54 protein-coding genes (2 of these 54 running past the window's edge) are annotated in these 56,245 nt (G+C 60.2%); 38 read left to right on the plus strand and 16 right to left on the minus strand.

Translation table 11 applies throughout. The annotated features are described in order from the left end of the window. The 3 genes in view from B9Z33_RS03310 to B9Z33_RS03320 are tightly spaced (at most 40 nt apart) and all read left to right on the plus strand, a layout consistent with a single transcriptional unit that may run on beyond the window. On the plus strand, positions 1-288 hold the 3' end of the coding sequence (locus tag B9Z33_RS03310) for a class II aldolase/adducin family protein (RefSeq protein ID WP_108285563.1). 498 nt of this gene lie to the left of the window's left edge; only the last 288 of its 786 coding nucleotides appear in the window; the start codon falls outside the window, past its left edge; the stop codon is at positions 286-288. Positions 289-328: 40 nt separating this feature from the next. Next, positions 329-1,462, plus strand: coding sequence for an alkene reductase (locus B9Z33_RS03315; protein ID WP_108285564.1), 1,134 nt, complete (start codon positions 329-331; stop codon positions 1,460-1,462). Next, positions 1,459-2,112, plus strand: coding sequence for a hypothetical protein (locus B9Z33_RS03320; protein WP_108285565.1), 654 nt, complete (start codon positions 1,459-1,461; stop codon positions 2,110-2,112). The genes B9Z33_RS03315 and B9Z33_RS03320 overlap by 4 nt, the downstream gene beginning before the upstream one ends. Positions 2,113-2,126: 14 nt before the next feature. Here the strand turns inward: B9Z33_RS03320 and B9Z33_RS03325 are convergent, their stop codons facing one another. Continuing rightward, positions 2,127-2,708 carry a hemerythrin domain-containing protein gene (locus B9Z33_RS03325; protein ID WP_108286129.1) on the minus strand — a complete coding sequence of 194 codons (582 nt, stop codon included), beginning with the start codon at positions 2,706-2,708 and terminating at the stop codon, positions 2,127-2,129. Positions 2,709-2,838: 130 nt separating this feature from the next. After that, positions 2,839-5,046 carry a cation-translocating P-type ATPase gene (locus tag B9Z33_RS03330; RefSeq protein ID WP_108285566.1) on the minus strand — a complete coding sequence of 736 codons (2,208 nt, stop codon included), beginning with the start codon at positions 5,044-5,046 and terminating at the stop codon, positions 2,839-2,841. A gap of 66 nt (positions 5,047-5,112) precedes the next feature. Between B9Z33_RS03330 and B9Z33_RS03335 the strand changes: the two genes are divergently transcribed. From B9Z33_RS03335 to minE, 7 genes are all read left to right on the plus strand, one after another. Continuing rightward, positions 5,113-5,310: a heavy-metal-associated domain-containing protein gene (locus B9Z33_RS03335; RefSeq protein WP_108286130.1), complete on the plus strand. Its 198-nt coding sequence runs from the start codon at positions 5,113-5,115 to the stop codon at positions 5,308-5,310. Positions 5,311-5,406: 96 nt separating this feature from the next. Continuing rightward, positions 5,407-5,892, plus strand: a complete 486-nt coding sequence (locus B9Z33_RS03340) for a Spy/CpxP family protein refolding chaperone (protein WP_108286131.1) — start codon at positions 5,407-5,409, stop codon at positions 5,890-5,892. A 121-nt stretch (positions 5,893-6,013) separates the two neighbouring features. Next, a complete protein-coding gene (locus tag B9Z33_RS03345) occupies positions 6,014-6,868 on the plus strand; it encodes a DUF2189 domain-containing protein (protein ID WP_108285567.1) in 855 nt (284 codons plus the stop codon). Further along, on the plus strand, positions 6,868-7,077 hold the full coding sequence (locus B9Z33_RS03350; RefSeq protein WP_199220272.1) for a DUF2788 domain-containing protein: 210 nt from the start codon (positions 6,868-6,870) through the stop codon (positions 7,075-7,077). The genes B9Z33_RS03345 and B9Z33_RS03350 overlap by 1 nt, the downstream gene beginning before the upstream one ends. Positions 7,078-7,364: 287 nt before the next feature. Next, positions 7,365-8,138 (plus strand): septum site-determining protein MinC, encoded by a 774-nt coding sequence (gene minC, locus B9Z33_RS03355; protein ID WP_108285569.1) that lies wholly within the window; start codon positions 7,365-7,367, stop codon positions 8,136-8,138. A gap of 44 nt (positions 8,139-8,182) precedes the next feature. Further along, the gene (gene minD / locus B9Z33_RS03360) at positions 8,183-8,998 is read left to right on the plus strand and encodes a septum site-determining protein MinD (protein WP_108286132.1); all 816 of its coding nucleotides are present in this window, start codon (positions 8,183-8,185) and stop codon (positions 8,996-8,998) included. A gap of 3 nt (positions 8,999-9,001) precedes the next feature. After that, positions 9,002-9,262 (plus strand): cell division topological specificity factor MinE, encoded by a 261-nt coding sequence (gene minE, locus B9Z33_RS03365; protein ID WP_108285570.1) that lies wholly within the window; start codon positions 9,002-9,004, stop codon positions 9,260-9,262. A gap of 96 nt (positions 9,263-9,358) precedes the next feature. Here the strand turns inward: minE and B9Z33_RS03370 are convergent, their stop codons facing one another. Next, positions 9,359-12,895 (minus strand): indolepyruvate ferredoxin oxidoreductase family protein, encoded by a 3,537-nt coding sequence (locus B9Z33_RS03370; RefSeq protein WP_108285571.1) that lies wholly within the window; start codon positions 12,893-12,895, stop codon positions 9,359-9,361. Between the two features lie 121 nt (positions 12,896-13,016). Between B9Z33_RS03370 and B9Z33_RS03375 the strand changes: the two genes are divergently transcribed. Next, positions 13,017-13,484, plus strand: a complete 468-nt coding sequence (locus B9Z33_RS03375) for an Lrp/AsnC family transcriptional regulator (protein WP_108285572.1) — start codon at positions 13,017-13,019, stop codon at positions 13,482-13,484. A 65-nt stretch (positions 13,485-13,549) separates the two neighbouring features. Here B9Z33_RS03375 and B9Z33_RS03380 read toward each other — a convergent pair whose 3' ends face one another. Further along, the gene (locus B9Z33_RS03380; RefSeq protein ID WP_108285573.1) at positions 13,550-14,860 is read right to left on the minus strand and encodes a Glu/Leu/Phe/Val dehydrogenase; all 1,311 of its coding nucleotides are present in this window, start codon (positions 14,858-14,860) and stop codon (positions 13,550-13,552) included. A gap of 288 nt (positions 14,861-15,148) precedes the next feature. On the opposite strand from B9Z33_RS03380, the gene mnmG reads away from it, so the two are divergent. The 10 genes from mnmG to B9Z33_RS03435 all read left to right on the plus strand — a co-directional run bounded on the left by mnmG (position 15,149) and on the right by B9Z33_RS03435 (position 27,928). Continuing rightward, the gene (gene mnmG / locus B9Z33_RS03385) at positions 15,149-17,119 is read left to right on the plus strand and encodes a tRNA uridine-5-carboxymethylaminomethyl(34) synthesis enzyme MnmG (protein WP_108285574.1); all 1,971 of its coding nucleotides are present in this window, start codon (positions 15,149-15,151) and stop codon (positions 17,117-17,119) included. Then, complete coding sequence (gene rsmG / locus B9Z33_RS03390; RefSeq protein ID WP_108285575.1) at positions 17,116-17,772, plus strand: 16S rRNA (guanine(527)-N(7))-methyltransferase RsmG; 657 nt, start codon at positions 17,116-17,118, stop codon at positions 17,770-17,772. The genes mnmG and rsmG overlap by 4 nt, the downstream gene beginning before the upstream one ends. 232 nt (positions 17,773-18,004) lie before the next feature. Beyond that, positions 18,005-18,619 carry a LysE family transporter gene (locus B9Z33_RS03400; protein ID WP_108285577.1) on the plus strand — a complete coding sequence of 205 codons (615 nt, stop codon included), beginning with the start codon at positions 18,005-18,007 and terminating at the stop codon, positions 18,617-18,619. Positions 18,620-18,634: 15 nt separating this feature from the next. Further along, positions 18,635-19,405: a ParA family protein gene (locus tag B9Z33_RS03405; protein WP_108285578.1), complete on the plus strand. Its 771-nt coding sequence runs from the start codon at positions 18,635-18,637 to the stop codon at positions 19,403-19,405. A 1-nt stretch (position 19,406) separates the two neighbouring features. Then, positions 19,407-19,949 carry an alpha/beta hydrolase gene (locus B9Z33_RS03410; protein WP_108285579.1) on the plus strand — a complete coding sequence of 181 codons (543 nt, stop codon included), beginning with the start codon at positions 19,407-19,409 and terminating at the stop codon, positions 19,947-19,949. A 2-nt stretch (positions 19,950-19,951) separates the two neighbouring features. Beyond that, positions 19,952-20,869: a ParB/RepB/Spo0J family partition protein gene (locus tag B9Z33_RS03415; protein WP_108285580.1), complete on the plus strand. Its 918-nt coding sequence runs from the start codon at positions 19,952-19,954 to the stop codon at positions 20,867-20,869. 83 nt (positions 20,870-20,952) lie between these two features. Next, on the plus strand, positions 20,953-22,626 hold the full coding sequence (locus B9Z33_RS03420; protein WP_158270168.1) for an ATP-binding protein: 1,674 nt from the start codon (positions 20,953-20,955) through the stop codon (positions 22,624-22,626). Then, complete coding sequence (locus B9Z33_RS03425; RefSeq protein ID WP_146183815.1) at positions 22,623-24,371, plus strand: ATP-binding protein; 1,749 nt, start codon at positions 22,623-22,625, stop codon at positions 24,369-24,371. Before B9Z33_RS03420 ends, B9Z33_RS03425 begins: the two co-directional genes overlap by 4 nt. Positions 24,372-24,380: 9 nt before the next feature. Then, a complete protein-coding gene (locus tag B9Z33_RS03430; RefSeq protein ID WP_108285583.1) occupies positions 24,381-26,141 on the plus strand; it encodes an ATP-binding protein in 1,761 nt (586 codons plus the stop codon). Then, positions 26,138-27,928: an ATP-binding protein gene (locus B9Z33_RS03435; protein WP_108285584.1), complete on the plus strand. Its 1,791-nt coding sequence runs from the start codon at positions 26,138-26,140 to the stop codon at positions 27,926-27,928. Before B9Z33_RS03430 ends, B9Z33_RS03435 begins: the two co-directional genes overlap by 4 nt. A 45-nt stretch (positions 27,929-27,973) precedes the next feature. Here the strand turns inward: B9Z33_RS03435 and B9Z33_RS03440 are convergent, their stop codons facing one another. Further along, positions 27,974-29,401, minus strand: coding sequence for an FAD-binding oxidoreductase (locus B9Z33_RS03440; protein WP_108285585.1), 1,428 nt, complete (start codon positions 29,399-29,401; stop codon positions 27,974-27,976). Positions 29,402-29,599: 198 nt separating this feature from the next. On the opposite strand from B9Z33_RS03440, the gene B9Z33_RS03445 reads away from it, so the two are divergent. The 4 genes from B9Z33_RS03445 to yjjJ all read left to right on the plus strand — a co-directional run bounded on the left by B9Z33_RS03445 (position 29,600) and on the right by yjjJ (position 34,170). Further along, on the plus strand, positions 29,600-30,169 hold the full coding sequence (locus B9Z33_RS03445) for a cob(I)yrinic acid a,c-diamide adenosyltransferase (protein WP_108285586.1): 570 nt from the start codon (positions 29,600-29,602) through the stop codon (positions 30,167-30,169). After that, positions 30,166-30,504, plus strand: a complete 339-nt coding sequence (locus B9Z33_RS03450) for a hypothetical protein (RefSeq protein WP_146183816.1) — start codon at positions 30,166-30,168, stop codon at positions 30,502-30,504. The genes B9Z33_RS03445 and B9Z33_RS03450 overlap by 4 nt, the downstream gene beginning before the upstream one ends. A 75-nt stretch (positions 30,505-30,579) precedes the next feature. Beyond that, on the plus strand, positions 30,580-32,688 hold the full coding sequence (locus B9Z33_RS03455; protein WP_108285588.1) for an acetoacetate--CoA ligase: 2,109 nt from the start codon (positions 30,580-30,582) through the stop codon (positions 32,686-32,688). Between the two features lie 150 nt (positions 32,689-32,838). Then, entirely contained in the window at positions 32,839-34,170 is a 1,332-nt protein-coding gene (yjjJ, locus tag B9Z33_RS03460; protein WP_108285589.1) for a type II toxin-antitoxin system HipA family toxin YjjJ, read from the plus strand. 72 nt (positions 34,171-34,242) lie between these two features. Here yjjJ and dapD read toward each other — a convergent pair whose 3' ends face one another. Continuing rightward, positions 34,243-35,220, minus strand: coding sequence for a 2,3,4,5-tetrahydropyridine-2,6-dicarboxylate N-succinyltransferase (dapD, locus tag B9Z33_RS03465; protein ID WP_108285590.1), 978 nt, complete (start codon positions 35,218-35,220; stop codon positions 34,243-34,245). A 151-nt stretch (positions 35,221-35,371) separates the two neighbouring features. On the opposite strand from dapD, the gene B9Z33_RS03470 reads away from it, so the two are divergent. Together B9Z33_RS03470 and B9Z33_RS03475 are read left to right on the plus strand one after the other, a co-directional pair. After that, on the plus strand, positions 35,372-35,590 hold the full coding sequence (locus B9Z33_RS03470) for a DUF433 domain-containing protein (protein ID WP_108286133.1): 219 nt from the start codon (positions 35,372-35,374) through the stop codon (positions 35,588-35,590). Continuing rightward, on the plus strand, positions 35,587-35,919 hold the full coding sequence (locus B9Z33_RS03475) for a DUF5615 family PIN-like protein (RefSeq protein ID WP_108285591.1): 333 nt from the start codon (positions 35,587-35,589) through the stop codon (positions 35,917-35,919). The genes B9Z33_RS03470 and B9Z33_RS03475 overlap by 4 nt, the downstream gene beginning before the upstream one ends. 146 nt (positions 35,920-36,065) lie before the next feature. Here the strand turns inward: B9Z33_RS03475 and rhuM are convergent, their stop codons facing one another. The 4 genes from rhuM to B9Z33_RS03495 form a co-directional block, all read right to left on the minus strand. Next, positions 36,066-36,488 (minus strand): RhuM family protein, encoded by a 423-nt coding sequence (rhuM, locus tag B9Z33_RS15585; protein WP_199220273.1) that lies wholly within the window; start codon positions 36,486-36,488, stop codon positions 36,066-36,068. Positions 36,489-36,735: 247 nt separating this feature from the next. Then, on the minus strand, positions 36,736-38,067 hold the full coding sequence (locus tag B9Z33_RS03485) for a type II toxin-antitoxin system HipA family toxin (protein ID WP_108285592.1): 1,332 nt from the start codon (positions 38,065-38,067) through the stop codon (positions 36,736-36,738). Continuing rightward, positions 38,067-38,357: a helix-turn-helix domain-containing protein gene (locus B9Z33_RS03490; protein ID WP_108285593.1), complete on the minus strand. Its 291-nt coding sequence runs from the start codon at positions 38,355-38,357 to the stop codon at positions 38,067-38,069. Before B9Z33_RS03490 ends, B9Z33_RS03485 begins: the two co-directional genes overlap by 1 nt. Before the next feature lie 147 nt (positions 38,358-38,504). Further along, positions 38,505-39,401 (minus strand): DMT family transporter, encoded by an 897-nt coding sequence (locus tag B9Z33_RS03495; RefSeq protein WP_108285594.1) that lies wholly within the window; start codon positions 39,399-39,401, stop codon positions 38,505-38,507. 105 nt (positions 39,402-39,506) lie between these two features. Between B9Z33_RS03495 and B9Z33_RS03500 the strand changes: the two genes are divergently transcribed. Next, entirely contained in the window at positions 39,507-41,132 is a 1,626-nt protein-coding gene (locus B9Z33_RS03500; RefSeq protein ID WP_108286134.1) for an alkaline phosphatase, read from the plus strand. Between the two features lie 69 nt (positions 41,133-41,201). Next, positions 41,202-41,825: a TetR/AcrR family transcriptional regulator gene (locus tag B9Z33_RS03505; protein ID WP_108285595.1), complete on the plus strand. Its 624-nt coding sequence runs from the start codon at positions 41,202-41,204 to the stop codon at positions 41,823-41,825. Between the two features lie 102 nt (positions 41,826-41,927). On the opposite strand, the gene B9Z33_RS03510 is transcribed toward B9Z33_RS03505, so the two are convergent. Then, a complete protein-coding gene (locus B9Z33_RS03510) occupies positions 41,928-42,350 on the minus strand; it encodes a universal stress protein (protein WP_108286135.1) in 423 nt (140 codons plus the stop codon). Positions 42,351-42,735: 385 nt separating this feature from the next. Here B9Z33_RS03510 and B9Z33_RS03515 point away from each other — a divergent pair, with 385 nt between their 5' ends. The 8 genes from B9Z33_RS03515 to xylB all read left to right on the plus strand — a co-directional run bounded on the left by B9Z33_RS03515 (position 42,736) and on the right by xylB (position 51,817). Then, positions 42,736-43,992, plus strand: coding sequence for a sugar ABC transporter substrate-binding protein (locus B9Z33_RS03515; RefSeq protein ID WP_108286136.1), 1,257 nt, complete (start codon positions 42,736-42,738; stop codon positions 43,990-43,992). A 170-nt stretch (positions 43,993-44,162) separates the two neighbouring features. Continuing rightward, a complete protein-coding gene (locus B9Z33_RS03520) occupies positions 44,163-45,071 on the plus strand; it encodes a carbohydrate ABC transporter permease (RefSeq protein WP_233252717.1) in 909 nt (302 codons plus the stop codon). A gap of 10 nt (positions 45,072-45,081) precedes the next feature. After that, positions 45,082-45,924 (plus strand): carbohydrate ABC transporter permease, encoded by an 843-nt coding sequence (locus B9Z33_RS03525; RefSeq protein ID WP_199220274.1) that lies wholly within the window; start codon positions 45,082-45,084, stop codon positions 45,922-45,924. A 23-nt stretch (positions 45,925-45,947) separates the two neighbouring features. After that, positions 45,948-47,024, plus strand: a complete 1,077-nt coding sequence (locus tag B9Z33_RS03530) for an ABC transporter ATP-binding protein (RefSeq protein WP_108285598.1) — start codon at positions 45,948-45,950, stop codon at positions 47,022-47,024. A 27-nt stretch (positions 47,025-47,051) separates the two neighbouring features. Then, positions 47,052-47,786 (plus strand): SDR family oxidoreductase, encoded by a 735-nt coding sequence (locus B9Z33_RS03535; RefSeq protein ID WP_108285599.1) that lies wholly within the window; start codon positions 47,052-47,054, stop codon positions 47,784-47,786. A gap of 164 nt (positions 47,787-47,950) precedes the next feature. Beyond that, on the plus strand, positions 47,951-49,369 hold the full coding sequence (gene dalD / locus B9Z33_RS03540; protein WP_108285600.1) for a D-arabinitol 4-dehydrogenase: 1,419 nt from the start codon (positions 47,951-47,953) through the stop codon (positions 49,367-49,369). Between the two features lie 30 nt (positions 49,370-49,399). Further along, positions 49,400-50,335: an AraC family transcriptional regulator gene (locus tag B9Z33_RS03545; protein WP_108285601.1), complete on the plus strand. Its 936-nt coding sequence runs from the start codon at positions 49,400-49,402 to the stop codon at positions 50,333-50,335. Positions 50,336-50,356: 21 nt separating this feature from the next. After that, on the plus strand, positions 50,357-51,817 hold the full coding sequence (gene xylB, locus B9Z33_RS03550; RefSeq protein WP_108285602.1) for a xylulokinase: 1,461 nt from the start codon (positions 50,357-50,359) through the stop codon (positions 51,815-51,817). Between the two features lie 140 nt (positions 51,818-51,957). On the opposite strand, the gene B9Z33_RS03555 is transcribed toward xylB, so the two are convergent. Both B9Z33_RS03555 and B9Z33_RS03560 read right to left on the minus strand, forming a co-directional pair. Next, positions 51,958-52,851, minus strand: a complete 894-nt coding sequence (locus B9Z33_RS03555; protein WP_108285603.1) for a metallophosphoesterase — start codon at positions 52,849-52,851, stop codon at positions 51,958-51,960. Continuing rightward, a complete protein-coding gene (locus tag B9Z33_RS03560) occupies positions 52,848-53,825 on the minus strand; it encodes a LysR family transcriptional regulator (RefSeq protein ID WP_199220275.1) in 978 nt (325 codons plus the stop codon). Before B9Z33_RS03560 ends, B9Z33_RS03555 begins: the two co-directional genes overlap by 4 nt. Positions 53,826-53,971: 146 nt before the next feature. On the opposite strand from B9Z33_RS03560, the gene B9Z33_RS03565 reads away from it, so the two are divergent. Further along, on the plus strand, positions 53,972-54,442 hold the full coding sequence (locus tag B9Z33_RS03565) for a hypothetical protein (RefSeq protein WP_146183817.1): 471 nt from the start codon (positions 53,972-53,974) through the stop codon (positions 54,440-54,442). Between the two features lie 79 nt (positions 54,443-54,521). Here B9Z33_RS03565 and B9Z33_RS03570 read toward each other — a convergent pair whose 3' ends face one another. The 3 genes in view from B9Z33_RS03570 to B9Z33_RS03580 are tightly spaced (at most 47 nt apart) and all read right to left on the minus strand, a layout consistent with a single transcriptional unit that may run on beyond the window. Continuing rightward, the gene (locus B9Z33_RS03570) at positions 54,522-55,436 is read right to left on the minus strand and encodes a DMT family transporter (protein WP_233252718.1); all 915 of its coding nucleotides are present in this window, start codon (positions 55,434-55,436) and stop codon (positions 54,522-54,524) included. A 47-nt stretch (positions 55,437-55,483) separates the two neighbouring features. Then, complete coding sequence (locus B9Z33_RS03575) at positions 55,484-55,945, minus strand: hypothetical protein (RefSeq protein ID WP_108285606.1); 462 nt, start codon at positions 55,943-55,945, stop codon at positions 55,484-55,486. Beyond that, on the minus strand, positions 55,942-56,245 hold the 3' portion of the coding sequence (locus B9Z33_RS03580; protein WP_199220276.1) for an OmpA family protein. The gene runs 188 nt beyond the window's last position; 304 of the gene's 492 nt are visible here — the last part of the coding sequence; the start codon falls outside the window, past its right edge — the gene reads right to left on this strand; the stop codon is at positions 55,942-55,944. The genes B9Z33_RS03575 and B9Z33_RS03580 overlap by 4 nt, the downstream gene beginning before the upstream one ends.

The following is a 56,245-nucleotide window of genomic DNA, read 5'->3' on the forward strand; positions in this document are numbered from 1 at the left end:
CTGGGCTACGCCAATTACCTGATGTTGCGCAACCACGGTCTGCTCACGGTGGGTAAAACAATTGCCGATGCGTTCTTGTCGATGTACACGTTCGAGAACACTTGCCGCATCCAGGTGGATGCGTTGGCAGGACAATCCGGGGCGACAGACCTCACGGCCGTGAACCCCCAAATTCTGACGGGTGTGGCCAACGCCATGCGTGTGCAAACCGGTGGTTTGGGCGGTGCATTTGTCTGGCCGTCCTTGCTGCGCAAGCTGCAACGCGAAAATCCCGATTACGCCAGTTGAGGCGCGACCTCTTCACTTTTCTTTCTTTTGAATTGCACACATGACCTCTTTGTTTGAACCTTGCCAAGTTGGCGCCATAAACCTGGCCTCACGCATCGTGATGGCCCCTTTGACCCGCAACCGCGCACCCGGCGCACTGGCCAACGCGCGCATGGCCACCTATTACCGCCAACGCGCCAACCCGGCCACGGGTGCGGGCCTCATCATCACCGAGGCCACCGCCATCAGCCACCAAGGCCAGGGCTATGCCGATGTGCCCGGTATCTGGAGCGATGCTCAAGTGGCCTCGTGGAAACAAGTCACCGATGCCGTGCACGCCGAAGGCGGCAAGATCGTGATGCAGCTGTGGCATGTGGGCCGGGTGTCTCACACCAGCTTGCAGCCAGGGGAGGTCGCGCCCGTGGCACCGTCGGCCATCACCGCCAAAACCAAAACCGTGTTGCTGGTGAATGGCCAAGCCCAATTCATGGACACATCTGCCCCGCGTGCGCTGGATGCCAAAGAGCTGCCCGGCATCGTTGAAGACTACCGCCGCGCCGCCGCCAACGCCATCGCGGCCGGCTTTGATGGCGTTGAAGTGCATGCCGCCAACGGTTACCTGGTCGATCAGTTTTTGCGCAGCGGCAGCAACCACCGCACCGATGCTTACGGTGGCAGCATCGAAAACCGCGCCCGTTTTCTGAACGACGTCATGAGCGCCGTGGTGGCAGAAATTGGTGGCCAGCGCACAGGCATTCGCCTGTCTCCTGTCACCCCCGCCAACGACGCCAGCGACGACGAGCCTCAACCCTTGTTTGAACACGTTGCACAGTTGTTGGGCCCCATGAATCTGGCGTATGTGCATGTGATCGAAGGCTCGACCGGTGGCCCCCGCGACCACCAGCAAGGCGAACAAGCTTTTGATTACGCCGCGCTGCGACAGGCCTACACCGCCGCCGGCGGACACGGCGCGTGGATGCTCAACAATGGCTACGATCTGCCGATGGCCGAGCAGGCGCTGGCGCAAGGCGCTGATCTGGTAGCATTTGGCCGCCCCTTCATTGCCAACCCAGACCTGAGTGCACGGTTGCGGCAAGGCGGCCCGTTCAACACCCCCGATCGCAAAACCTTTTACGGTGGCGACGACACGGGCTACACCGATTACCCATTTCTTTCCACCACCGCAGCTTCATGAACCACGTTTCACACCGGCACAAGGCCTTTTTCCTGTTGATGGGTCTGTTGTGCTTCTTCAATGCGGAAGCCGGTCGGCCGTTGACCGTGGACGACGCCAACGTCAACGAAGTGGGAGAAGGCCACGTCGAGGGCTGGTGGGCACGTGCTCCAAACGGATCACGCAGCTGGACCCTGGCACCAGCCTATGCACCCGTTCAGGGTGTAGAACTTGGTGCGGGCATCGCTCGCGAGCAGAAAACGGGGCTCGAAACACTGAATGTCCAAGCCAAGTTCCGCATCACCGAATCGCAAGAAAACGGATGCAATGGGGGTGCGGTCTTGGGGGCAGTCCGAACCACCGGCGAGACATCCAAGGGGTACGTGAATGCCTTGTTCACCTGCAATCACGCCAGGCTGGGCAGCTTGCACACCAATTTGGGAGCGCTTGATTTTTCCAGCCGCCAACGTGTCAGCACATGGGGGGTGGCTTGGGAGCGCGCTTACGGTGAAATCACCGCACATGTGGAAGTCTATGGACAACAACACGACAAGCCCACCTGGGCCACCGGCTTGCGCACCAACATCCTGCCCAAGTTACAGCTGGACGCCAGCGTAGGTCGCCAGGCCGGTCAAAACCTGGTGACCATCGGGTCCAAATGGATGTTCTGAAAACCGTGAAAACCTCAACCCAAACCAATGGGTGAAGGTGCCCGAGTCACTATCAAGCTGAACAGTTTTTCAAATTCTTGTGCAGGGAGGTAATGGCCCGTGAGCGGGTCGGCGTTTTGGGCAAACGCCGCATCCAGCACACGCCAGTCGTCTTCTGAAAAACAGCGTTCAGCTTCCAGCAAGATGACGGATTCTTCCAGGCTCATGTGCTCCAGATAGAAGTTGACGTATTTTTCAAACGCTTCTTCAAACACCGCGCGCCGTGCATCGCCAAGCAACTCCCAAGCCAGCAACAGGTGCTGCATGTCTCGGGCGGCTTTTTCGCTGTACATGTGATCGCGCTCCAACTTGTCGATGGCACCCATCACCTTGGGTGCCAGTTTGACAACTTTGGGAAACAACAAATTCGATTCTTTTGGGTGGTGCAAGCGCTCTGGAAATTCATCGATGTAGAACAGCATGGCTCGAACCACGTCAAAAAAGTTGCGCCGCTCTTCTGCAGGACCGCGTTTGACCATCATGCGCATGGACTGAAGCATGGCCGCCAAGGAGGCGTGTTCGTCTCGAATGACTTGCAAACTGCTGTGACTTTTCATGGGTCTCTCCGACAAGGTGTTGCCACCAGTTTGAAGAATTTCGGACTTTGATGTCGTGACCCAAGTCAAGAAAACGCCAATGAGCAACACCGCCGTTTGCAAAGGCCCGTAGTCAACCCCTTGTCACCGCTCAGGGTTTCCAGCGCTTGAGCAAAAGCGCATTGCTCATCACGCTCACCGAGCTGAGCGCCATCGCACCACCAGCAATCACGGGGTTCAGGTAGCCCAGCGCCGCCAGCGGTATGCCCGCCACGTTGTAGGCAAAGGCCCAGAACAGGTTTTGCCGGATCTTGGCGACGGTGCGCGCCGAGATATCAAGCGCCGCGCCCACCAGCGCCACATCGCCGCGCATGAGGGTGATGCCTGCCGCGTGCATGGCCACATCGGTGCCGTTGCCCATGGCCATGCCCACATCGGCGGCAGCCAGCGCGGGGGCATCGTTCACGCCGTCGCCCACCATGGCCACAATGCGTCCACCCTCGCGCAGTTGTTGCACCTGCGCCGCTTTGTCGCCAGGCAACACATCGGCCAGCACTTCGCCATCTTCAGGCCGCAGGCCCAGGCGGCGTGCCATGGCCTCAGCGGCGGCCTGGTTGTCGCCCGAGATCATCACCAGCTTCAGACCGCGTTCGCGCAAAGCTTTCAGCGCTTGGGCAGCCCCGGCTTTGGGTTCGTCGCCAAAGGCCATGAGCAGCAAACCCTGCACGCCGGTGGCGGTGCGCTCTGCCAATGCCGACACGGTCGCACCTTGCGCCTGCAGTGCGGTCACATCTGCCGCCCACAGCGCCGGGTCCATGCCTTCTTGTTGCAACCAGCGCAGGCTGCCCAGCAGCAACTGACGACCATCAACGGTGGCCTGTACGCCACGGCCCGACACAGCCGCCAAATCAGCGGGCGTGGTCAGGTTCAGGCCCTGTGCTTTGGCGACGCTCACCACGGCACGGGCCAGCGGGTGTTCGCTGCCAGTTTGCACGCTGGCCGCCCAGGTCAAAACAGTGGATGCATCTTGCCCGGGCGCTGCCACATGCTGCGTGAGGCGTGGCTGGCCCACGGTGAGCGTGCCGGTCTTGTCAAAAGCCACGGTCTGCACCCGGTGCGCCATCTCCAGCGCTTGCGCGTCCTTGATCAGGATGCCGTGTTTGGCAGCCACCCCGGTGCCCGCCATGATGGCCACGGGCGTGGCCAGACCCAACGCACAAGGGCAGGCGATCACCAACACCGCCACCGCGTGGATCAGCGCCGTTTCAAAGTTCGCTCCCACGAACAGCCACACGGCTAACGTGATCAATGCCACCAGCAAAACCACGGGCACAAACACCTCGGCCACCTTGTCCACCAAGCGCTGGATCGGCGCTTTGGCCGCTTGCGCGTCTTCCACGAGCCGAATGATGTGCGAGAGCACGGTTTCGTGGCCCACGGCCGTGACGCGCATCAGCACGCGGCCGTCGCCATTGATCGAGCCGCCGGTGAGCTGAGCGCCCACCGTTTTGGACACCGGCAAAGGCTCGCCAGTGAGCATGGATTCGTCGACCTGGGTTTGCCCTTCAACCAATTCACCATCCAGCGGAAAGCGCTCACCCGGGCGCACCACGATCAGGTCGCTGGTCAAAATTTCGTCCACCGGCACATCGACTTCGCCGTCCTCGCCCATCCAGTGCGCCTTGTCGGGCCGCAAGGCATGCAAAGCGCGAATCGCTTCGGTGGTCTGGCGTTTGGCACGGGCTTCCAACCACTTGCCCAGCAAGACCAAGGTAATGACCACGGCCGAGCCTTCAAAGTACAGGTGCGGCGCATGGTGGCCGCTCGATGTGAGCCACAACCAGACCGAGAGCAACCAACCGGCGGTGGTGCCCAAAGAGACGAGCAAGTCCATGTTGCCCGTGAATGCTTTCAGCGCGTGCCAACCGGCCTTGTAAAAGCGCGCGCCCAAAATAAACTGCACCGGCGTGGCCAACGCAAACTGCAGCCAGGCAGGCAGCATCCAGTGCTGGCCCCACAAATCACCCAACATGGGCAACACGAGCGGTGCAGACAGCACCAGACCAAAAGCCACTGGCGCAAACCCGGCCCAAGGCGAACTGTTGTTGGCGGCGGCTTGCGTTGCTTCGAGAGATCGCGGCTCGTAACCCGCATCGCGTACAGCGCGTCGCAACCGGGCGTCGGTGGTGTCAGCGGAATCCACAGATATGCGTGCCGTTTCAGTTGCCAGGTTCACCGTGGCCGAAGTCACCCCAGGCACCTTGTTCAGGGCTTTTTCCACACGCGCCACACATGAAGCGCAGGTCATGCCGCCAATGCCAATGTCAATGGTCTGGGTGTCGTTCTTGATCTGTGTCATATCGGGAGATGTGTTTTCACTTATGCTTTGAACACAACCCTTGAGGGTTTGTTTGAAAGATACATCATGAACCAGATTTTCACTGTTGAAGGCATGACCTGCGGCCACTGCGAAAAAGCCGTCACCAAAGCACTGCTCGCGCTGGATGCACAAGCCAAAGTCGTGATTGACCGCGCACAAAACAAAGTGCAGGTCGAATCGGAACAAGTCCGCGAAGCACTGGCCAAAGCCATCGCCGATGAAGGCTACCGCGTCGCGGCCTGAATTCACCGATCTTTACAAATCACAGCACATGGGCCACATCTCAGACACATGGTCGGATCACACTGACCCCATCCCATCACTGAAAGGATGTTTCCCATGAAATCGATTCGCACTTCCCTGATCGCCGCCAGCTTGATGCTTGGCCTGACTGGTTTGACCCTGGCCCAAACAGCCCCCGAAACCAAAACCAATGGCCCTCGCGCTGAACGCATGGACAAAATGCACGCCAAAATGGGCGAGCGCCATGCCAAACATCTGGCCGATCTCAAAGGCAAACTGAAACTGGAAGCCAGTCAGGAGTCCGCATGGACGGCATTTGAACAAAGCATGCAAGCACCTGCCAAACCCCTGGCGCGTCCTGACCGAGCCGCCATGGAAAAGCTGACGACGCCTGAACGCATTGACCAAATGCAAGCGCACAAAGCCCAGCGCGATGCCGAAATGCAAAAGCACGCAGACGCCAGCAAAACTTTTTATGCTGCGCTCAATGCCGGACAAAAGAAAGTGTTTGATACAGAAACCGCTCGTGCCATGCACAACAGTGGCATGCGCCACGGCGAAGGCCATCACGGTCACCATTGAAAGCGATGACAAGCACCGCTTGTCTCACAATTCAGGCCGCTCTCTGAGCGGCCTTTTTATTTCATTTTTGAATTTGACACACATCAAGTCTTGAAAAACAGAGGGTGGTTAAGCTTTGCACATGCCTCAAACACCACACCCTGATACCGCGCAGACACGTTCTGGCGTTTTTTTACCGCCCATCTTGCCCATTTTGAAAGACCAACCCATGCAATGGCTGGCACTGGGATTCAAGGACATGGCCAAAGCCCCCTTGCTCAGCATCATGCATGGCTTGGTTCTGGCCGCTGTGGGCGGCTTTATCGCCTTGTTGGCACACGATCAGTTTTGGCTGTTGGTCGGTTATTTGTCAGGCTTCATGGTGGTTGCACCCGTATTGGCCACCAGCCTTTACGCCATGAGCCGCGCCATGGAGCGTGGCGAAAACGTCAATTTCGATTTGCTGGTGCAAACCTGGACACAGTGGCAACTGCGCTTGCGCCACCAACCCGACAGCTATTGGAGTTTGATCCGTTTTGGTTTGTTGTTGGGTTTGGCGGCCACCGGTTGGGTCATCACCTCGGCCGCCCTGATCACTTTGCTGGCACCCTTGCCGATCCACACACCTGTTGATTTCATACGCCATGTGGTGCTGGCCAAAGAAGGTCATTTGTTTGAACTTTGGGTTGGGCTGGGCGGCATGATGGCTGTGCCGGTCTTTGCCTCCAGCGTGGTGTCCATGCCTTTGTTGCTGGACCGGCGCGTGACGGTCTTGCAAGCGGTGTTGACCAGCTGGAAGGCTGTGTTGACCCACCCATTTCAGATGACCTTGTGGGCCTTTTTGATCATCGGGTTCAGCATGCTGGGCATTTTTTCCCTGTTTTTGGGTCTGATATTGGTCATTCCCATGCTGGGCCATGGCAGCTGGCACGCTTATCGGCACCTTGTCGATGTGTCAGACCTTGAAGAACGCATCACTGTGCAGGGTGAACTGTGATGTTCGGATTCAACGAAGAACAATTCGCCTGGTTTGGCCTAACGATTGGCATTGGCGCATTCATGCTCTACATGCTGTTCATCATCGGACAGCTGGCATGGGAATCCAAAGCCGGAAAATTTGGAACGTTTGTCATTTTTTTGGGATTGGCATTTGGCATGCTGGGTTTTGTGGCCAAAGGTGTCATTCAATGGTTGCTCGAAACATGAAATCCATTTCTGGATAACCCTGTGGATAAAAAAACAACAAGCGGCAGGTTATCCACAGCTTGATGTGCTGGCCAGAAGTTGTTCATTTTTCTGAAACACCAAAAAACCACGGCCGCACACACGTTCACAACGTATGCAAGTCCTTGTCAGACATGAAAAAAATACGCTTGTCCACACACAAGGGCTGCCCTTATCTACTACCACTATTTAAAGATATAAATCTATAGAGAAAGAACAAAGAACAACTGCGCTGTTAAGATTTGCGTCTTTCCTTCCCTGATGGCACCATGGCGATCGTTTCAGAAGCATCCCTTTCAAACTGTTACGACATCAAAAGCGCCGACTTGTCTTTGGTGGCTTTGGTACTGAAAACCACAGACATCGCGTCCATTTCAAAGGCTTTGGTTGAACAAATGGCCGAAAGCCCAGGTTTTTTTGACCAAGACCCTGTGATCATCGATGTCAGTTCATTGACTGTTGAACAAGACACCCCATCAATCGACCTTGTAGCTTTGTTGCCTCTTTTGCGCGAACATGGTTTGGTGCCTTTGGCCATCAAAGGGGCTCAGGATCAACTTTTGGCACAAGCCAAGGGGGTGGGTCTGGTGGATGCAAGTGACGCTCGCATTCGGCGTTCTGTGCCTCTTGCTGACGTTGTTCAGAGCACACCAAGTGTTGAACCAGTCCTTGTTCCTGTTGAGGCGCCGGTGGCCTTGGGTCCCATGGTGATCGACAAACCTTTGCGTTCAGGTCAGCAGGTGTATGCCAAAGGTCGGGACCTCATTGTTTTGGCCATGGTGAATGCAGGTGCCGAAGTCATTGCCGATGGGCACATTCACATTTATGCCACGCTGCGTGGCAAGGCCATCGCAGGTGCTCGCGGCAACACCCAGGCGCGCATCTTTGCGCAAGCCATGGAACCCGAATTGATTTCCATCGCAGGCATTTACCGCACCAGCGAAAATGCCTTGCCCAAAGACGTCTTGGGAAAAGCCGCCCAAGTCTGTTTGCAATCAGGCCTTGAAGGTGACAAGTTGTTGGTGTCGCCCCTCAAGACCTGAACATTTGAATTTGTATTGATCTCTTGTCCAAGAAAGAAAATCCCATGGCAAAAATTGTTGTTGTGACTTCCGGCAAAGGCGGCGTGGGTAAAACCACGACCAGCGCCAGTTTTGCCACTGGTCTGGCACTCAAAGGTTTCAAAACGGCTGTGATCGACTTCGATGTGGGTCTGCGCAATCTTGACCTGATCATGGGTTGTGAACGCCGCGTGGTGTATGACCTGATCAATGTAATCCAGGGTGAAGCCAACCTGAACCAAGCCTTGATCAAAGACAAACAGTGTGACAACTTGTTTGTGCTGGCCGCTTCGCAAACGCGTGACAAGGATGCCTTGTCTCAAGAAGGTGTTGAAAAGGTTCTGAACGACTTGAGCAACATGGGTTTTGAATACATCGTTTGCGATTCCCCTGCGGGCATCGAAACAGGCGCTTTGATGGCGATGCACTTTGCCGACGAAGCGCTGGTGGTGACCAACCCTGAAGTGTCTTCGGTGCGAGATTCAGATCGCATCCTGGGCATGCTGGGCAGCAAGACCAAGCGCGCGATTGAAGGCATGGAGCCCATTAAGGAACACTTGCTGATCACCCGTTACAACCCCAACCGGGTTGAAGATGGTCAGATGTTGTCGCTGCAGGACATTCAGGACATCTTGCGCATCAAGTTGTTGGGGGTGATTCCTGAAAGCGAAAACGTTTTGCAGGCGTCCAACCAGGGCACTCCGGCGATTCACATGGCGCAAAGCGATGTGTCCGAAGCCTACAAGGATGTCATTGACCGTTTCCTGGGTGAAGACAAACCCATGCGCTTCACGGAAGCCGACAAGCCCGGCTTTTTCAAACGTTTGTTCGGAGGCAAGTGAACCATGTCGTTTCTTTCCTTCCTCTTGGGCGAAAAGAAGAAAACCGCCAGTGTGGCCAAAGAACGGCTGCAAATCATCTTGGCCCACGAACGCAGTGGCCGCAATGCCGCTGAACCCGACTACTTGCCCGCCTTGCAGCGTGAGTTGGTGGCGGTCATCAGCAAATACATCAAGATCAATCCAGATGACATCAAGGTGAACCTGGAGCGCCAGGACAATCTGGAAGTGCTCGAGGTGAAGATTGAATTGCCTGATGCACGTTGAAATTTGAAGACGCTTTAGCAAGCGTTGCTTGCTAAAGCGACGGTCTTTGCAGTTGCACTGCCCAAGAAAGCCACCTTCACAGGTGGCTTTCTTTTTTCAATGGCCGTTCAGTGAAGCCCACAACGCGCGCGCTGCTTTCAGGTTGCGTTCTTTGACATGGCCAAAGCCCTTGATGTTTTCGGGCACATTGGCTATTTGCAAAGCATGCGCGTGGTTTTCAGAGTTCAGGTTTTGAATCACCTGTTCAAGGTGCTGCATGTATTCACCGATCAGGGCGCGCTCTGTCTGACGCTCCTGTGTTCGACCGAAAATGTCGAAAGGCGTTCCACGCAAACCTTTGAGTTTGGCCAGCAACTTGAAGCCTGTGAGCATGGAAGGGCCAAATTTTTGTTTGACCAATTCGCCTTTGTCGTTGTGCTTGGCCAAAAGTGGCGGCGCCAGGTGGTAATGGATTTTGAAGTCCCCTTCAAAACTGCTGGCGATGCGTTCCAGAAACCCTGACTGTGTGTGCAAACGGGCGACTTCGTATTCGTCTTTGTAGGCCATCAACTTGTACAAATGACGCGCCACCGTTTCCGTGAGCACGGTTTTGCCCAAAGGTGCTTCTGCCCATTGCACACGCTGAACAAAGTTTTGATAACGTGCTGCATAAGCGGCGTTCTGGTAGTCGGTCAAACGGCGCATCCGATTGGCCACCAGATCTTCCAGCGTTTCACGCTTCTTGAACTGAATGACTTGTGACGGCTGGATGTGCTGCATCAGCACGTCCAGTTGGTGCGCCGCATGGCGGCCCCACTCAAAAGCAGCCAGGTTGTTCTTGACCTGCACATCGTTGAGTTCAATCGCACGCATCAAGGACTCGCGGTGCAGGGGCACCCAGCCTTTTTGCCAGGCGTAACCCAGGATCATGGGGTTGACGTAAATCGTGTCGCCCATGAGTTGCTTGGCCAAGGCATCGGCGTCAAAAGCGCCAACGCCTTCCACGCCCACTTGCGCCGTGATTTCTGCGACACATTGTTCAGCCGGGTTTTGCCAGTTGCCATTTTTCACAAAGGCGGCAGTGGGCGTGCTGTTGCTGTTCAGCGCCACATGCGTGCGGCCTGCGCGCATGCGCAAGGTGGTTTCCTTGGAGGCGCTGACGATGGGGTCGCAACCGATGATCAGATCCGCCGCGGCCATGCTCACGCGTGTGGTGCGGATATCGTCTTGCGTGTTGGCCACCAAAATGTGGCTCCATGTGGCACCGCCTTTTTGGGCCAAACCTGCAGAGTCTTGCGTGACGATGCCTTTGCCTTCCATGTGTGCAGCCATGCCCAGCAATTGTCCGATGGTGATGACACCTGTGCCACCAACCCCTGCGACCACCATGCCCCAGGGTTGGGTGATGGCAGGCAGTGTGGGATCGGGCAAGTGGCCCAAGTTGGCAGGGTTCAATGTGCCTGTGCTGGACGACGACTTCTTTTTGAAGCTGCCGCCTTCCACGGTGACAAAGCTTGGACAAAAGCCTTTGAGGCAGCTGGTGTCCTTGTTGCAAGTGCTTTGGTTGATGGTGCGTTTGCGGCCGAGTTCGGTTTCCAGCGGCTCCACCGACAGGCAGTTTGATTGCACACCGCAGTCGCTGCAGCCCTCACACACCTCTTCGTTGATCATCACGCGCACGGCAGGGTCCACCATGGTGCCGCGCTTGCGGCGGCGGCGTTTTTCTGTGGCGCAGGTCTGGTCGTAAATGATGACGGTGGTGCCTTTGATTTCGCGCATTTCGCGCTGGATGCGGTCGAGCTCATCGCGGTGGAACACGCGCACACCTTCGGCCAAAGCCACGCCATCGTATTTTTCGGGTTCGTCGGTGACGACCACAATGCGTTGCGCGCCTTCGGCCTTCATGCTCATGGCGATTTGCACCACGCTGTGGCCTTCGGGGCGCTCGCCCACTTGTTGGCCACCGGTCATGGCTACCGCATCGTTGTACAGAATCTTGTAGGTGATGTTCACACCCGAGGCCACGCTTTGGCGCACGGCCAGAATGCCACTGTGGAAATAGGTGCCGTCACCGATGTTGGCAAACATGTGCTGGTCGGTGCTGAAGGGTTGTTGGCCTGTCCATGGCACACCTTCGCCGCCCATTTGGGTGAAGCCCACGGTGCTGCGGTCCATCCAGATGCTCATGAAGTGGCAACCAATGCCCGCCATGGCGCGTGAGCCTTCTGGCACTTTCGTGGAAGTGTTGTGTGGGCAGCCCGAGCAGAACCAGGGTTGGCGTTCGGCCGCTGCGCCGAGCGTCAGCGTTTTCATGGCCAGGTCTTTGCCATCGAGGACAGTCAAATGCGCGTCGATGCGGGCGGTCGTCTCGGCATCGATGCCCAATTTTTTCAGTCGCTTGGCAATGGCGCGCGCAATGATGGCAGGCGTCAGGTCGGCATTGGCGCGCAGCAAGGTGCGCTCGGTCGGATTGGGGATCGACCATTCACCGCCAGACACATCGCCATCGGCTTCGTCGAATTTACCCAGGATGTTGGGTCGCACATCGTCACGCCAGTTGTAGAGTTCTTCCTTGAGCTGGTATTCGATGACCTGGCGCTTTTCTTCGACCACCAGGATCTCGCGCAAGCCGGTCGCAAATTCGCGGGTGGTTTGTGCTTCGAGCGGCCAGACCACGCCCACTTTGTGCAAACGGATGCCCAAGCGTTGGCAGGTGGCATCGTCCAGCCCCAAGTCAAGCAGGGCCTGCCTTGTGTCGTTGAAGGCCTTGCCGCTGGCGATCAGGCCAAAGCGGTCGTTGGGTCCCTGGATGACGTTGTGGTTAAGCTTATTGGCGCGGATGTAGGCGAGGGCTGCGTACCATTTGTAATCAAACAAACGCGCTTCTTGCTCCAGCGCGGTATCGGGCCATCGGATGTGCACACCGCCGGGGGGCATCACAAATTCGGGCAGCACGATTTGCACACGTTCAGGGTCGATGTGGGCGGTGGCGCTGGACTCGACAATCTCCTGAATCGTCTTCATGCCTGACCAGATGCCGGCAAAACGGCTCAAAGCGATGGCGTGCAGACCTTGGTCGAGGATGTCCTGTACGCTGGCCGGGAAGAACACCGGCAGGCCGCAGGCCTTGAAGATGTGGTCGCTTTGGTGGGCTGCGGTGGAGCTTTTGGCCACATGGTCGTCACCGGCCACCGCCAGCACGCCCCCCCAAGGTGTGGTGCCCGCCATGTTGGCGTGTTTGAAGACATCGGAGCAACGGTCCACGCCGGGGCCTTTGCCGTACCAGATGCCGAACACGCCATCGAATTTGTTGGAGCCCGCCGGGGCAAAGCCCAGCTGCTGCGTGCCCCACAAGGCGGTGGCGGCCAGTTCTTCGTTGACGCCGGGCTGAAAGACGATGTTTTGCGCTTTCAGGTGGTCTTTGGCCTTCCACAGGGATTGGTCGTAACTGCCCAAAGGCGAGCCCCGGTAACCACTGATGAAGCCCGCTGTGTTTTTGCCCTGCAGTGCGTCGCGTTGGCGCTGCAACATGGGCAGTTTGACCAGGGCCTGAACCCCGCTCATGAAGGCACGGCCGACGTCGAGGCTGTATTTGTCGTCCAGTGTCACCGTCTCTAAAGCCTGGCGAATCGATTCTGGCAATGGGGCATTCATGGCGTGTGTCCTGCGGCTGAAATTGAAAGCACAGTGTAGGACGGCCCAGCCGACAGGTGCTTGCTTTCTGTGACAGGATTTGCCCTATGATTTGAAAGAATCTTGCTTAAAAGAGGTTGTTTTGGAAACATTGAATAAATTTGACTGGGCGATATTGAATGAACTGCAGCGCGATGGGCGCTTGACCAACGCCGAATTGGCGCAACGCGTGGGTTTGTCTGCCGCGCCTTGCTGGCGGCGTGTGCGCGCCCTGGAGGAGTCGGGCGTCATCAAAGGCTACCGCGCCGAGATCGATCGCCAGAAAGTGGGCTTGGATGTGTTTGCCTTTGTGCGGCTGGATGCCGAACGCAACCGGGGTGACGTGACACGGCAGCTTGAGGAAGCCATTTTGAAGATTCCGGAAGTCATTGCCTGTCACTACATCAGCGGCACCGGCACCTTTGAGCTGCAGGTGGTGAGCAAAGACCTCAACACCTTCAGCCAGTTTGCCCGCGATGTGCTGATCAACCTGCCCAATGTGAAAGACCTGCACACCAGTTTTTCATTGGGTGAGGTCAAGGCCGCGGGGGCCTTGCCGCTCAAACCCTGAGGGCAGCTGTTGCGGTCTGTCTCAACCGCAGCCACTCAGCCGCCAGCACATCGGCGGCTGGGTGCTCAGGGGTACAAACCACGCAGTTCTCGCGCTTGCAAAATGCGCGTGCAAGACACGATGAAGGTGGCGGTGCGCAGGCTGACGCGGTGTTCCTTGGCCACTTGCCAAATGGCGGCAAAAGCCTCGCGCATGATGCGCACCAAGCGGGTGTTGATGTCGTCTTCACTCCAGAAAAAGCTGGAGAAATCCTGCACCCATTCAAAGTAGCTCACCGTCACGCCCCCGGCGTTGGCGATCACATCGGGCACGACCAGAATGCCCCGCTCGTGCAGGATGTCATCCGCCTCGGGCGTGGTGGGGCCGTTGGCCCCTTCGATCACCATGCGGGCCTGGATCTGGTGGGCGTTGGCAGCGGTGATTTGTTGCTCCAGCGCGGCCGGGATCAGGATGTCGCAGTCCACCCCCCAGAACTGTGCATCTTCGAGCGCCTCGGCCGGGGCAAAGCCCTTGACACTGCCGTTCTCGCTGACATGGCGCAGCAAGGCGGGCACATCCAGACCAGACGCTTTGTAGAGGGTGCCGCCGTGGTCTTGCACAGCGACCACCGTGGCCCCGGCCTGGGCAAACAGCTTGGCGGCGATGCCGCCTACGTTGCCAAAGCCCTGCACGGCAATTTTGGCTTGGGTGATGTCGAGGCCCATGTGCCCGGCGGCTTCCTGGCCCACGGTGAACACGCCACGCCCGGTGGCCTCGCGCCGCCCCAAGGAGCCGCCCAGCGCAATGGGTTTGCCGGTGACCACGCCTGAGGCCGTGGCACCTTCGTTCATCGAATACGTGTCCATCATCCAGGCCATGATTTGCTCGTTGGTGTTCACATCAGGCGCGGGGATGTCTTTGGTCGGGCCGATGATGATGCCGATCTCGCTGGTGTAACGGCGCGTCAGGCGTTCGAGCTCGCCGCGTGACAAGGTTTTGGGATCGACCCGAATGCCGCCTTTGGCCCCGCCAAAGGGCAGGTTGACCGCCGCGTTTTTCACCGACATCCAGGCGGACAGGGCCATGACCTCGGACAGGGTCACATCCTGGTGAAAGCGCACGCCGCCTTTGCCGGGGCCGCGGCTGGTGTTGTGCTGCACGCGATAGCCCTCAAAGTGGGCCATGGTGCCGTTGTCCAGCTCGATGGGCACGTCCACGATCAGGGCGCGCTTGGGGCGCTTGAGGGTTTCGACCCAGCGCGAGAGCGAGCCGAGGTAGGGCGTGACGCGGTCGACCTGCTGCAGGTAAATGCCCCAGGGGCCCAAGTGTTCGGCGTTGAGATAAGAGGGCAAGGCGTGCGCGCTTTTGACGGAGGTGCTTGCGGGGGAATTGGACATGTTTTGTCTCCTTTCGTGAAACTGACGGGTCGTCAGTGGTGCGAATGGTAGACCGGGCATGCGCCCCCGTCCAAGGCCGCTTGGCTGTCAGGCCATGCGTCAAACGCATAACCCTGAATCGGTTGAGGTGGCCATGGGGCTGTGTCAACCATGGCCACGCTCATACCCGCAAATGCTGCAGGCGTGAAACCCTGCCTGTAAAATCAGCAGCTTCAGCCGGACCCCGTGGCAGGGCGGCTCCGTGGCGCAGGCGGCGCCCATTTTTTGGCCCTCCAAGGGCAGACTCTCATGCTTTACCCTCAAGAATTCGACGTGATCGTGGTCGGTGGCGGCCATGCCGGAACTGAAGCAGCGCTGGCGGCTGCGCGCATGGGCTGCAAAACCTTGCTTCTGTCGCACAACATCGAAACGCTGGGGCAGATGAGTTGCAACCCCAGCATTGGCGGCATCGGCAAGGGCCATCTGGTCAAAGAGGTCGATGCTTTGGGTGGTGCCATGGCGCTGGCCACCGATGAAGGCGGTATCCAGTTCCGCATCCTGAACAGCTCCAAAGGTCCGGCTGTGCGCGCCACCCGCGCCCAAGCCGACCGCATTCTGTACAAAGCCGCCATCCGCCGCATGCTGGAGAACCAGCCTAACCTGTGGCTGTTTCAGCAGGCGGTGGACGACCTGATGGTCGAAGGTGACCGGGTGGTGGGGGCCGTCACACAGGTGGGCATCCGCTTCCGTTCGCGCACGGTGGTGCTGACCGCGGGTACGTTTTTGGACGGCAAAATTCATGTGGGTTTGCAAAACTATGCGGCGGGCAGGGCGGGCGACCCGCCAGCCGTCAGCTTGTCGGCGCGCCTGAAAGAGCTCAAGCTGCCGCAAGGACGTCTCAAAACCGGCACGCCGCCGCGCCTGGATGGGCGGACCATTGATTTTTCGAAGTGCTCCGAGCAGCCCGGCGACGGCATGCCCGGTGGCATGAACCCCGAAGGTGGGGTGCCGGTCTTCAGCTTCATGGGCAAAGCCGAGATGCACCCGCAGCAAATGCCGTGCTGGATCACCCACACCAACGAGCGCACGCACGAGATCATCCGTTTGGGCTTTGACCGCAGTCCCATGTTCACCGGCAAGATCGAGGGCGTGGGCCCGCGCTATTGCCCGAGCGTTGAAGACAAGATCAACCGTTTTGCCGACAAGGACAGCCACCAGATTTTTCTGGAGCCTGAAGGCCTGACCACGAACGAGTATTACCCCAACGGCATCTCGACCAGCTTGCCGTTTGACATCCAGTACGACTTGGTGCGCTCGATGAAGGGGCTGGAGAACTGCCACATTCTGCGCCCCGGCTACGCCATCGAATACGACTACTTTGACCCGCGTGCGTTGAAGAACAGCTTCGAGACCCGGCAGATCAACGGCTTGTTTTTTGCGGGCCAGATCAACGGCACCACCGGTTACGAAGAAGCCGCCGCCCAAGGCTTGTTTGCGGGCATCAATGCCGCGCTGCAATGCCGGGGCGAAGCGGCCTGGACGCCAGCGCGTGACCAGGCTTACTTGGGTGTGCTGGTGGACGACCTGGTCACCCAGGGCGTGACCGAGCCTTACCGCATGTTCACCAGCCGGGCCGAGTTCCGCTTGCAGCTGCGCGAAGATAATGCCGATGCCCGCCTGACCGAAGTGGGCCGCCAGATGGGCTTGGTGGACGATGCGCGCTGGGAGGCCTTCAGCCGCAAGCGCGATGCTGTTTCACGTGAAACAGAGCGCCTCAAGTCCACCTGGGTGAACCCGCGCAATCTGCCTGCCGAAGAATCGGTTCGGGTGCTGGGCAAGGCCATTGAGCATGAGCACAACCTGTTCGACTTGTTGCGCAGACCGAATGTGTCGTATCAGGCGCTGATGTCTTTGGACGAAGGCCGCATGGCCAGCGCCGATGTTTCACGTGAAACCCTGGGTGATTTGAGTGAGCCCGTCATCGAACAGGTCGAGATCGCCGCCAAGTATTCCGGCTACATCGATCGCCAAAAAGGCGAAGTAGAGCGGGCTGCTTTTTATGAGCACCTGCGCCTGCCAGAAAGCCTGGATTACATGCAGGTCTCGGCCTTGTCGATCGAAGCCCGCCAAAAGCTGGCCAAGCACCGCCCCGAGACCCTTGGGCAGGCCTCGCGCATCTCGGGCATCACACCCGCCAGCGTGTCGCTGCTGCTGATTCACCTGAAAAAAGGCGGCTTCAAGGGTTTCATGCAAGCCGCCGAGGAAGGTGCGCAGGCATGAGTTTGAATTTGGAAGAGGGCCTGCGCTTGGGGGCCAAGGCCCTGAATTTGAACTTGTCGGATGAACAAGTCCAGCGCCTGTTGGGCTATATGGCGCTGATCCAGAAATGGACCAAGGTTTACAATCTGACCGCTGTGCGTGACCCGGCGGACATGCTGACGCACCACCTGCTGGACAGCCTGACGGCCATTGCGCCTTTGTCCCGGCACACCCAAGGTCAACCGCGCAAGGTGCTGGATGTGGGCTCGGGTGGTGGCCTGCCCGGTGTGGTCTTGGCCATTTGCATGCCCGAGCTGAATGTGACTTGCGTGGACACCGTGGCCAAAAAAGCCGCGTTTGTGCAGCAGGTGGCGGTGAGCCTGAAGTTGCCCAATTTGCGCGGCATCCATGCCCGGGTCGAATCCTTGACCGATCCTTATGACGTGATTTGCTCACGCGCCTTCGCTTCTTTGCCCGACTTTGTGACCTGGTCACGTTCGGCCTTGGCCGAGGGCGGGGTCTGGATGGCCATGAAGGGCAAGCACCCGCAGGACGAAATCGACGCCTTGCCTGCCGACGTCAAAGTGTTTCACGTGGAACCATTGACCGTGCCCGGGCTGGACGTGGAGCGGTGCATGGTCTGGATGAAGCCTGAGGCGGCGACGCCGGCCTGACCGGGGCTTGCTGTGAAGTCACAGCGTACAGGGGCGGCTTGTGGGTGAAGACAGTCCGCTGCTTGTGAATGCCTTCGTGCCCAACAGAGACCCGCCCGCAGCAGGCGGCACCGGCAAAACAGCCCCCTTTGGGGTGGTCCGGGCGGTGTTTCACGTGAAACAAGACGCCTTGCTTGGCCATCACCGCGCAGGCATCACTTACACTCAGCCCATTCCCATTTAAAGAAAAACCATGTTCGGCATCTCGGATTACGGCGCTTTTGCCGCAGCTTTTGTGCTGCTTTTGTTCTTGCCAGGCCCCGGCAATCTGGCCTTGATCAGCTCTGCCAGCAAGGGCGGGGTGGCTGGTGGCTTGGCGTCGGTGTTGGGCTTGTTGTTGGGTGACCAGATTCTGCTGTGGCTCACGGTGGCCGGCGTGGCGGCCATGCTCAAGACCTTGCCTGTGCTTTTCATGGCGGTGCAGTGGTTGGGTGCCGCGTATTTGGCTTGGTTGGGGTTCAAGATGATCACGGCCAAAGCGGGTGAAGGCCCCAGCATTCAAATCACGCCCGGACGTTACTTTCGTGAAACCATGTTCATCACCTTGCTCAACCCCAAGGCAATCATGTTTTACTTTGCGTTTTTCCCCCAGTTCATTGACCCGGTTCACCATCAGGGGTGGATCACCTTCGCCGTGATGGCGTCGACCATTGCGGTGCTGGGCTTCATTTACTGCTTTGGCGTGGTGCTGATCACGCATTTCATGGCAGAACGCCTGCGCGCCAATCCGGCCGTGTCGGGCTTTTTGCAAAAACTGGCGGGCGTTTGCCTGATCGGTTTCGGACTCAAGCTCGCGTTCACCAAATAAACCGGACAGACCCCCATGGCCAAAATTTTCTGTGTTGCCAACCAAAAGGGTGGCGTTGGCAAAACCACCACCACCGTCAACTTGGCGGCTGGTTTGGCCAAAGTCGGGCAGCGCGTGTTGCTGGTCGACCTGGACCCGCAGGGCAATGCCACCATGGGCTCGGGCATCGACAAGCGCGCGGTGGAGCTGAGTGTTTACGACGTGCTGCTGGAGTCCGCTTCGATTGCCGAAGCGGTCGTCAAGGCCGACAAATGCGGCTATGACGTGCTGAGCGCCAACCGTGAATTGGCGGGGGCCGAGGTCGAGTTGGTGCAGCTGGAGCACCGCGACCAGCGCCTGAAAAACGCCTTGGCCGTGGTGGATGCCGATTACGACTTTGTGCTGATCGATTGCCCGCCATCGCTGTCCATGCTCACCCTCAATGGCCTGTGCTCGGCCCACGGCGTGATCGTGCCCATGCAGTGCGAATACTTTGCCTTGGAAGGCCTGACCGATCTGGTCAACACCATCAAACAGGTGCATGCCAACCTGAACAAGGACCTCAAGATCATTGGCCTGCTGCGGGTGATGTTTGACCCGCGCATCACGCTGCAGATGCAGGTGAGCGACCAGCTCAAGGCCCACTTTGGCGACAAGGTGTTTGACACCGTGATCCCGCGCAATGTGCGCCTGGCCGAAGCGCCCAGCTACGGCTTGCCCGGCGTGGTGTTTGACCCGTCGGCCAAGGGCAGCCAGGCCTATGTCGACTTTGCGCAAGAACTGGTCGTGCGCGCCCCAACCCTTTGAGATGGCTTCGACTTCTGTTTTGATCTTGCCTGGCTGGCAAGGCAGTGGCCCAGACCATTGGCAAATGCGTTGGGCGCACACGCATGGCTATGCGGTGGTGGCGCAAGACGACTGGATGCGCCCAAAGCGCGGCGATTGGCTGGCGCGCCTGGACGAGGTGGTCATCGACACGCCCGGCCCATTGGTGCTGGCGGCGCACAGCCTGGGTTGCATCCAGGTCGCGGCCTGGGCTGCGGTCTCTCGCCACACGGCGCGGGTGGCGGGTGCTTTGCTGGTCGCCCCCGGCGATGTGGAAGCCGAGACCGTGCGCGAACTGTTGCCGGGCTGGAGCCCCATCGTTCGCCAGAAACTGCCCTTTGCCAGCATTTTGGTCGGCAGCCAAAACGACCCGTATTGCCGGGTCGACCGGGCGCAAGCCCTGGCCCGGGACTGGGGTGCCGAATTTGTGGACCTGGGCGCCGCCGGGCACATCAATGCCGAATCACAACTGGGGGACTGGCCTGCGGGCCATGCCCTCTTGAACCGATTGACGAAGGAAACCTGACCATGGTCACCAAAAAACCCAAAGGCCTTGGCCGCGGACTCGAAGCCCTGCTGGGCCCCAAAGTGCAAGACGCCCCCGCCGCCGACATGACAGCCGAAACGGGTGTGCCCACCCAGCTCAAGCTCGACCAAATGGTGGCGGGCATGTACCAGCCGCGCACCCGCATGGACGAGGGCGCTTTGTACGAGCTGGCCGAATCCATCAAGGCGCAGGGCATCATGCAGCCAATTCTGGTGCGTCAGCTCACCGATGGCGAGAACGCAGGCAAATACGAGATCATCGCGGGCGAACGGCGCTTTCGTGCTTCGCGTTTGGCGGGCTTGGAATCTGTCCCTGTTTTGGTGCGTGATGTGCCCAACGAGGCCGCTGCGGCCATGGCCCTGATCGAGAACATCCAGCGCGAGGACCTGAACCCGCTCGAAGAAGCCCAAGGCCTGCAACGCCTTATTAAAGAGTTTGGGCTCACTCACGAAGCGGCCGCACAGGCCGTGGGCCGCTCGCGCAGCGCGGGCAGCAACTTGCTGCGTTTGCTCAACCTGGCCGATCCGGTGCAGACCATGCTGATGGCGGGCGACCTGGACATGGGCCATGCCCGTGCTTTGCTGTCTTTGGACAAAGCCACCCAGATCACGGCGGCCAACCAGATTGCGGCCAAAAAACTGTCGGTGCGCGAGGCCGAGAGCCTGGCCAAAAAGCTGGGTGCTGAGTTCAATCTGGTCACGCAAAAGCCCAAGAAAGAAAAGTCACGCGATGTGCGCCGGGTTGAAGAAGATCTGTCGGACCTGTTGATGGCGCAGGTTGAGGTGCGTGTCAAAAAACGCGTCAAGCGCTTGGGCAAGATGGAAGAGATGGGCGAGCTCAGCATCCAGTTTGGCTCTTTGGACGAACTCAACGGCTTGATTGAAAAGCTGCGCGGCTGAAACACACCATGGCGCAAGCGCAAAAACCGGTCCCCATTTTTTGGCGAAACTTGTTTCGCCCGGATGGGTTTTTGCGCCAGGAAATGCTCACCATCTATTTGATGCTGGTGAGTGTCACCACTTTTTTCGGATTCTTGTTTACACCGGTCAAGCTGGTGTCGCAAGGCAATTTGGTGGTGTCGGTACTGGCCGTCTGTTTGCTGATGGTGGTGCGTGTGCGGGCCTTGTTTGAGATCATTGTGCACACCATCATGGCCTTGCTGGTGATGCTGATTGTGTTCACGGCCACCCAGACCGGCGGTATCAATTCGACATCGGTCGTTTGGCTCAGCGTGTTGTCTGTTGCTGTTTTGCTCTTGTTGGGTCGGGCAGCCACGCTGGCCTGGATTGCCATCATGCTGTGCTGCATCTGGGGCCTGACGCTGGCCACCTGGATGGGCTGGGTCAGCAGCCATGTCCACAACGCATCGTCGTCGTTCATTGGCTGGGCTTGGCTGAACCATTTGCTGGCCCTGATGAATTTGATGATGGGTGTGCGCATCTATGAACATCTGCAACAGGTGCAGTTGCGCAAGCTCAATCAGCGCAACGAAGAGATCAAGGCGACCCACCAGGCACTGATTCAGGCGCAAGCCCACAAGGACGAATTCGTGGCGGCGGTGGGGCACGAATTGCGCACGCCGATGAACGCCATTTTGGGTTTCAACGGTGTGCTGCGTCGTGAGCTGGAGGACGATCCACAGCAGCTAGCGGTGGTGGGGCACATCCGTCGCTCAACCGAGCATTTGCTGCAAGTGGTCAACGACATTCTTGATTTTTCGCAATTGCAAGCGGGCAAATTGCACCTGAACCCGGTGGACTACGATGTTCGTGCCTTGTCCGACGAGCTGCAACAACGCCACGGAGACAAGGCCCGCAGCAAAGGGATTGATTTGCACGTTCACCGCGATCCGGCTTTGCCTTTGCGCTTGCATGGCGACCGCAACCGCCTGCTTCAGATCCTGAACAACCTGGTGGACAACGCCATCAAGTTCACGGCCGAGGGGTCGGTGGACGTGAAATTGATTGCCCAGGGCGAATGGTTGCGGCTGGAGGTGCGCGATGCCGGGCGCGGGATTCCGCCTGAGCGGCAGCAACACATTTTTCGCCGCTTTGAACACGCAGATGTGCAAACCAATCGAGCGTATGGCGGCACGGGCCTTGGCCTGACTTTGTGTGAAAAGCTGGTCAGTTTGCATGGCGGAAAAATTGGCGTTGTCAGCCAGCTGGGGCTTGGCGCCATGTTCTGGCTTGAGATCCCGCTGCAGGCCGCGCAGGACCAAAGCCCCGCAGACCTGCGCGATGACGGCCTGAGCGACGAGGCGCTGAACATCTTGGTTGTCGATGACAACCCGGTGAACCTGATGGTGGCGCAGTTGCAATTGCAAAAATGCTGGCCCAAGGCACAGATCACCACCGTGGACAGCGGTGCCAAAGCGCTGCCGCTGCTGGACGCCCAGATGTTTGATGTGGCGCTGGTGGACATGATCATGCCGGTCATGGATGGCATGCAGCTCACGCAGCACATTCGTCAGCATTTTCCGGCCATTGCCGCACACATGCCGATCCTGGCGCTGACCGCCAACACCAATCCGGTGGACCGCGACAAGTGTCTCGCTGCAGGCATGAACGATGTGCTGCACAAACCCATGGACGAGGCCGTTTTGATGCGCACCGTGGCCCATCAGGTGCGCCTGGCGCGGGAGGCCCGGCTGTGAACCGCAACACCTGGCTTGAGCAATGGGCGTCCCGTATCGCTTTGCGGGTACCCGTGCGTTTTCAGCTGGGCAAGATGCCTTATGCGTTCTTCTTTGCGCAAGTGGTGTCGGTGTTCTTGTTGGTGTTTGCTGTGATCAGCCCGTATCCGTATGCCCCGGTGATTTTCAGCTTGTTTGCTGTGTTTTTGCAGGTGCTGCTTGTTTGTATTCAGCGCGGCATGTCGTTGAATTTGGCCATTCATCTCGGAACCGGTTTGGGGGCCATCATTTTGCTTTACAGCGCGTGGGTGTCCGGCGGCATCCACTCGCCTCGCCTGTCTTGGCTGCTGATCTTGCCGCTCACGCCTTTTTATGTGATCAACCGCAGATCGGGCATTTTCTGGCTTGCGGTGGTGATGGCTTTGCAGGTGTTCATCGCCGTTGCCAGCCACATGGCGTGGGTGCCCGTTTTTGAGATCGGGGATGCACATGTGCTGTCCTCGTTCATGGTCTATACGCTGGTGACCTGTGTGCTCATTGTGGTGCCCTTGATGTATGACCACATGTACCGCCAGGCGTTAGAGGCCAGCCGCGACCATCAGCGCGAATTGGAAGAGCGGCGCGAAGAGCTGGAACACGCTTCACAGATGCGCGAGCATTTCATTGCCAACGTCAGTCACGAACTGCGCACCCCGATGAATGCGATTTTGGGGTTCAATGCTTTGCTGCTGGCCCGCTTGGGTGACAAGCCCGAGGCCCGCAAGGTGCTCAACCACACGCGGCAATCGGCCGATCACCTGATGACGGTGATCAACGACATCCTGGACTATTCGCAATCGCAGGCTGGTCGTCTGGTGATTCAACCGGAAACCTTTGAATTGCGCAAAACGGTGGAAGACGCGTTTGAGCTGTTCTTCCCCCGCGTCAAGAGCATGGAACTGGCCTACCGCATCGAGCTGGACCCGGCCCTGCCCCAGTGGGTGCACACCGACCGCCACCGCCTCATGCAGGTTTTGGTGAACTTGTTGGGCAATGCGCTCAAATTCACGCACCAGGGCCAAGTGGTGTTGCGTGTCCAGTGGCAAAACCCGGGCGTGTTGTTTGCCGTGCAAGACACGGGCATCGGCATTGCCAAAGACCGGCAAGCGCAAATTTTCAACCGCTTCAGTCAGGCCAATGGCGACATTCAGGCGCTGTACGGTGGCAACGGGCTGGGGCTGGCGATTTCGCGCACCCTGGTGCAGCTGCTGGGTGGGGACATCGACTTTGAAAGTGAACCCGGGCAAGGCTCTCGTTTTTGGTTTCATTTGCCATTGACGGCTTGCCCTGAGCCGCAACAGAAACCGTCTGCGGCCCGGATGGAGGTGCAGACGGCGCAGCTGCCGTGGCGCTTTCTGATTGCTGACGACCACCCGGTCAACCGTTTGCTGGCCCGTCAGGTGCTGAAAAACGCTTGGCCGCACAGCCACATTGTGGAAGTGTCGGATGGGCTGCAAGCTGTGGACATGTTGCGCGAACAACCGTTTGATCTGGTCCTGATGGACATGGTCATGCCGGTGATGGATGGCATTGTGGCCACCCAGATGATCAGGACCCAGTTGCCAAGCGCTGTGCGGGATGTGTTGATTTTGGGGTTGACGGCCAACGTCAACCCGGTTGATCTGGATGCTTTCAGGAAAGAAGGTCTGGACGATGTGATGCTCAAACCGTTTGAGCCGGATTTGTTGTGTGCCAAAGTGGAGCACTGGTTGCTCCAGCGGAATTGAGCGTTGCAGATGAAGACCCTGTCGAACTTGTTGAAAGTGGATGCCTTTTTAGACGGCCTGCACGAAGACGCCAATGCCCAGTGGCGGACGGGGCTGTTGCGAGCCTGTCTGCTTGCGCTGGTGGCCAGTTCGTTGATGTTTTACGGGACATACCAGCCTGCCTATGACCACAACATCCACCTGCTGGCGACAGCGTTCTACCTGGTCTTGTTGGGGGCTTTGCAGTGGGGGGCTTTTTATGTGCCCATCACACATTTGGGTTTTCTGATCTCAATCCTTCACATCGGCTTGGTGGCCAGCCAGAGCGGCGGCATCAACTCGGTCACCATGGTCTGGATGACGGTGGTGACCTTGCCTGCCACCTTGCTGCTCAGCCGGCTTGCCGCCATTTTTTGGGGAACAGTGGCTCTGTTGGTCACCTGGCTCATGTTGGCGCTGACCAAGGCCGGGGTGCTGGACAACATGGCGACCATGAGCAACGACATCATGGCTTGGACATTGGTGAACAAAGTGCTGGTGGCCTGCATGGCGATGGGGGTGGTCTGGCTGGCCGAGCGCATGCACAGCCAGCAGGTCATGCAGATTGACAAGAGCAACCTGGCGCTCGAAGAAACACACCGCGCCTTGCGTCAGGCGCAGGCTCACAAGGACGAATTCATCGCGTCGGTGGGCCACGAGTTGCGTACACCCATGAACGCAATTTTGGGGCTCAATGGCATTTTGCGAAGCGAGCTGTCAGCCAAGGCCGAAGACGCCGAGATCGTTGACCACATCCGCCGCTCCACCGAACAGTTGCTGCGTGTGGTCAATGACATTCTCGATTTTTCGCAGCTGCAGGCCGGACAACTGTCTTTGCGCGAAGACCGGTTTGAGCTGAGCGAAACCGTGCAAAGCGTGCTGGACCTGTTTGCCGAAAAAGCCCAGGCCAAGGGGCTGGATATCCGCCTTGAAGACAGCATGGCTCAAGGCATGTGGGTGCAAGGTGATCGGCAGCGGCTGATCCAGGTGCTCAATAATCTGATCGACAACGCGGTCAAATTCACGGCACGCGGCCATGTGGTGGTGCGCGTCAAGAGCGTGGGCATGGGCGTGCTGTTTGAAGTGGAAGACTCGGGCATTGGCATTGCGGCCAACCGGCAGCAACAAGTGTTCAACCGCTTTGAACATGCCGACTCCCAAACCAACCGCCAATACGGCGGCACGGGCCTGGGCCTGTCTTTGTGCGAGCGGCTGGTCAGCTTGCAAGGCGGGCATATTGGGGTGAGCAGCGTGCTGGGGCATGGCACCACCTTCTGGTTTGAGTTGCCTCTGAGCATGACGGCCGCCGACGATCCTTTTGTGGTTCAACAGCTCGACAAGTTGATGGGGCATCGTCTGCGCATCTTGCTGGTGGACGACAACGCCGTGAACTTGATGGTGGCGCGGCTGATGCTGAAAAAACGCTTGCCGAAGGCCGAAATCACCGAGGCCAACGGTGGCGCTGTGGCGTTGGATTTGTTGCGTGAACAGACCTTCGATCTGGTGCTGATGGACATGGTGATGCCCGACATCGATGGTCTGCAGGCCACCCAAATCCTGCGTGAAAATTTTCCTAAACCTGTGTGTGATGTTCCCGTGCTGGGCCTGACGGCCAGCAGCAATCCGGTAGACCGAGACCGGTGCCTGGACGCGGGCATGAACGAGGTTTTGCACAAACCCCTGGATGAGACTCAACTGGTGGCGCAGTTGTCCAGACTGTCTTGGCTCGCGTCTTCGGAGGTCCACCGATGAAGCGCACACCGTTTGACAACGTCCTGGAGCGCATTACGCCCCATCTGCCTGAGCGCTTCCAGCAAGGCAGGATGCCGTACTTGTTTTGTCTGGTGCTCATCATGATCATTGCCATGTTGCTGATCGCGCTGGTCACGCCCTATGACAACGGCATACCGGTTCCATTGGGTTTTGCCATTGTTTTGGTGATGCTGTTGGTGGCGTTCAGTTACGGCATGCCGCTTTCGGTGGCCGTTCACATTGGTGTGATCGCCGGACTGACACAAGTCACCTATGCTGGCTGGATGTCGGGGGGTGTTTTCTCGCCCCGCCTGGCTTGGTACACCTTGATCCCGCTCATTCCGTTTTATGCCATCAGCCGCCGCGCAGGCTTTTTTTGGCTGACGGTGGTGATGGTCTTGTTGAGTGGCATGTCGTATGTCACATGGCATGGCTGGCTGCCCCCTCACCCCACCGTCGGTCTGGCGCAGGTGCGTTCATCTTTTGTCAGCATTGTGGTCACCATGGTGCTGATCCTGTCGGTGGTGTTCTTGTACGAGGGCCTTTACCGCAAGGCCTACAACGAGCGCCTGAAGCGCCGTCAGGAGTTGGAAGACAGACGCCTGGAGCTAGAACGTACCTCGGATTTGCGTGAGCAATTCATTGCCAATGTAAGCCATGAATTGCGCACGCCGATGAACGCGATTTTGGGCTTCAATGCCATGCTCATGAGCCGCGCCAATGGCAACCCACAGGCACTGAAAATCCTCAACCACACGCGGCAGTCGGCTGACCATCTGATGACGGTCATCAACGATGTCCTGGATTATTCACAGCTGCAGGCCGGCAAGATCCGGGTGCAGTACGAAACATTTGCGCTGCACGACACGGTCCAAAACGCTTTCAGCCTGTTCAATCCGCGCGTCAAAAGCATGCATCTGCAATACCGCTGCGAGATCGGCGAAGGTGTGCCTGAATGGGTCAATACCGACCGCCACCGCCTGATGCAGATTCTGGTGAACCTGCTGGGCAACGCCATCAAGTTCACGCACCAAGGCCATGTGACCTTGCGTGTCGAGGTGGACGGCCAAGGGGGGGGGCGTGGCGATGAAAAAGGTGACGTGAGCGTCGTCAAATTTTCGGTGCAAGACAGTGGCATCGGCATTGCCGAGCACCAAAAGCCCAGAATCTTTCAGCGCTTTGCACAGGCGGGCGATGACATCCAGTCGCGCTATGGCGGTACGGGCCTGGGCCTGTCGATCACCCAGCGCCTGGTCGAGCTGATGGGCGGAAAAATCGGCTTTGACAGCACTTGGGGCCAGGGCTCGACGTTTTGGTTCACTTTGCCGCTGACGGCACAGGTCGCACCACCCAAGCCCGTGGCCAACGTCGATATTTACAAAAACACCAACCCGCAGCGGCTGAATTTTCTGGTGGTTGACGACCACCCCATCAACCGCCTGCTGGTGAAAAAAGTGCTGACCAACCACTGGCCACACAGCAAAGTGGTGGAAGCCGAAGAAGGCTTGCAAGCGATGGCCGCCGTGCAAAAAGACCGTTTCGATGTGATCTTCATGGACATGGTGATGCCCAAGATGGACGGCATTGAGACCACCCAGGCGCTGCGCCGTGAACTCGACGAAGCCACACGCAACACCCCCGTGTTGGGGCTGACGGCCAACGTCAACCCGCAAGACCTGGAGCGCTTCAAGGCGGCAGGCTTGGACGACGTCATGCTCAAGCCATTTGATCCGGTGCAGTTGTGCACGCAGATTGAAGAGTTGATTTTGAACCGGCGGTCAGCCTGATTCAGGCAGACCTTTGCCCGCCAGTTCAGGAGGGCAGGGCTGCCCTCACATCGAGAAAATCTTCCCCGGGTTCATGATGTTGTGCGGGTCCAGCGCCCGCTTGATGGTGCGCATCATGTCCACCGCACCTTCGCCGGTTTCGGTGCGCAAGAAGTCCATCTTGTGCAGGCCAATGCCGTGCTCGCCGGTGCAAGTGCCGCCCAAGCGCAGGGCGCGGTTGACCAATTGCTGGTTCAAGGCTTCGGCCGTCTCGCACTCGTGCGGGTTGTTGGGGTCGATCAGGTAGCCGAAGTGGAAGTTGCCATCGCCCACATGGCCCACCAAAAAGTAAGGCAGCCCGCTGGCATCGGTTTCGGTGATGGAGTCGAGCAAGCAGTCGGCCAGGCGGCTGATCGGCACGCAGGTGTCGGTGCTGATGGCGCGGCAGCCGGGCTTGCTTTGGATGGCCGCAAAGTAAGCGTTGTGTCGCGCTGTCCACAGGCGCGTGCGCTCTTCGGGGGTGGTGGCCCACTCAAACGCATTGCCGCCAAACTCGCTGGCGATCTCTTGCACCGTTTCGGCTTGTTCTTTGACGCCCGCAGGTGAGCCGTGAAACTCCATCAGCAGCATGGGCTCTTCTCGCAGGCCCAGCTTGGCGTAGGCGTTGACCATGCGCACCGTGTTGTGGTCGATCAGCTCCACCCGGGCAATCGGCACGCCCAGCTGGATGGTCTGGATCACGGTGTGCACCGCGGCCTCGATGCTCGGGAAAGAGCAGATTGCGGCCGAGATGGCTTCGGGCAAGGGGTACAGGCGCACGGTGATTTCGGTCATCACGCCCAGCGTACCTTCGCTGCCCACCATCAGGCGCGTCAGGTCGTAACCGGCGCTCGACTTCTTGGCGCGAGTGCCAGTGCGGATGATTTCGCCTGCTGCGGTGACCACTTCCATGGCCAGCACGTTCTCGCGCATGGTGCCGTAGCGCACGGCGTTGGTGCCGCTGGCGCGGGTGGCGCTCATGCCGCCAATGGTCGCGTCCGCGCCCGGGTCGATCGGGAAGAACAGGCCGGTTGATTTGATCTCTTCATTGAGCTGCTTGCGCGTCACGCCGGGCTGCACCGTCACAGTCAGGTCTTCGGCGTTGATGCACAGCACCTTGTTCATGCGCGTCAGGTCGATGCTGATGCCGCCTTGCACCGCCAGCAAATGCCCTTCCAGCGACGAGCCCACACCAAAGGGGATCACCGGCACCTTGTGCTCGGCGCACAGCTTGACGGCGTCTGCCACGTCTTGGGTGTTTTCGGCAAACACCACGGCGGCGGGCGGCGGCACATGGGTGAAAGCCGACTCGTCGCGGCCATGCTGCTCACGGATCACCAGCGCAGTCGAGCAGTTGTTGCCAAAGCGGACCTTTAAGGCTGTCAAAAAGGCCTCGGGCACAGCGCGTTGCGCGACTTCGGGGGCCAGGTGAGCGGCGGCGGTGGGGGCGTTCATGGTGTCTCCTGAGGTGGCGAGTAGACCCCGCCATGCATGCGAAAACGCAGTTTACGCCGCAAATCCCGGTCTTGTTGTCCGCTGTCAGACAAGTTGCAGCCAGTTGGCTGACAATTGATGGTCTTTGGCGCGACCCATCTTTGTGGGGCACTTCCCCAGACGCCGCACCCTTGAGCGAACAAAAAAGAAAGCAACACCATGGGCAACCGACTCACACAAATCGCCACCCGCACCGGCGACAACGGCACCACCGGCTTGGGCAACAACCAGCGTGTGTCCAAAAACAGCTTGCGCGTGCACGCCATGGGCGAGGTGGATGAACTCAATTCCCACATCGGCCTGTTGTTGTGCGAAGACATGCCTGCGGGTGTGCGTGAGGTGTTGGTTGAGGTGCAACACCAGCTGTTCAACCTGGGGGGGGAGTTGTCCATTCCGGGTTTTGAATTGCTCAAGGAAGAGGCCGTGGCGGCACTCGACGCCGCGCTGGCCACCTACAACGCCCAGTTGCCCAAGTTGGAGGAATTCATCTTGCCCGCAGGCACACGCGGTGCCGCTCAGGCCCACGTTTGCCGCACCGTGGCCCGCAGGGCCGAGCGTGCGTGCGTCGCGCTGGGTAATGAAGAAGCCATCAATGAAATGCCGCGCCAATACCTCAATCGCTTGTCCGATTTGATGTTTGTGTTGGCCCGTGTGCTCAACCGCATGAACGGCGGCGATGACGTGTACTGGAAAAGTGCGCGCATGAGCCAGGACGCTGACGCCAAGTGAAGCGTTCAGGGGTCATGGCATGGGTGGGCGCGGCCTTGTGGGCCAGTCAAGTGCATGCCGCTACTCAAATGGTCACCTTGTCGTGCGCTGTGGCTTACATGCCCGAGCGCAGCACCTGGGTGCGCGAAGTGCAAATCGACTGGGATCGCAAAACCATTCGCGCTGTGCGCATCGATGGCTTGGCGCCCTACAGCTACTCGGTCAATCCACAAGGGCTGTCCACCGCCATCGACAACGAACGCATCCAGCTTGACTTGAACCAGGCGCAGTGGTCCAGCGACTTCCGAGGCTTGGCCTCAGGTCGCGGGCGCTGTGATGTCGTGGCCCCGTCTTGAGGCTGTCACCTAGGCGCGCTTTTTGAGGGTTGTCGCAGGTGACAGCCATGCACTGGCGCTGCTACGCTCAGCGCCATGAACACCGCCACACGCCCCCATGAACCCGCACCCTATGTGCCCCAGATTCGTCTGTACCAAAACTGGCTGCGCGACCAACGCGGCCTGAGTTTTGCGGCTTACAACGACCTGTGGCGATGGTCGGTGACCGATCTGGAAGGCTTTTGGCAAAGCATCTGGGATTACTTCGGGCTGGAGTCGCCCACGCCGCACAAAGCGGCCTTGTCCAAAAATGCGATGCCTGGCGCGGTGTGGTTTGAAGGGGCCAAAACCAATTACGCGCACCAGGTGTTCCGCCACGTTCAGCCCGCCCAAGCGGCGGGTTTGTCGGCGGTCATCAGCATCAACGAAAAAGGCCTGCGCCGGGAGATGAGCTGGCCCGAGTTGCGCCGTCAGGTGGCCGCTTTGGCCTTGCACTTGCAAGCCCACGGTGTGCAGCCGGGCGACCGCGTAGCCGCTTATCTGCCCAACATCCCCGAGGCCATGGTGGCGTTTTTGGCCACCGTCAGCGTGGGCGGTGTGTGGAGCATTTGCGCGCCCGACATGGGCACCAACGCGGTGCTCGACCGCTTCAAGCAGATCGAGCCCAAGGTGCTGATTGCGGTGGACGGCGTGAGCTATGGCGGGCGCGATTTTGACCGCATGGCCGTGCTGCAGGAGTTGAAAGACGCTTTGCCCACCGTGCAACACGTCATCGTGCACGAGAACCTGGGCACGCTTGACCTGGCCAGCTGCGACGTGGCGGCCAGCGTGCAAATGTCGGCCATCACATCGCGCGACGACGCCGAGGTGCAGGCTTTCGAGCCACTGTGGCTGCCGTTTGACCACCCGCTTTGGATTGTGTATTCCAGTGGCACCACCGGTCTGCCCAAGCCCATCGTGCATGGCCACGGCGGCACCGTGATCGTGGCGCTGGCCAACAAAATTTTGCACAACGATGTGGGTTGTAGCTACCACCCCAACAGCTTTGGCGAGCGCTTCCATTGGTACAGCTCCACTGGCTGGGTCATGTGGAACGCTCAGGTAGCGGGCTTGCTCAATGGCGTGACTTGCGTGATCTACGACGGCAACCCCGGAGGCAGCAAAGACAACCCCGATTGGGGCATTTTGTGGCGCATGGCGGCGCAAGAAAAAGTCACCTTCTTTGGCGCGGGCGCAGCCTACTTTGCCAATTGCCAAAAGGCTGGTTTGGACATTTCGCGTTGCGGTGATTTGTCCAAGGTGCGTGCTCTGGGCACCACCGGCTCGCCCTTGTCACCCGAGACCCAAAGCTGGGGGAGCGAGCAGTTTCAGAAGATCGGCACCGACATCTGGTGGTGCAACATCTCGGGCGGCACCGATTTCGCGGGCGCTTTTGTGGGCGGCCACCGCGAGCTGCCGCAAGAGCCCGGCGTCATGCAGTGCCGCATGCTCGGCGCGGCGGTCGAGTCGTGGAACGAAGCCGGCGAGCCGGTCAAAGGCGAAGTGGGCGAGCTGGTCTGCACGCAGCCCATCCCGTCCATGCCGCTGTTCTTTTGGGGCGACAAAGAAAATGCCCGCTACCTTGCCAGCTACTTCGAGATGTACCCCGCAGGCCATGGCCGAAAGCCTGGTGGCGGCGACGGTCCGGCCAGCATGGGTGGCGTCTGGCGGCATGGCGATTGGCTGCGGATTGGCAACGGGAATCCTGAGACAAAGGGCGAGGGCGAAGGCTGCGTCATTTTTGGCCGCAGCGACGCCACCATCAACCGCCACGGCCTGCGCATGGGCACCAGCGAGCTGTACAGCGCCGTCGAAGCCCTGCCCGAAGTGATGGACTCGATGGTGGTGGACTTGGAGTACCTGGGCCGCGAAAGCTACATGCCGCTGTTTGTGGTGTTGCGCCCCGGCACCGTGCTGGACGATGCGATCCAAGCCAAGCTCAACAACGCCATCAAGGTGGCGCTCAGCCCACGCTTCATTCCCAATGAAATTTTCCAGGTGGCCGAGATTCCGCGCACCCTGTCCGGCAAAAAGCAAGAGCTGCCGATCAAGAAACTCATGCTGGGCCAACCGCTGGGAAAGGTGGTCAACAAAGACGCCATGGCCAACCCGGGGTGTCTGGATTGGTATGTGAGTTTGGCCAAAGCGCATTTGGCCAAGGCGTGAACTGGCCGAGGGCAGTGGTCACTTGGAGTACACGCGGTCCATAACCATTCATGAAACAGGCATTGAATAAGGAAAAAATGCCAAAACTTATTGAATGACAATAGCTTAGAACGACCGTATCATTGATATATCTATTCAGATATCCATTCAATGACCGCCACTGAAACCCTGCTCTTTGCCCTGCGACGCCACAACGGCCACGCCAGCAGTCCCGAGCTGCAAGCGCAGCTGGGCGTGAGCCAGCCCACAGTTTCGCGCCTGCTGACCCCTTTGTTGGCAACGGGCCAGGTGGTCAAGGTCGGGGCGGCCAGGGCGCAGCGCTACCTGTTGCCGCGTGATGTGCCGAGTGTGGGGCGGCAGGTGCTCATTCATCAGGTGCATCCCAGTAGCGAGCTGCAAGCCTTTGGCACGCTGTACCCATTGGCTGGTGGTGGTTTTTGGATGGAAGAAACCGACAGGGCCCACGGTCAAAGCGCGTTTCACCCCAGCCTGCCCTGGTTTTTGATGGACACCCGCCCCCAGGGCTTTTTGGGCCGAGCCTTTGCGCAAACCCATGCCGAGCTGGCCTTGCCTCCCCATCTGGCGCACTGGAGCGACGACCACATCCTGCTGGCGCTGGTGCGCGCTGGCGAAGACCTGTCCGGCAACCTGCTGGTGGGCGCGGCTTCGCTCGACCGCTATCTGGCTCTGCCCCCAAACCGCAGTGCCGCCCCGGTGGTGACCGATCCGGCGCAAGACTATCCCCGTCTGGCCCTGCAAGCCTTGGGCAGCGCGGCCCCCGGCTCTAGCGCGGGCGGCGAGCAACCCAAGTTTGGCGCGGTGACGCATGGCGTGCCTGTGCTCGTCAAGTTTTCACCCGCAGGCGACGCCCCGGCCGACCAGCGCTGGCGCGATTTGCTGGTGTGCGAGGCATTGGCTTTGCAAACGCTGCAAGCCGCAGGCATTGCCGCCGCACAAACCGACATCGTTCAGGCCTGTGGCCGCGTCTTTTTGCAAAGCCGCCGCTTTGACCGCACAACTCAAGGCCGCGTGGGCATGGTGTCTTTGGAGATGTACGACGCGCACTACATCGGCATCGGCTCGCAATGGGCCGCCACCGCCATGCAGACCAGCCGCGCCGGTGCCGAAAGCCTGAGTGCCGCCGACATCCAGACCCTGTGCCTGCTCGACGCCTTTGGCGCACTGATCGCCAACACCGACCGCCACCACGGCAATGTGTCGCTGCTGCTGCACCAACACCGCTGGCAACTGGCCCCCGCCTACGACATGCTGCCCATGTTTTATGCGCCGGTGGCGGGCGAAGTGGTTGAGCGCGACTGGGCCAGCCAGCGGCCACGGCCCAACGCCCATACCCTGAGCGTCTGGCCGCAAGCGAAGGCGCTGGCCTTGCAGTTCTGGCAATGCGCTGCGGCGGATAAGCGAATCAGTGAGGAGTTTCGTGCGGTGGCGAGGGTCAATGGTGAGGTGGTGCGGGGGCTTTGAGCCCAGGGTGTAACAAAGAAAACGGCGTGCCGCTTTCGCGTGCACGCCGTTTTGTTTTAGGCAAACCCAAAATCAGTTCTTGTGCAACTCAGCGTTCAACTCGCCCCAGCTCTTGTTGCGTGGGATCGCGTGCAAGGCGCCCGACTGTGAATCGCGGCGGAACAGGATGCCGTTTTTGCCGGACAGCTCTTTGGCTTTCATCAGGCTGCCATCGGGCAGTTGCACGCGGCTGCCGCCGGTGATGTAGCAACCGGCTTCGACCACGCAGTCGTCACCCAGCGAGATGCCGATGCCGGCGTTGGCGCCCAGCAGGCAGCGTTTGCCGACCTTGATGACTTCTTTGCCGCCACCCGACAGCGTGCCCATGATGGACGCGCCGCCGCCGATGTCGCTGGCGTCATCCACCACCACGCCCGCGCTGATGCGGCCTTCAACCATGCTGGCGCCCAAGGTGCCCGCGTTGAAGTTGCAAAAGCCCTCGTGCATGACGGTGGTGCCGCTGGCCAGGTGCGCGCCCAGGCGCACGCGGTCGGCGTTGGCGATGCGCACGCCCGATGGGATCACGTAGTCGGTCATTTGCGGGAACTTGTCCACGCCTTTGATCTCCAGCAGGCGGCCAGCAGCGCGTGCCTTCAGGCGGGCGGCGGGCACATCGGCCACGGCGCAGGGGCCAAAGTTGGTCCAGGCCACATTGGCCAGCAGGCCAAAAATGCCGGTCACGTTGGCGCCATGCGGCTGAACCAGGCGGTGGCTCAGCAGGTGCAGGCGCAGGTAGGCGTCGTGCGTGTCGGTGGGCGCGTCGGCCAGGCTTTTGATCTCGGTGCGCACGGCCACCACGAAGGTGCCACGCACAGTGCAGGCGGTCAGGGCTTGGGCCACATCAGCGCCCAAGGCGGCCACGGCTTCGGCTTCGGTCAAACGGGTGCTGCCGCTGGCGGCCACATCGCCCGCCAGTTCGGGGGCCGGGAACCAGGTGTCCAGCACGGTGCCGTCAGCGGCCAGGGTGGCCAGGCCCGTGGCGCGTGCGCCGGTGGTTTGGAAAGTGCTCATGGTGTTGCTCCGAAAAAATGGCCCGCCGGGATCGGAACAGGGCGAGCCGTTGGGAATCTGAAGGCGTGATTATCGGGGATGGCTGGAATTGGCATTGAGGAGCGCGAATGGTGCCAAAATGAGCCACGATTTGACGGAATGCGAGACACCCATGAACAGAATCACTTTGACCCCCGGACAACGCGGCGGACGGCCTTGTATCCGTGGGCTGCGGATTTCGGTCTATGACGTCCTGTCCATGCTGTCCAGTGGCATGCCTGTGGCTGAAATATTGGAAGATTTCCCAGAACTGCAAATGGAAGACATTTCGGCTGTGCTGGCTTACGCCGCAGACCGTGAGCACAAGGTTTACACCCTGGCGGTGCAATGAAATTGTTGCTGGACGAGAACCTCTCGCGCAGACTGGTTCCATTTTTGCAGCACGACTTTCCGGGCAGTTCACAAGTGGTGCTGTTGGGGCTGGAGTCGGCAAACGACACCCAAGTTTGGCAAACCGCCAAAGAACAAGGCTTTGTCATCGTAACGCGCGATGCCGATTTTGAAGAACTGTCCTTGGTATGGGGTCAGCCACCCCAAGTGATTTGGCTGAAAACCCAAAACCAGACCCGCGCCGCCACGCTCAAAATCCTGCTTGAAAACCGCGAAGCCATTGAAGCCGCATTCAACGCTGGCCAGGCTTGTGTAGAAGTCACAGCATGACGATGCTGCAATGACCGTAAAAACCCCAAACTGAACGCCTGGCGTTCGTTGAAAGTCAAAAACGCATCCAGCTTTTCTGGCCCAGTCTTTCAAAAACACTTCTTGAAGTCGCAGGGCTTGGTCTTCTGCGTAATCCAGCCACATCGTCACGATGCGGTTGAGTGATTGGATTTCAGGCTCATGGCCATGGTAAAAATCTCGCGCACCCGCAGGTACATGCGCCGTTCGCTGGCGCGAATGTCTCGAATGCGCTCCAGCAACACATTGAAACGGTCGGGAGCCGCCGAATCGCCTACCGGCGGGTTCTTCAGGCGCTCGACATCCAGCAAAAAGCCGTTGACCAGATAGTCCCGCAAGCGTTCGGTGGCCCAACGGCGAAACTGCGTGCCCCGTGCCGAGCGCACCCGGTAGCCCACCGCCAGGATGGCGTCGAGGTTGTAGTGGTCAATGTTCCGATTGACGGTTTGCTCACCCTCTTGGCGAACTATTAGGAATTTCCTAATGGTTGCCGAAGATTCAATCTCGCCATCGGCAAAAAGCGTTTTCAGATGCTCGTTGATGGTGGGCACTTTGACCTGAAAAAGATCGGCCCATCAAGGCTTGCGTTAGCCAGAGCGAATCCTCGATGAACCGACACGCCACACGGGTACGACCATCCTCGGTTTCGTAGAGCAGGAATTCGCCGGGGATAAATGTTTGGCTTGTCTCGCTGCTCATGCTTTACACCGTTTCATCGAACAGCAGAGTGGAGGAAGAACCAGCGACCTCTTTTCCGACCCAATGCAGCGTTGGCGTGTTGTTTCCCTTTGGTTCAAGTCACCGTTCACCCAGCAAGGGCGAGCGGCCAATTTTGTTCGTCTCGGCCGCCAGCTTCGGCGGCGCAGAAAACCCTTCAAACGCCTCGCCCGCCACCCAGTCGCCCACGGCATACACGCGTTGATCGCGCAGGCCCTGCACGCCTTCGGCCCAGGCCAGCAGCATGCGTTTGCCAATGTCTTCAAAGCCGGGGTGCTCGGTCATGGCCTGGCGCACTTGGTGGCCCACTTCGGCCACGGCGTCGCTGATGGCTTGCACCATGTGCAGCTGTTCTTTGGGCTGGATGCCGAAGGTGGCGGCGATGAACTTTTGCAGGTTTTTGCCGGGCAGCCAGGTTTTTTTTCCCATGAATTCGATGCCCGGTGGGTTGTGCTGAAAGCCCGCATACACGCTGGTGGTCAGCATGCCGTAGGTGGGCGAGAGGTGCACGTCGGCGCGGCTCGTGTAGAGCAGGGCCAGGTTTTTGGCGTGGCAATCGGCGTTGCGCAGTGCATAGGTCAGCAGCAGGGTGTTGGCCAGTTGGCGGAATGTGGTCAGCCGCTGCGGGCCGGGCACATGGTCGCGCACGGCTTTGGCGATGCGTTCCCAGGTGGTGTCGTATTTGGCGGCGGGGCGCAGACCCAGCAGGCTGCAAAAGTCTTCCATGCCCCAGTGCGGCTGGCCGTGCTCGTCCACGTCAAAACGGTGCACCACCAGGGCCTGGCCATCGTCGGACACTTGCGTGTGAGCGGTGGGCATGATGCGCCGGGCCACTTGCATGCACAGATGTTCGTTCAGGGCCACAAAGGGCAGCCGGGCGCTGGAGCCTTTGACGATGTGCCGCCGGGTGATCAGGCTGGCTTTGGGGTGCGCGCCCAGTGGCAGCGCCTGGTCTTCTTGGGCGTCCAAAAATTTGGGCACCACGCCCGACACGCCGCTGGTGGCGTGTTCGCGCACCAGCGCTGCAAAGGCGGCCTCGGAGTTGTCGCCCTTGAGCAGCGCGGCCACTTCAATGGGTTTGGCGGGCTCGTTCAATGCGGCACCGGGCGCGGCCACTTGCAAGCGGCCGACCATGTTGCGGCCAATGACCGATAGCAGGGCCGCAGGGCTGGCGCCGATGTGCGGGCCCAATTGTTCTTGCAGCACTTGCAGCAAATAGCCTTCGGGCAGGTTCATTTGCAGCACGGGCGGCAGCTGGTCGTCCCAGACATAGCTCTCGGTGCGCACCGGCATGGTGAGCGACACGAAGTCGTCTGTGGCCACGCCGGGGTGGTAAGTCAGCACGCTTTTGAAGTCGCCAGATGGCACCAGCGTGGCCACTTCGCGGCCCAGCACGAATACAGACAGTGGCATCAAGTGGCCTTTTCTTTGGGTTTGGATGGCCGTGCTTCCGTCTGTGCACGTTCGCGGCGCAGTTCGTCCAGGTTGCCGGTCTGGCCCTGGGTTATCACGCTCAGCTCCGCCCCTAACGCGGCCAGCACCGCCAGCAGTTTGCGGGTGCCAAATTCAGCGCTGCGGCCTCGCTCAAAGCGCGACAAAGATTCCGCCGTCACGCCGGCCATGGCCGCGACATCGCCTTGCTTGAGGCCCAGCAGTTTGCGCCGTGCAGCCACGGCTTCGCCAAGTTCTTGGAGGGTTTGCAATTGATTTTTACGTCAAGTTTTTTCTAATAAGCCAATATTTTGATATAAAAATCAAGAAATGCAAAATTCCGATGCCCATAAACCCCTGGGCGTTCACACATTCGCGAGCAGGGGCTCGCTCCCACACCGTCAGCGCAGGGTGGCACTTCAGCCCGGCTTGCGGTTGACCAGCACAATCCCCACAGCCACCAGCCCCAGCGCCGCCAGCAGCGTGGGGGTGGCCGCCTCGCCCAGCAGCCAGGTGCCAAACAGCAGGGCAAACAAGGGCGTCAAAAACACGAACACCGAAATCTTGGTGGCCGGGTAGCGGCCCAGCATCCACATCCAGGCCAGGTAGCTGGCGAAAGCACCGATCACGGTTTGTGCCAGCATCGAGCCCCAGGCCAGTGGGCTCCAGTTGAAGTTCCAGCTTTCGCCCAGTGCCAGCGAGATCCAGGGCACGGCCACGGCGGTGGTGGCGATTTGATAAAACAGCAGCTTTTCAGGGGCGATGCGTGTCAGGTTTTTGGCGCGGATGGTCACCGTGGTCAGACCCCACAGTGCCCCGGCGGCCAGGCCCAGCAAATCGCCCAAAGCGCTGTCGCCGTGACTGCCCGCGCCCAAGCCTTCGCGCATGGCAAAAGCCACCGCCACAAAGGCGCAGGCCATGCCCAGCCATTGCAGGGGGCGCAAACGCTCTGACTTGACGAACAGCGGCACCAGCGCAGCCACCCAAAACGGCGAGGTGTAGAGGAACACCGTCAGGCGTGAGGCCGAGGTGTAGCGCAAGCCCAAATAAATGCAGGCGAACTCTGCCGCAAACAGACCACCCGCCAACAAGCCGGGCCACAGGCTGCCATCGCGTGCAAACAGGCGCACACCGCGCACGCGGCACCACGCCAGCAGCAGCACACAAGCGCCCACGCAGCGCAAGCTGGCCTGAAACAGGGGGGCCACTTCACCCATGATGGATTTGACGAGCACCTGTTGCAGGCCCCAAAACATGCAGCAGGCCAGCAAGGTGCCGATGGCCAGTCCGTCCAGATGGTCTTTGCGCGAATTCATGGCCCGCATTGTGCCGTGCCGGATGGGCGGGACGTGTCACCTGCGGTCCTGGCTCTTGCGGCAGGTAACATGTGCGCCACCATCCAAGCCGTGCACCGAACTTCCATGAACTCAGCCCCAACGCCTGAATCCTTGACGGGGATTTCACCTTGCACGAACGTGTCCCGGCGCGACTGGAACCGCATGGCTTTGGCTTTGGCCATGTCGCCCTGGCTCGCGCCTGCCGCCCAGGCACAAGCGCTGACCAGTGCGGCCGGCGCAGGCCAAGGTCCGCGTTGGCATGCCGATCCGTTCAGTTTGGGTGTGGCCAGTGGCCAGCCGCAGCCGGGCAGTGTGGTGTTGTGGACCCGCTTGCGCATCACCGAGGCCGATGCGGCCTTCAAAGCGCAAAGCATTTCCGTGGTGTGTGAGGTCTTTGCCGATGCCGCTTTGCGCCAACCCGTGCGCCAGTGGCGTGTTCAGACCGATGCAGCGCGTGCCCACAGCGTGCATGTGGTGGCCAGTGGTTTGCAAGCGGGGCGACCATATTGGTACCGTTTTGTCTGCGGCAGTGCCACCAGCCCGGTGGGGCGGGCGCGCACCAGCCCGGGCGTTCATGATGTGGTGGACCGCCTGCGCATTGCGCTGGCGTCTTGCCAGCATTACGAGCAGGGCTACTTTGTGGCGCACCGCGAGATGGCCCAACGTGATTTGGACCTGGTGCTGTTTGTGGGCGACTACATCTACGAAAGCTCCAACCCGCAACACATGTTGCGCAAGCACTTGGGCGGTGTGCCCACCTTGTTGGACGAGTACCGAGACCGCCATGCCCAGTACAAGACCGATGCCGATTTGCGCGCCTGCCACGCAGCCCACACCTGGCTGATGACTTGGGACGATCACGAAGTGGTCAACGATTACGCCAACGACCTGGACCGCAACTTCAGTGATCCGCAGGTGTTTTTGCGCCGCCGCGCTGCCGCCTACCAGGCTTACTTTGAACACATGCCGGTGCGCCTGGGGCCTGATCCGGCCAACCCCAGTCAGATGCGCATCCATGACCGTTTGGCGTGGGGGCAGCTGGCCGATGTGTGGACGCTGGACTGCCGCCAATACCGCGACCACCAGGCCTGCCCTGACCCGAACCGGGGCGGGGGCCGCGTGGTGGTGGGCTGCGATGCCTTGGCCGACCCAGCGCGCAGCATGCTGGGCATGGCCCAAGAGCAGTGGTTCACCGAGGGCCTGACGCGCAGCACCCGGCGCTGGAAGTTGGTGGCGCAGTCTACCCAGATGAGCTCCAGCGGCGTCAACACGCCTTTGGGCCGCAGTGCGTTCACCGATGGTTGGGATGGCTATCCGCAGGCGCGTGCCCGTTTGCTGAGCACCGTGGCAGAGGCGCAGTTGAAAAACGTGGTCATGTTGGGGGGCGATGTGCACATGAACGTGGCGGCCCAGTTGCGTGTGCAAGCCAATGACGAGCGTTCGCCCGTGGTGGCCAGCGAGATCGTGACCACGTCCATCACGTCACGCGGCCTGGGAGAAAAGTTGCTGGCCCAAATCCGTGACAGCAACCCGGACATCTTGCATGCCCGCTCCGATGAGCGCGGTTACACCTTGCTGGAGGTGAAGCCCGAGGGCATCAGTGCTGAATTCAGGACCACCCCCAACCCGGCCTTGGCCGATGGGGTGTTCAAGGTGCAGGCGAAACTGGGCATCCGTTCAGGGGTGGCCGGGGTGCACAAAGACGGGTGAATTTTGAATGGCTTGGGCTTGGGTGCGACCCCTCGGTCTTTTTTTGATCTGCGGGGCTAGAATCCGGCCATGAACACCGATACCCAGAAACCGTTGAAGAAGTCTTTCAAGATCCAGATGCTGGCGGCGCGAGAGACGGCGATCATCCAGTCGGTGAACCGCTTTCTGGCCGAAAAGGGCTTTGACGCCATGACAGTGGATGAAGTCGCCGCCGAGGTGGGCATTGCCAAGGCCAGCCTTTACAAGCATTTCACCAGCAAAGAAGAACTCGCTTGTGCCGCGATGGTGGCTGCCATGCGCAAGGCGCAAGACTTTATCCAGTCCTTGCCTGCCGATCAGGCACCCATCGACAAACTCAAGGCCGTGACGCGCTGGACCATGACCCTCAAGCTGCAGGGCTTGATGCCGTCCTTGCCCAGCCAGAACTCCAGCTTGCGCGCCACCTTGATGGCGAACAAGGATTACATGGACGGATTGATGGAAGTCAGCGATGCGCTGGGCGGCTGGATCGAAGAAGCCCAGGCGCAAGGACAAATCAACAAGGGCTTGCCCGCCGTGGCCGTGCTCTACACCTTGTTTGCACGAGCCTGCGACCCGGTGCTGGAATTCCTCAAAATGGGCGAACAGCACACCGACGAGCAAATCCTTGATCTGGTGATGAGCACCTGCTTTGACGGGCTGAGTGCCCGCTGAGCCCAAGCCCCCATTCGGCCGCAGGGGGGCGGCCTCCCACAGGCACAGTGCACTGGGGTTTTGCTAGGAGCGAGCCCCTGCTTGCGAATGTGCGCTGGGTGTTCAGCGCACCAGCAGCACCGGCACTTTGCAGTGCGCCAGCACCTGGGTGGCCACCGAGCCCATGACCAGATTGCCCAAAGTGCCGTGGCCGTGTGAGCCCATCACCACCAGATCAAATTTGCCGCTGTCTGCTGTCTTGGAGATGGTTTCGCCTGCGTGACCCACTTTGGACACGGTTTTGGCATCGATGCCGTGGCGCAGCAAGAATTTGGTGACCGGGCCCAGCACTTTTTCCGACTCTTCGCGGTGGAAGGTTTCAACCGCTTCCTTGCCCACCACCGCGCGTGCGCGAGGCGGCAATTGGGGCTGCACTGTGAGCAAGGTGTAGCTGTTGTTGGCACTGAACAACTCGTCGTGAGTGGTCAGGTAAGCCAGCATTTTTTTGGTGTATTCACTGCCATCAACGGCCAACAAGATTTTCATGGTGTGCTCCTCAATGAGATCAAACAAGCTTTGAATGTAGTCAACTCTTGAATACCGTTTTTGACTCAGGTCATGAAGTTCACGAACACCTGAAATTTCACCGAAAAATGGTGCCCGCCGATCAACGGTGGTTTCAAACCGGCCAAGTGGGTAGAAGAAATGTCAATTTTCACAAACTTTCAAGCAGATACAGGGGAAAGTCCTAGGCTTATATTGCAAAAAAGTACATGTATTGGCCAATTTTGTACAAATGCCGACGCAAGTCGTCATCAGAATCCATCCCACGGTCAGTACAGCCGTTTGCCCCACTTTCATTCCATCCAAGGAGACAACTGTGAAATTCCGCCTCGCATCCACCCTCTGTGCCGCGCTGTTCAGCGCTGGCATGGCCCACGCCGCCACCGAACTCGTCATCGCGACCGTCAACAACGGTCACATGATCGAGATGCAAAAACTGTCCAAAAACTTTGAACAGGCCAACCCCGACATCAAACTCAAGTGGGTCACTTTGGAAGAAGGCGTGCTGCGTCAACGCGTGACCACCGACATCGCCACCAAGGGCGGCCAGTTCGACGTGATGACGATTGGCATGTACGAAACCCCGATCTGGGGCAAAAAAGGCTGGTTGCAGGAACTCAAAACCGACGCCGCCTATGACGTGGACGACCTGCTGCCCGCCATGCGCAATGGCCTGAGCGTGGACGGCAAGCTGTTTGCGGCACCGTTTTATGGCGAAAGCTCGATGCTGATGTACCGCAAAGACCTGGCCGACAAAGCCGGTGTGCAAGTGCCCGAGCGCCCCACCTGGCCGCAAATCAAAGACTTGGCCGCCAAAATGCACGACCCCAAGAACGGCGTGTACGGCATCTGCCTGCGCGGCAAGCCGGGCTGGGGCGACAACATGGCTTTCCTGTCCACCCTGGTCAACACCTTTGGCGGTCAGTGGTTTGACATGAACTGGAAACCCCAGTTGGAGTCCAAGCCCTGGAAAGAAGCGATCAACTTCTACGTGGACCTGTTGAAAAACTACGGCCCACCCGGCTCGTCGGCCAACAGCTTCAACGAAATCCTGGCGCTGACCAACTCCGGCAAGTGCGGCATGTGGATCGACGCGACCATCGCCGCCTCGTTTGTGAGCGACCCCAAGCAGTCCAAAGTGGCCGACAAAATGGCCTTTGCACAAGCCCCCACCATGAACACCCCCAAAGGTGCCAACTGGCTGTGGGCCTGGTCGCTGGCCATTCCTGCAGGTTCCAAGAAAGTGGATGCGGCGCAAAAGTTCGTCAGCTGGGCCACGTCCAAGGACTACATCAACCTGGTTGGCAAAACCAATGGATGGGGCACCGTGCCCACCGGCACCCGCAAGAGCACTTACGCCAACGCCGACTTCTTGAAGGCCGCACGCTTTGCATCGGCTGAAAAGACCGCCATCGACTCGGCCAACCCGAACGATTCCACCTTGCCAAAGAGCCCGTATGTTGGCGTGCAGTTCGCCGCCATCCCCGAGTTCCAGGCGATTGGCATTGCGGTCGGCCAGCAAATGAGCGCGGCTTTGTCGGGCAAGTCCACCGTGGACGCTGCTTTGAAGGCCAGCCAGACTGCCGCTGAACGTGAAATGAAGAAGGCCGGTTACTACAAGTAAGCCCGGTGAACGGCCAGCCAGCGTCCGGGCACCGTGCCCTGGCGCTGGCTGAGTCGACTCAGGGCTTGTGCCCAGGTGCCGCCTGACCGGCTTTGCGCTCTGCTGTTTCCGATCTGCCTGCCGTCTGTCGCTTCCGCTCCGTGCTTCCGGTCTCTTGAGAGATGCTCCCCATGACCCGCCCTATGTCTCACCCCTTACCCGATCAGCGCCCCAGCCTGCCTTCGCGCTTGCTGCCCCGTTTGCTGCTGACGCCCGCCGTGGCCACGCTTTTCCTGTGGATGATCGTGCCGCTGGTGATGACGGTTTATTTCAGCGTCATCCGCTTCAACCTGATGCAGCCCGACCAGAGCGGTTTTGTCGGACTGGAAAACTTCGAATACTTCATCACCGACGCGTCTTTTGGCACGGCGGTGGGCAACACCTTGCTGCTTTTGGGCAGCGTGATCGCCATCACCGTGGTGCTGGGCGTGGCCATTGCCTTGCTCATCAACGAGCCGTTTGCTGGGCGCGGTCTGGTGCGGGTGCTGCTGATTTCGCCCTTCTTTGTCATGCCCACGGTCAATGCGCTGCTGTGGAAAAACATGATGATGAACCCGCTGTACGGCGTGCTGGCGCAGGTGTGGCTGTTCTTTGGTGCCACGCCAGTGGACTGGCTGACCGACTTTCCGCTGCTGTCCGTGATCATCATGGTCGCGTGGCAATGGCTGCCGTTTGCCACGCTGATTTTCATGACCGCGCTGCAAAGCATGAACCGCGAGCAGCTCGAAGCCTCGCGCATGGACGGCGCCAACTACGGCCAGCAATTGCACTATCTCTACATCCCCCACCTGGGCCGCTCGGTCGCCGTGGTGGTGATGATCGAACTCATCTTTTTGCTCAGCGTGTTTGCCGAGATTTACACCACCACCGGCGGTGGCCCGGGTGACGCGAGCACCAACGTGGCCTTTTTGATCTTCAAGCAGGCCCTGCTGAACTTTGATGCCGGTGTGGCTTCGGCCGGTGCGCTGTTTGCCGTGGTGCTTGCCAACATCGCCGCCGTTTTCATGATCCGCATGGTCGGCAAAAACCTGGACAAGTGAGCAAACCCCCATGGCACGTCAATCCACTTTCTCCTCCATGTTCACCCTCGCCTACGTCTTGCGCACGCTCGGCGCTTGGGGCGTTGCCCTGCTGCTGTTCTTTCCGCTGGGCTGGCTGCTGCTGACCGCGTTCAAGACCGAGCTGCAGGCCATCGCCATCCCGCCCGAGCTGTTCTTCACGCCCACGCTGGACAACTTCCACGAGGTGCAAGAGCGCAGCGACTATTTGCTCTATGCCAAAAACTCGGTCATCACCAGCGTGGTGTCCACCTTGCTGGGCCTGATGATCGCAGCGCCTGCGGCTTATTCGATGGCCTTCATCAAAGGCCAATACACCAAAGACATCCTGATGTGGATGCTGTCGACCAAGATGATGCCCGCCGTGGGCGCCTTGGTGCCCATCTATGTGCTGGCGCAAAAAAGCCAGTTGCTCGACACCCAGCTGGCGCTGATCATCGTGTTCACTTTGAGCAACCTGCCCATCATGGTCTGGATGCTGTATTCGCACTTCAAGGACATCCCGCACGAAATCCTCGAAGCCGCCCGCATGGACGGTGCCACGCTGTGGCAAGAAGCGCGCATGGTGCTGCTGCCGCTGGCCATGGGGGGGCTGGCCTCCACCGGCCTGCTGTGCCTGGTGCTCAGCTGGAACGAGGCTTTCTGGAGCCTGAACCTGACGGCTGCCAACGGCGGCACGCTGGCGACCTTGATCGCCAGCTACTCCAGCCCTGAAGGTCTGTTTTGGGCCAAGCTCTCGGCGGCCTCGCTCATGGCCATTGCGCCCATCGTCATCTTCGGCTGGTTCAGCCAAAAACAACTGGTGCAAGGCCTGACCTTTGGCGCCGTCAAGTAAACCTTTCATTGCGATCACACACCATGGCTTACCTGCAACTTCAAGGCATCGAAAAATTCTTCGGTGACCACCGCGCCATCAAAGGCATTGACCTGAACATCCAGCAAGGCGAGTTCGTCGTGTTTGTCGGGCCCTCGGGCTGCGGCAAATCGACCTTGCTGCGCCTGATTGCGGGCCTGGAGCACATCGACGGCGGCCAGCTCAACCTGGACGGGCGCGAGATCACGCACCAGCCGTCCAGCAAACGCGACCTGGCCATGGTGTTCCAGAGCTATGCGCTGTACCCGCACATGAGCGTGTTCGAGAACATGAGCTTCGCGCTCAAGCTGGCCAAGGAAGACCCGGCGGCCATCCAAGACAAGGTCGAGCGCGCCGCCAAAATCCTGAACCTCACGGCCTACCTGCAGCGCACCCCCAAAGACCTGTCGGGCGGGCAACGCCAGCGCGTGGCGATTGGCCGCGCCATCGTGCGGGCACCCAAGGTGTTTTTGTTTGACGAGCCGCTGTCCAACCTGGACGCTGCTTTGCGCGGCCAGACCCGGGTCGAGATCGCCAAGCTGCACCGCGACCTGGGCGCCACCACCATCTATGTGACGCACGACCAGGTCGAGGCTATGACCCTGGCCGACCGCGTGGTGGTGCTGCGCGACGGCCAGATTGAGCAGGTGGGCACGCCGCTGGAGCTGTACGACCGCCCGGCCAACCAGTTTGTGGCGCAGTTCATCGGCACACCGCAAATGAACGTGGTGCCGCTGGCGCAGCTGCCGGCCGTGGTGCAGCAGCAAGCGCCTGCCGGTGCGGCGGGCGGCTCCATGGGTTTGCGCCCTGAGAACGTGTTGCTGCGCTCCGGTGGGCAAGGGGCCATCACGGGCCAAGTCGATTTGGTTGAGGCGCTGGGCGCTGAAACCCTGGTCTACGTCAGCACACCCGAAGGTGCCACGCTGGTGGCCCGCCTGAGCGAGCGCACGGCGCTGGTGGCCGGCAGCCCGGTCACGCTTGACGTGGCCACCGAGCACGCGCATTGGTTTGACCCCAGCGGCCGCGTGGTGCGCTCCACCAACAGCGCCCACAGCGCCCACAACACCCGCAGCGCCACCTGAGCCTTCGACTTTTTCAAGACCCACACCATGAACAACTCACTTCCTTTGAGCGGCCAGGTCGCCGCCGTCACCGGCGCGGCATCGGGCATCGGTTTTGCCAGCACACAGGCCATGCTGGAGGCGGGCGCGACCGTCGTGCTGGTGGACCGAGACAGCCAAGCGCTCGACAAAGCCTGCGCCACACTGGGTGCCAAAGCCCTGCCCCTGGTGCTGGACCTGCTGGACCCGGTGCAATGCGCCGCCATGCCCGAGCGCATCCTGGCGCTGGCCGGGCGGCTTGATATCTTCCATGCCAACGCGGGCCTGTATGTGGGCGGTGATCTGGTGGACGCGCAAGACGAGGCCATCGACCGGATGCTCAACCTCAACGTCAACGTGGTGATGAAGAACGTGCGCGGCGTGCTGCCGCACATGATCGCGCGCGGCGCGGGCGACATCATCGTCACCAGCTCGCTGGCTGCGCATTTCCCCACGCCCTGGGAGCCGGTGTATGCGTCCAGCAAATGGGCGATTGACTGCTTTGTGCAGACCACGCGCCGCCAGGTGTTCAAGCACGGAATCCGCATGGGCGCGATTTCGCCCGGGCCGGTCATCACTGCGCTGCTGGCCGACTGGCCTGCCGAAAAACTGGCCGAGGCCAAGGCCAGTGGCAGCCTGCTCGAAGCGGCTGAGGTGGCGCAGGTCGTGCTGTTCATGCTCACGCGCCCACGCGGCATGACGATCCGCGACGTGGTCATGATGCCGACGAATTTCGACCTTTGAACCTGTTGGTTCGGCCCCATGACGTTTGATTTTTTGGCTGCTGGGTTGGCGATTTGGGACCGTGTGTGGGAGCTTGCCCTGCAAGCGAAAAGCCGGTGGTCCACCAGCGCCTTATCGCCAGCAGTGCTGGCTCCTACTCCAAAACCTTTTTTCCTTTTTTAACCATGAACACCATCTTGCACCTGGGCTTGGGCTCTTTTCACCGCGCACACCAGGCCGTCTATGTGCACCAGCTGCGCCAGTTGGGTGACCTGAGCTGGGGCATCACCGCTGGCAACCTGCGCCCCGACATGCCCGACACCATCGCGGCGCTGCAAGCGCAGGGCGGTGCCTACACGCTGGAGACCGTGACGCCCCAGGACGAAAAAACCTACACCCGCGTCACGTCCATTCAGCGCGTCATCCCCTACCAGGACGACCTGGCCCCGCTGGTGGCCGTAGGGTCCGATGCGGCCACGCGCATCATCAGCTTCACCGTCACCGAAGCGGGTTATTACCTGGACGCCAACAACCGGCTCGACTGGGCCAGCTTTGCGGATTTGCGTGCCGATCTGGACGCGGTCAGGGCGGGCCTTGCAGGCCACACCGTTTACGGCGCTTTGGTCACCCTTTTGCGCGCACGCATGCAGGCGGGCAGTGGCCCGGTCACGCTGATGAACTGCGACAACCTGCGCCACAACGGCGAGCGTTCGCGCAGCGGTTTGCTGCAGTTCATCGAAACGCTGGGCGACAGCGCCTTGCTGCAATGGGTGCAATTGCACACCACCAGCCCCAACGCCATGGTCGACCGCATCACGCCCCGGCCCACGCCCGATGTGGCCGAGCGCGTCAAGGCCGCGACCGGGCAAGACGACCCGGCAGCCCTCATGGCCGAGAGCTTCATCCAGTGGGTGATCGAAGACCGTTTCATCGCCGGTCGCCCCGCGTGGGAACAAGTTGGCGTGGAAATGGTCGATTCGGTGGATGCGTATGAAGAAGCCAAGATCCGCTTGCTCAACGCCACGCACAGCTGCATCGCCTGGGCGGGCACGCTGGTGGGCTATACCTACATCCACGAAGGCACGCACGATACGGTGATCCGTCGCATGGCCTACGACTACGTGACCGACGACGTGATCCCGGTGCTGGACACGCCCGAAAACCCCTGCCCGCTGAACCTGCCGCAATACCGCGATGTGGTGCTCGACCGCTTTGGCAACCCTGCCATTTTCGACACCAACCAGCGCGTGGCCATGGACGGCTTTTCCAAGGTGCCGGGCTTCATCGCCCCCACCATCCGCGAGCGGCTGGCGCGTGGTGAAAGCATCGCCAGTGTGGCCATGCTGCCCGCGCTCTTTTTGGCCTATTTGCAGCGCTGGCATGTCGGGCAGATTCCCTACACCTACCAGGATCAGGCCATGCAGCCCGAGGTGGCGCACGCGATGTGCGACGCCACCGACCCCATGGCGGCCTTTTGCGCCGACACCACCTTGTGGGGCGAACTGGCCGCAGACGCCCGTCTGGTGGACGCGGTTCGCCGTGCCCACGAGCGGGTGGGTCGCTTTGTCCGCGACCACACGGGCGCGCCTGCTGTGCCAAACTGACAGGCCATTCATCCTCTCTTGAGTCGCGCCATGACCGTCCGAACCCGCACCGTGCCCCGCCAGATCAAGCCCGAGCTGGAGCATGAACTGGTGCGCTCGCCCAACATGGGTTATGAGTCGTCCACCGATGTGGGCTTTGTGCGCTGCCTGGCGCACGGCTTTCCCACCCCGCTGGCGCGCTGGCATTACCACGACGAATACGAGCTGCACCTGATCACCGCCACCTCGGGCAAGGTGTTTGTGGGCGACTGGATCGGACCGTTTCAGCCTGGCCAGCTGGTGCTGACGGGCCCGCGCCTGCCGCACAACTGGGTGACCATGGATTTGCCCGAGGGCGGTGTGGCCGAACGCGATCTGGTGATCCAGTTCGCGCACGACCCGCTGGTGCAGGCCAGCCAGACGATCCCTGAGCTGGCCGAGCTGTTGCCGCTGCTGGAGCGGGCACGTCATGGCATCGAATTTTTTGGCATGTCAGAAGTGGCGCATGCACATTGGCGCAAAGTCAAAGCGGCCCATGGCCTGCGCCGGTTCACGGCGTTTTGTGATTTTTTGGCCGATCTGGCGGCCTGCAACGATTACCGCTTGCTGTCCAGCGCACCGCTGCAAAGCGACGACGACGACACCTCGCTGGACCGCATCAACGATGTGGTCAACCGCATCACCGAGCAGTTGGCCGAGCCCCATTCGGCTGCGGCCTGGGCGGCCGAGCTGGGCATGAGCGAAAGCCGCTTCAGCCGGTTTTTCCGCAAGGCCACGGGCAACACCTTCACCGACTTTGTGAACCGCGTGCGCATCAGCCGCGCCTGCCAGTTGTTGATGGACACCGACCAGCAGATCACCCACATCTGCTATGACGTTGGCTTCAACAGCGTGGCCAATTTCAACCGGCGCTTTTTGGAGATCAAGGGCATGAAGCCTTCGGATTTTCGGCGGCAGTCGCTCACGCGCTTCAGCGGGGCGCATTGATTTTTTCACGGAAAGCACGGCATGTTTCTCGGCCTCGACCTGGGCACCTCTGAACTCAAAGCCCTGCTGCTGAACGACCAGCACCAGGTGCTGGCCACCGCCCATGCGCCGCTCACGGTGCAGCGCCCGCAAGCCCTGTGGTCCGAGCAGGACCCGGCCAGCTGGTGGCAGGCTTTGCAGCAGGTCATGGACAGCTTGCAGCGCACGCACCCCGAGGCGCTGGCGCAGTTGCAAGGTGTGGGCCTGTCGGGGCAGATGCACGGCGCGGTCTTGATGGACGCGCAAGGCGATGTGCTGCGTCCGGCCATTTTGTGGAACGACGGGCGCAGCGGTGCGCAGTGCGAACAGCTCACGGCGCAGGTGCCTGATTTGTCCCGCATCACCGGCAATCTGGCCATGCCGGGGTTCACCGCGCCCAAGCTCTTGTGGGTGCGCGCGCATGAACCGGACTTGTTTGCCCGCACCCGCCGCGTGTTGCTGCCCAAAGACTGGTTGCGCTGGCAGCTCACGGGCGAAGCGGTGAGCGAGATGTCGGACGCTGCGGGCACGCTCTGGCTCGACACCGGCTTGCGCGATTGGTCGGACACCTTGCTGGCCGCTTGCGGGCTGGACCGCAGCCACATGCCGCGCTTGGTCGAGGGCAGCGCCGTGTCGGCTTTTTTGAAGCCCGAGTTGTGCCGCCGCTGGGGCCTGCCCGAGCGGGTGTCGGTGGCGGGTGGCGCGGGCGACAACGCAGCCAGCGCGGTGGGCATGGGCCTGGTGCGGCCCGGTCAGGGCTTTGTGTCGCTGGGCACCTCGGGTGTGGTGTTTGTCAGCGGTGCCCGCTTTGCGCCCAACCCGGCGCAGGGCCTGCATGCGTTTTGCCATGCGCTGCCGGGCCGCTGGCACCAGATGTCGGTCATGCTGAGTGCGGCCAGCGCGGTGACCTGGGCGGCCAAAAATCTGGCGTTTGCCGATGAGGCCAGTTTGCTGACGGCGGCATCGCAAGTACCTGAAGCACAGCGACCCACGGCCCCCTTGTTTTTGCCCTATCTGAGCGGCGAGCGCACGCCACACAATCAGCCCCTGGCCACGGCCTGCTGGTTTGGCCTCACGGCTGCGCACGGGCGTGAGGCCCTGGCCTATGCCGTGGCCGAAGGCGTGGCCTTTGGCCTGCGCGACGGCTTGCAGACCCTGGGCACGCCCGAACCCGCCTTGCAGAGTTTGTCGCTGGTGGGCGGCGGTGCACGCGATGTCTGGTGGGCCCAGTTGCTGGCCCATGTGCTGGGCTTGCCTTTGACCCTGCATGAAGGCGCAGAAACCGGCGCGGCTTTGGGCGCGGCGCGGCTGGCCTGGCTGGCGTGCGGTGGTGCGCCGGACCAGGTGTGCACCACCCCGCCCGTGAGCCGCCGCTTTGAGCCCGATGCCGCGCAGCATGCAGCGTTGGCTTTGCGCCATGCGCGGTTTCAGGCGCTGTACCGGGCGGTGTCGCCGCTTTTTTGAGCGGCAATAGTGCCAGCCCTGCTGGCGAGAGCAATGCCCAATCGCTTGCAGGCAAGCGCCTACAACCCCCAATAACCCTGCCTTCTGTAGGAGCCAGCCCTGCTGGCGATGGTTTGGGGAAAATCTGCAGGTGAGAGGCTTTAACCCTTACAAAGACCTTCACCCACGCTGATCACCCGCTGTGCTTGAAACGTGATTTGCTCGTTTTTGTGGGCGTAACCCAGCGGGTTGGCCACCACGCGGCAGTTGTTGTGGGTGTAGTCCACCGGGCAGTGCAGGTGGCCGTGCAGCCACAGTTGTGCCTGGGGCAGCAGCGCGTCAAGGGCGTTGCAAAACCCAGCGGTGCCGGGCACTTGCCCATAGCGCGGGTCGGCGCTGCGCAGGCTGGGGGCAAAGTGGGTGACGACCACGGTACTTCCGGTAAATGGGGTACTCAGGGTCTGCTGGAGCCAGTCCTGGCACAGCAGGGCTTGCTCGCGCAGGCCTTCGGCCAACCAGGCTTCGCCTCGGCGTGTGGTCTGGGTTTTGCGCAGGTAATAGTTGGCCGCCCGAAACGCCTTGTCACGCGCCTTGAGCTGGCGCGTGTATTGGCTGTTCGGGTGATGGAAGTGGGTGGGGAATTTGGCCGATGACGGGTCTGGCAAGGGCTGCCCTGCCAGCGGCCCCAGCGCATCGAAGTCGGTCCACAGCGTCGTGCCCACAAAGCGCACCTTGCCCAGCTGCAGCACTTCGCGCTCCAGCCAGGTGATGCCCAGCCGGGCGCAGGTCTCGTGCAGTCGGGCGTGGGCTGCGTCAAAGTCCATGCCGTCGTATTCGTGGTTGCCGGGCACAAACAGCACCGGGGTGGGCCAGCCGTGCAGCGGCGAAAAACGCTTCAGGCCAAAGTCGGCATCGCCTGCGGCGGTGAGTGCCGAATTGGTCTGGTACGAGCCGATGTCGCCTGCCAGCACCAGCAGGTCAGCACCCGGTGCGGGGCTGGGTACAAAGCCGGGGTTGGACTCCAGGTGCAGGTCTGAGAGCAATTGGATTTTCATGCTGTGCCCTCGTTGGCAAAGGCGGCTTGGGCCACTTGCAACAACTGGCCGCGCAGCCACTGGTGGGCGCTGTCATGTTGCACTCGCCGATGCCAAAGGGCTTCGACGTGGACCGGCGGTACAGCAAGGGGCAAGTCGCGCAGTACCAATTGGTCTGTCATGCCCGTGGTGGGTACAAAGTGGCGCGGCAGCACGGTGAGCAGGTCCGAGCTGACGACCACCTGCCCGGCGGTGAAAAACTGGTTCACGGTCAGCACGATGCGCCGTTGCCTGCCGATCGAGGCCAGTGCTTCGTCCACAAAGCCATAAGGACGCCCTGAAAAACTCACCAGCAGGTGCCGGGCGGCGCAGTAAGCGTCCAGCGTCAGGGGCTGGTCGGCCAGCGGGTGGCCTTGTCGCATCACGCAGACATATTCACCGGCGTACAGGCGCTGGTGCTCAAAGGCCACGGCTTCGCCCGCTTGGGCGCGACCGGTCAGGTCGGTCAGCACCGCCGGAAAGTAGCCCAGCGCCATGTCGGCCGCGCCGTCGCTTAGCAGCTGGCGGGGGTCGCGTGTGGTCAACGGCACCACCCGCAGCGACACGCCGGGGGCTTGGGTTTCGAGTTGCCGGGCCAGCCCGCCCATCAGTTCGGCGGCGGTGGCATCGGCCATGGCCAGCACGAAGGTGCTGGTCGCTTCGTGCGGCACGAATGGGCTGGGCACGATGGCCTCTTGCAACTGGCGCAGCGCTTCGCGCACGCTGGGCCACAGTGCCAGCGCGCGCGGGGTGGGCTCAATGCCGTGGCCGTGGCGTCGGACCAGTTCGTCGTCCAAGGCATCGCGCAAACGGCGCAAAGCATTGCTCACGGCGGGTTGGGTGAGCGACAGGTTGTGGGCGGCCCGGGTCAGGCTGCGCTCGGCCATGACTTCGTCAAAAACCCGAAGCAGGTTCAAGTCGAGGGTGCGAAAAGAGGCAGGGATGGAGGGATTCATTCAAACAGCCGATATGTATCACCATTGTGAATGATAAACATCATGAATATAAAGTTGAATAGCATCAGTGAAAACCCTATGATTGCGACATGGTTTTGATGATTTGGGTTGCCAAAGCATACAAAATCAATTCAAGGGAACACAAAATGAACACCGCTACCAAATCCATTCTGGGGCAGATGCCCTCCGACGCTGCTTCGGCAGCAGCCTCAGCCACGTCCACCAAAACGTTGGCCTCCCTCATGCTGGCCGCAGGTGTGGCTGCGCTGGTGGTTGTCACCGACCAAATGATCGACAGCTGGGCGGAGTCCCATGTGGTGGCCGCCTGGCTGGCCTTGTGGGCCGTGGCCGCTGTGGCCATTGGCGTGCTGCGCGGCGTGACCCGTGCATTGGCTCAAAACCTGATGGGCGGCCTGGACGCCTGGTCTGCCCACGTGGCGCGCCGCCGTGCCGACGAACGTCTTTGGGCCATGGCCCAAACCGACAGCCGCTTGATGGGCGAATTGCAAACCGCCATGGACCGCGCCGGTAACGACGCACAGCCAGCGAATGACATCACCACACTGATGACCCGCCGCACCGCTCGCATGCTGCAAAGCCGCATGTACTACATCTGATCCATCGCGTTGGTTGGGGCCTCGTGCCTTTGAACCACAAGGCCTCCTTCGGGAGGCCTTTTGCGTTTTGGCGCCAAGTTCAGGCTAGCGCACTTGGCTTTGTTGAACGTGAAGCCAGGTAAATGCCCGGCAAAATCAGCAGGGCGCCCATGACATGGTGCCAGCCCAAAGACTCACCCAAAATCAGCCAAGCCGTCAAACCGCCATAAAGCGGCCCCATGTAAAGGCTGGCCGCTACCCGACTGGCCCCCAACACCTTCTGGCAAAAGCCATAAGCCCAGTATGCGCCAATGCCGGGCAATAAGGCCGCACTCAGTACCAGCCAGGTGGCGTGCAGGCTCCAGTGCGGGGTGTTGGTTTGCAAGCATTCCCATGTTGCAAACGGCAAGAGCACCAGCACCCCGCCCATGCAAATAGCCGCCAGCCGAGCGGTGGCGCTCAAGGGGCTGGCCCATTTCTTTTGCAGCAAGGCATACCCGGCCCAGGACATCATGGCCAGCACAATCCAGCCGTCACCTGTCACCCATTGCACTTGGTTCAGCGAGGCCCATTGCCCCTTGACCACCACATGGAATACGCCCGACAAAGCGATGACCACCCCCAAAGCTTGGCGTGCGGAAAACCGCTCGCCCAGCCAAAGCACAGCACCCAGCGCGATCAGCACCGGTGAAGCGGCGTAGATCAGTGCAATGTTCATGGCGGTGGTGGTCTGCGCGCCCTGGTAGACCCAGGCACCACAAACCAGCATGCCCAATGCGCCCAGCACCAGGTATTGCCAAGCCGCTTTCATGAGGCCATGGCGCGCATGCCAAAGCTCTGTGCGTGCAATCCAGGTCAAGATGAAACCCGCCAAAGCCCAACGGCCCAGCGCCAACATGTGCGGCGAAATCACCCCGGGCGCGGTGCGCGCCACGATGTAATTGACAGACCACAGTGCCGGGGTGATCCAGAGCAGCCAAAGCGCCAAGCGTTCGCGGGATTCGGGGGTCTTCAAAATGGCAGTTGCACTGGATGCATCTCAAGAAAACCGATGTGTGCGCGTTAGTTGATCTCTAGATCAAGAGACTTGATGCCTTGACGCCCCTGAATGTCTTCAACGCTCAGCAGCAAGCGATGGTTGCCTTTGGGCAAGCTGGCCTCTTTGACGTTGATACCTTCGGCAGTGACTTTGGCCGCACTGATGAGGCGCTGGGTGATGTCGATGCGCAGACGGCCATACAAAACCTTGAAGCTCTCGGGGCGCACCGGGCTGGAGGTGGATGGCACGAACAACAGCTGGATGGCTGTTGGCGATGGGATGGGTGAATCGAGTCGTGGATGCACGAGCTCGATTTGTGGTGCACCCGGTACGGCGACAGCTTTTGTTATCAAAGGTTCTGCTGCAGTCAGGGAGGCTCGCATTTCTTGGGCTGAGACCAGTTCAAACGCGCAGATGTGGGGCACCCAAGCACACAGGCCCATGGCCAGCAGCGGCACTCTGAGCCAGGCGATGGTGCGCATCATGGGACCAAGCTGATCCGAACGCGCCTGTTTTCGCTGGCCATTGGTTTTTCAGGCACGAGCAGTTCACTCGCCCCTTTGCCTTCGGATTGCAAGCGGTCCGCATTCACGTTTTGACTGGTCAAATAAGCTTGAACTGCAGAGGCCCTGCGTGAGGACAGTTCTTGGTTGTACTCGGGCTTGCCTTTGGCATCGGTGTGCCCTTCGACCTTGAATTTCAGGTTCGACAGGCGCTCGCTGTTCATGGCTTGTGCTAGGTTGTCGAGCAAGGGTTTGCTATTGGCTTGCAGGCGGGCCGAGTCG

This window comes from Limnohabitans sp. T6-20, from assembly GCF_003063505.1.
GTDB lineage: Bacteria > Pseudomonadota > Gammaproteobacteria > Burkholderiales > Burkholderiaceae_C > Limnohabitans_A.

Coding starts and splice junctions, on each gene's coding strand:
- B9Z33_RS03315 (WP_108285564.1), top strand. CDS start 329: ATGACCTCTTTGTTTGAACCTTGCCAAGTTGGCGCCATAAACCTGGCC.
- B9Z33_RS03320 (WP_108285565.1), top strand. CDS start 1,459: ATGAACCACGTTTCACACCGGCACAAGGCCTTTTTCCTGTTGATGGGT.
- B9Z33_RS03325 (WP_108286129.1), bottom strand. CDS start 2,708: ATGAAAAGTCACAGCAGTTTGCAAGTCATTCGAGACGAACACGCCTCC.
- B9Z33_RS03330 (WP_108285566.1), bottom strand. CDS start 5,046: ATGACACAGATCAAGAACGACACCCAGACCATTGACATTGGCATTGGC.
- B9Z33_RS03335 (WP_108286130.1), top strand. CDS start 5,113: ATGAACCAGATTTTCACTGTTGAAGGCATGACCTGCGGCCACTGCGAA.
- B9Z33_RS03340 (WP_108286131.1), top strand. CDS start 5,407: ATGAAATCGATTCGCACTTCCCTGATCGCCGCCAGCTTGATGCTTGGC.
- B9Z33_RS03345 (WP_108285567.1), top strand. CDS start 6,014: ATGCCTCAAACACCACACCCTGATACCGCGCAGACACGTTCTGGCGTT.
- B9Z33_RS03350 (WP_199220272.1), top strand. CDS start 6,868: ATGTTCGGATTCAACGAAGAACAATTCGCCTGGTTTGGCCTAACGATT.
- minC (WP_108285569.1), top strand. CDS start 7,365: ATGGCGATCGTTTCAGAAGCATCCCTTTCAAACTGTTACGACATCAAA.
- minD (WP_108286132.1), top strand. CDS start 8,183: ATGGCAAAAATTGTTGTTGTGACTTCCGGCAAAGGCGGCGTGGGTAAA.
- minE (WP_108285570.1), top strand. CDS start 9,002: ATGTCGTTTCTTTCCTTCCTCTTGGGCGAAAAGAAGAAAACCGCCAGT.
- B9Z33_RS03370 (WP_108285571.1), bottom strand. CDS start 12,895: ATGAATGCCCCATTGCCAGAATCGATTCGCCAGGCTTTAGAGACGGTG.
- B9Z33_RS03380 (WP_108285573.1), bottom strand. CDS start 14,860: ATGTCCAATTCCCCCGCAAGCACCTCCGTCAAAAGCGCGCACGCCTTG.
- mnmG (WP_108285574.1), top strand. CDS start 15,149: ATGCTTTACCCTCAAGAATTCGACGTGATCGTGGTCGGTGGCGGCCAT.
- rsmG (WP_108285575.1), top strand. CDS start 17,116: ATGAGTTTGAATTTGGAAGAGGGCCTGCGCTTGGGGGCCAAGGCCCTG.
- B9Z33_RS03400 (WP_108285577.1), top strand. CDS start 18,005: ATGTTCGGCATCTCGGATTACGGCGCTTTTGCCGCAGCTTTTGTGCTG.
- B9Z33_RS03405 (WP_108285578.1), top strand. CDS start 18,635: ATGGCCAAAATTTTCTGTGTTGCCAACCAAAAGGGTGGCGTTGGCAAA.
- B9Z33_RS03410 (WP_108285579.1), top strand. CDS start 19,407: ATGGCTTCGACTTCTGTTTTGATCTTGCCTGGCTGGCAAGGCAGTGGC.
- B9Z33_RS03415 (WP_108285580.1), top strand. CDS start 19,952: ATGGTCACCAAAAAACCCAAAGGCCTTGGCCGCGGACTCGAAGCCCTG.
- B9Z33_RS03420 (WP_158270168.1), top strand. CDS start 20,953: ATGCTCACCATCTATTTGATGCTGGTGAGTGTCACCACTTTTTTCGGA.
- B9Z33_RS03430 (WP_108285583.1), top strand. CDS start 24,381: ATGAAGACCCTGTCGAACTTGTTGAAAGTGGATGCCTTTTTAGACGGC.
- B9Z33_RS03435 (WP_108285584.1), top strand. CDS start 26,138: ATGAAGCGCACACCGTTTGACAACGTCCTGGAGCGCATTACGCCCCAT.
- B9Z33_RS03440 (WP_108285585.1), bottom strand. CDS start 29,401: ATGAACGCCCCCACCGCCGCCGCTCACCTGGCCCCCGAAGTCGCGCAA.
- B9Z33_RS03445 (WP_108285586.1), top strand. CDS start 29,600: ATGGGCAACCGACTCACACAAATCGCCACCCGCACCGGCGACAACGGC.
- B9Z33_RS03455 (WP_108285588.1), top strand. CDS start 30,580: ATGAACACCGCCACACGCCCCCATGAACCCGCACCCTATGTGCCCCAG.
- yjjJ (WP_108285589.1), top strand. CDS start 32,839: ATGACCGCCACTGAAACCCTGCTCTTTGCCCTGCGACGCCACAACGGC.
- dapD (WP_108285590.1), bottom strand. CDS start 35,220: ATGAGCACTTTCCAAACCACCGGCGCACGCGCCACGGGCCTGGCCACC.
- B9Z33_RS03470 (WP_108286133.1), top strand. CDS start 35,372: ATGAACAGAATCACTTTGACCCCCGGACAACGCGGCGGACGGCCTTGT.
- B9Z33_RS03475 (WP_108285591.1), top strand. CDS start 35,587: ATGAAATTGTTGCTGGACGAGAACCTCTCGCGCAGACTGGTTCCATTT.
- B9Z33_RS03485 (WP_108285592.1), bottom strand. CDS start 38,067: ATGCCACTGTCTGTATTCGTGCTGGGCCGCGAAGTGGCCACGCTGGTG.
- B9Z33_RS03495 (WP_108285594.1), bottom strand. CDS start 39,401: ATGAATTCGCGCAAAGACCATCTGGACGGACTGGCCATCGGCACCTTG.
- B9Z33_RS03500 (WP_108286134.1), top strand. CDS start 39,507: ATGAACTCAGCCCCAACGCCTGAATCCTTGACGGGGATTTCACCTTGC.
- B9Z33_RS03505 (WP_108285595.1), top strand. CDS start 41,202: ATGAACACCGATACCCAGAAACCGTTGAAGAAGTCTTTCAAGATCCAG.
- B9Z33_RS03510 (WP_108286135.1), bottom strand. CDS start 42,350: ATGAAAATCTTGTTGGCCGTTGATGGCAGTGAATACACCAAAAAAATG.
- B9Z33_RS03515 (WP_108286136.1), top strand. CDS start 42,736: ATGGCCCACGCCGCCACCGAACTCGTCATCGCGACCGTCAACAACGGT.
- B9Z33_RS03520 (WP_233252717.1), top strand. CDS start 44,163: ATGACCCGCCCTATGTCTCACCCCTTACCCGATCAGCGCCCCAGCCTG.
- B9Z33_RS03525 (WP_199220274.1), top strand. CDS start 45,082: ATGGCACGTCAATCCACTTTCTCCTCCATGTTCACCCTCGCCTACGTC.
- B9Z33_RS03530 (WP_108285598.1), top strand. CDS start 45,948: ATGGCTTACCTGCAACTTCAAGGCATCGAAAAATTCTTCGGTGACCAC.
- B9Z33_RS03535 (WP_108285599.1), top strand. CDS start 47,052: ATGAACAACTCACTTCCTTTGAGCGGCCAGGTCGCCGCCGTCACCGGC.
- dalD (WP_108285600.1), top strand. CDS start 47,951: ATGAACACCATCTTGCACCTGGGCTTGGGCTCTTTTCACCGCGCACAC.
- B9Z33_RS03545 (WP_108285601.1), top strand. CDS start 49,400: ATGACCGTCCGAACCCGCACCGTGCCCCGCCAGATCAAGCCCGAGCTG.
- xylB (WP_108285602.1), top strand. CDS start 50,357: ATGTTTCTCGGCCTCGACCTGGGCACCTCTGAACTCAAAGCCCTGCTG.
- B9Z33_RS03555 (WP_108285603.1), bottom strand. CDS start 52,851: ATGAAAATCCAATTGCTCTCAGACCTGCACCTGGAGTCCAACCCCGGC.
- B9Z33_RS03560 (WP_199220275.1), bottom strand. CDS start 53,825: ATGAATCCCTCCATCCCTGCCTCTTTTCGCACCCTCGACTTGAACCTG.
- B9Z33_RS03565 (WP_146183817.1), top strand. CDS start 53,972: ATGAACACCGCTACCAAATCCATTCTGGGGCAGATGCCCTCCGACGCT.
- B9Z33_RS03575 (WP_108285606.1), bottom strand. CDS start 55,945: ATGATGCGCACCATCGCCTGGCTCAGAGTGCCGCTGCTGGCCATGGGC.